Below are 57671 nucleotides of genomic sequence, written 5' to 3'. Positions count from 1 at the left end.
GCGCGTGGCCGTAAAGCTCGCTTTCCATCACGTCATCCGGCAGTGCAGCGCAGTTGAGCGCCAGAAACGGCTGCTTGCCGCGGCGGCTGCGCACATGACAGGCGCGGGCCAGCATGTCCTTGCCGGTGCCGGTTTCCCCCACCAGCAGCAAGGGTGCGTCCAGCATCGCCAGTTTGCGCGCCTGCTCCACCACCTGACGCATCCGCGGGCTGACCGCCACAATATGGTCGAATTCCCGCTCGTCGTTGACTGGCGTGTCCTGCAACTGGCGGCCCATGCGCACGGCCGATTTCAATGTCACCAGCGCCCCGGCGACGGTAGATTTGCCTTTATCGTCGTCCAGATGAACCGGCGTCACTTCCTGCAAAAAATCCTGCCCGCGGATCACCACACGGGCGGTTTCCGGCTGGCCGCCCTGCTCCTGCCAGCGGGAAAAGTGGTAATCGTTCAGCAACTGGCTGACGTTAAGGGTGCGGGCTTTTTCCTGCGTCAGCTCAAACAGACTAAGTGCAGCAGCGTTGATCAACTCCACTTTGCCTTTGAGATCGAACGACAACACCGGTTCCGGCATCGATTCCAGCAGCGCGTTCAGCGCCCGATGCTCCCGCTCAGACGGCATAAACGCCACGGTGCGCACATCGCTGACACCGGGAATACGGCGAATTTCCGTCATCAGTTCACGAAACGTATCAAAACCGAGGGTGGTAAAATTGAGGTAGATCCGGCCCATCGGATCAATTTCGATGCCGCGCAGGTCGATATGTCGCAGCACCAGCAGATCGAGCAGCTCACGAGTCAGACCAATCCGGTCTTCACAAAATACTTCCAGACGCATCAATAAAACCTTCTTCATCAGGTGCGGCAAGGACGAGAGCTGCATCATACCCTTTCACCGTCACCGGATGAAGTGGGGTGTCAGCAAAAGTTGACACCCCGGCAACCGAAAAGCGGTTTTATTTGGTTTTTTCCTCTTCCGGGAACGGTGTGGTCATCATCGACACCATGATGCGGATACCGTCGATGTAGTTGCCAATGCGCATATTTTCGTCGCTGCTGTAGGCGTTATTGTCCGCATTCACCAGCGACACCACGGCAAAGGCGCTTTTCAGCGCCGCCAGCGCCCCATTGATAGGCGGCGAGACGCCTAACATACGGTTCTTTTCCGGCTCGCCTTTCAGCGGTGCTTTTACACCAGCCTGCGCCCATTTCGCCAGTGGCGACGCCATCTGCGTGCGCACGGCAAACGAACTACCGGACGACGTCATCATGCTCATCGAAATCAGTTTGGGGTTGTGATTACGCTCCTGCAATGAGGGCGAGTCGGAACGCACGATATAAAAACCGTTGGCGGTGACATACCTTTTCAGCAGGTCATACAGGTAATCAGGCGAGGTTTCCGGCACTGTGCGAATGTTGATGCTGGCGGTCGCGGTCGACGGAATAGCGTAGATGGCTTTGCGGCCGGTATCACCCGCCCTCAGGCCGATGACGTCCAGCGACGGGTACTGCACCGCCTCCACCGGGTTGGGTGCCATTTTTTCCAGTTGGGTCACCCCGTAGCGGCTTTCGATGGTGCCCGGCTGTGGTGCCTGCGCGGCCAGCTGTTTGCGTTCGTCATCGGCGATTTTGACCCGATCATAGAACCCCGGCAAGGTCACCCGGCCATTGGCGTCTTTGATTCCTGCCAGTAAGCCCGCCAGCTGTTGCACCGGGTTGACGATCACGTTGCCAAACGCGCCGCTGTGGGCCGCCGGGTCGGGACCAAACACTGTCATGTCCACCTGTATCGACCCACGATAACCAAACGTGAGCACTGGCATGGCATTGGTGTTCACCGCGCCGTTAAAAATCACCACGCCGTCATTTTTCAGCCGGGCGGCGTTCTGATTAACCACTGCCGCCAGGTGCGGCGAACCGCGCTCCTCTTCCGAGTCGAGCAGCACCTTGATATTCACCGTGGTGGCGGTATTGGCGCTTTTCAGCGCATCAATCGCGGTCAGGAACAGGGAGATAACCCCTTTGCCGTCCGACGCCGAGCGCGCGAAGACGCGCCATTCCGGATCCAGCCCCGGCTGCATTAGCCGTTCGTTAGGTTGTGGCACCCAGATACCGCGTGAATCCTTGATTTTCAGCGTCGGTTTCCAGGGGTCGGTACTCCATTCGGACGCGCTGGCCGACTGACCATCAAAGTGCATCAGGAACAGCACGGTCGGCCGGTTGGGTTGCATCGGCCCCAGCTCGGCATACAGCATCGGGTGCGCGCCATTAGCCAGTTGCTGGGTGGTAAATCCCCGCTTCTGAAAAGCCTTGTCCAGCCAGTTAAGGTTGCGCTGAATATCCGCCGCGATGTCGGTGTCATTGCTGAGTGTCAAACCATCAAGGTATTCAGGAAAGCTGGCCTGAGCGAAGCGCTGGGCGTCAGTCGGCGTCATAATCCACTGCGCCTGAGCGGAACCTGCCGTCATCAGCGCACCGAGCGCGCCAGCCAACAGGAGTTTGTTGCCACGAAGCATCATAAGTATCCTTCCAGCCAGAGGAAAAAAAGAACATCCATCTTCTGGTTATCGGCAGTCTTGGTCATCGCCTGAGCGGCTAGGACACAATCCATACACCGGGTTATCCCTGTTTAAGTTTATCCCTACTTATTAGATAAGCATGGTTCGTGGCAGCGGAATGCGGGCTATATCAAAACCTTTGCTGTTTTTCGGCCGTCATCCGCTCATTTTATGGTTGCACAGGTTTGGCGCTCGTCCCCGCGATCAGATGTTTTCCAGCCGGACACCACGGGTCCGTGGGCCAAAGACGCCAACCGTCACCACCACGGTCAACATACTGATGATGATAAACGCCAGCACACCGCTGGTATCGTAATATTGCAGGATCAGCCCGATGACGATACTGCTCAGCGCCGTGGACAGGCGGCTGAAGGAGTAGCAGAACCCCACCCCGCGGGCGCGGATCGCCGTCGGGAAAATCTCGGTTTGATACGCGTGATAGCTGATGGTCAGCCAGGCGTTGGAATAGGTGATCAGAAAACCACAGACAATCAGCCACAGCGGTTGCGTCTGGAAAGCGAACAACGTGCCGCACACCACCGTCATCAGTGATGACAACACAATTTGCCACTTGTTTTCGAGTTTGCCTGCGTACCAACTGCACAGCAGCGACCCTAACGGATAGGCCAGTGTAATGAAAAAGGCGTACAGCAGGCTGTGCGTCACGGTTGCCCCCCGCCCCGCCAGCAGCGCTGGCAGCCAGTTACCAAAACCAAAGAACCCGATGGCCTGGAAAATATTCATGGTCATCAGCATCAGCGTGCGGCGGCGATAGCGTGCTGACCAAATATCACGAAACCGACCGCGTGACGGCAGCGTTATTCTCGTCTGCGGCATCAGCGCCTTACCCGGTGAGACGCCGCAACGGTGTTCCATCTCGACCATCACCTTTTCCGCTTCCCGGTAACGCCCGCGCGATGCCAGCCAACGCGCCGACTCCGTCAGGTTACGACGCAACAGCCACACCACCAGCGAGCACACCGCGCCGATGATCACCACATAACGCCAGCCGGATAGCCCCCAAAACGTCTGCGGCACCAGCCACCAGGACATCAGCGCCACCGTCGGCACCGACAGGAACTGCATGAAGAACGCCAGCGCAAACGCCTGACTACGCAGATGCGTCGGTGCCCATTCGGACAGGTAGGTATCGATAGTCACCAACTCGACCCCCAGCCCTATTCCCACCAGAAAGCGGCACAAGATGACCCACTCCGCGTGCGTCTGGAACGCCATCAACAGTGAGAACACGCCATACCACGCCAGCGCAAACATGAAAGCGGTACGCCGCCCGAGTCGATCCGCCTGCGGTGCTAGCAGGCTGGCACCGATAAACAGGCCAAAAAAGGTGGCGGATGCAAACGTAGCCTGGTCCGACACGCCGAGCAGCCCCTCTTTTCCGGTGTGGAAAATCTTCTCTCCCATCAACCCGGTGCTGATGTACGCCGTCTGAAACAGATCGTACAGTTCAAAGAAGCCACCCAGCGACAGCAGGATGATGAAACGCCACAGCCCCCATGATGAGGGTAAGGCATCAATACGCATCGCCAGCGTATGAAGAGGAAGCGGATGATTGACGGCGTAAACCGTTGGCGCGTTGCGCGCACTGAAAGTCGAGTCCATGGTATTGCCCCTGATTGATGGTCGGTCATCGTTGGTAAACGTTCTGGCAAACCATAGCGGCAATAATTATCATTTGTTATTATTAATGAATGGTATTATTTGCAGGATATTAAAGTGCAACGGGACGGTAATACCCTGCATCGGGGCTTTACGAATGTTATCCGGATGTTATCGCCATCGGCGGTGTGACGGCGCACGATGGGCGATACGGCTGGTTACATAACGCACAACCTGTGGAGGTGCTTTTATGCCACGCGCCGGGCATTACTCCCCGGACGACGATGACGGCGTTTTTACCCGAATTCGGCCAATCAGCTCACGCCGGAAATCCCCCAGCCGGGGTTTGTCATCCAGCCACGGTAACGGGCGACACAGCTCCATCGCACGAATACCCAGCCGTGCGGTCAGCAGACCGGCTCCCAGCCCTTGTGCCGCGCGTGCCGACAGCCGCGCCGCCAAATCCTGCGACATCCAATCCATACCGATTTCCCGCACCAGTTCGCTGGCACCGGCAAAGGCCACATTCAGCAGCACCAGCCGGAACAGGCGGATACGGCTAAAATAGCCCAGTTCGATGCCGTATAACCGCGCAATGCGATTGACCAGCCGCAGATTGCGCCAGGCGATAAACGCCATATCCACCAGCGCCAGTGGGCTGACGGCAATCATCAGCGCCGACTCGGCGGCAGAGCGGCTGATCTCACGGCGGGCACGGGCGTCCAGTACCGGTTGTACTAAATGCGCGTACAACGCGGTCACTTCACGATCGTTGTGGGTATCGTGCAGTGACGCTTGCCAGCGTTGCAGCGCCGGATGCCCGACATCCAATCCAGCCTGGCGGGCCACCCCCTCACAGAAAGCGCGAGCGCTGCCCGTACCGTGACTGTTGAGTAATTCCCGCGCCCGATCGCGCGTTTCCGCTCGCTGGCGCAACCGGTATAATCGGTGCCACTCGACCGCCAGCGACCCGACACCAGCACCCACAATCAGGGTGCCCGCCGCCACGCCGCCGAGCGCAATCCAGTCCTGACTCATCCAAGCCTGATACAGCGAACGCCCGCCTTGCGCCAGCGCGCTAAGGCCGAACAGTGCCACACCCAGACCCAGCATTTTCCGCCACAGGCTTCGGCGCGGGCGCAACGCGTCGCTGACCACCTGCTCGGCGCTCTCGCCGTCATCCGGCGCGTCGTCGTCAGCCGTTGTCGCCGGAATAAAACATTGCGCCTCGCCGTCGGCAAAGGCGACCGACGGCCGCAGCGGTGCATCAGCAGGCTCCACCGGTGCATTGTCAAAGGTGACGCGGGGTTTCAACGGTTCATTCATCGCAACTTGTCTCCCAGTAAAAACTCCATCACCGAATCCAGACGGATATGCGGCAACGGTGTGTCCGTTTGCATTTCCAACGGACGAAACGGTTCAAAGTGGAATCCCTGCTCGCGCCAGAAGGATGGGTCCGGCAGCCGCGACGGGACATCGCCGGGATACAGGGTAACCGGCTCGCCGTCCGCCAGCCGGTTGCCACGCAACGCCGACAACGACTGCCCCTGATGCGACACCACGCCGCTTTGCGTCGCCTGCACCGAGGCAATACCCGCACAGTCAATCTCTATCCCCTCAAACGCAGCATTACGCCAGGCTTCCTGCACCAGTTGCTGTAGCAACGACACCAGATTGGCGTGCTGATCGGCGGTGATATGGTCGGACTGGCTGGCGGCGAACATCAGCCGGTCGATACAGGGCGAAAACAGCCGACGCAATAATGTGCGCTTGCCGTAGTGAAAACTCTGCATCAATTGGGTCAGCGCCAGCCGCATATCGTTAAACGACTGTACGCCGTGGTTGAGCGGTTGCAGGCAATCCACCAGCACGATTTGCCGGTCGAAACGCACAAAGTGCTGGCGGTAGAATTCCCGCACCACATGCTGGCAGTAGTAGTCGAACCGCTGGCGTAACATGCTGATCAGCGTATTGTCACCCGCCTGCGCCAGTGCGGTGTCCAGCCGGTCGTCAGGCCACGGCCAGGGGAAGAACTGCAATACAGGCGCGCCAGCCAGATCGCCCGGCAACACAAAGCGCCCCGGCTGAATGAAGTGCAGACCTTCCTGTTTACAGCGCAGCAGGTAGTCGGTATACGCCTGAGCGATCGCCGCCAGCCGGTTCTCATCCGCCGGGGCCAGCGGGTCAAGCCCTTCGCACATCGCCAGCCAGGGTTGTGCCCAGTGGCGTCGGTCACCCTGCAACATCGCAGCCATCTGGCGCGACCAGTCGGCGTAACTCTGCTCCAGCAGCGGCAGATCCAACAGCCATTCGCCGGGATAATCGACGATTTCCAGATAAAGCGTGGCGGTATCGCGGAAGTGGCGCAACAGGCTGTCGTGGGAACGGTAACGCAGCGCCAGCCGAATTTCACTGACACCACGGGTTGGTGTCGGCCAGGCCGGTGGCACGCCGTACAGCGAGGCCATGCCTTCGTCATACGCAAAACGGGGAATGCCCAGATCCCGCTGTGGAATGCGCCTGGCACCCAGTAGCCGGTTTTCGCGTGCGACGGAAAACAGCGGGAGCCGTGCACCGTGCTGCGCATTGAGCAACTGATTGACCAATGATGTAATAAACGCTGTCTTGCCGCTGCGGCTCAGGCCGGTGACAGCCAGCCGCAAGTGGCGATCGGCGCTGCGATTGACCAGCGCGCTAAATTCGCTCTGCAACCGGTTGAAAGGAAGGGAATAAGCCATGACACTCCTGTTCATTGTCCTGCCCGACGATCACCGCATTATGGTACGGCCGCCGCAAAACGAAAAATGACAACATGAAAAACGACATGTACGGGATTCGATGGAAACCGAATCCCGCAGAAGCGATCAAGCCAGCCGTCGGCTGGCGCGGTGATTATAGCTGACGGAACTTGCTGCGCAGGCCATACGCATCCGATGTGATGTAGCGTTCAATGTTACGCAACCGCTGCTCGCTGGCGCTGAGGATCGCATCCGCCTGATCCAACAATGCATTCGGCGAGGCTTCGACATCGGCGGGCTGATACGCCTGCGGCGGAGCCGGGTCCAGCACGAAGCTGAGAATAATGTAGGCCACCACGGTAATCAGAAACAGACCGAAGAAAATCGACAACACCGCGATAAGGCGCACCAATTTGACCGGCACATCAAAATAACGCGCCAATCCGGCGCACACGCCTTTGATCATGCCCTCTTCCGGCAAACGATAAAGTTTTCGCTCAAAACGGGTGTTCATCAGGATTGCCTCCAGTTGGGATGCTCTGCATCCAGAATCTGTTCCAGCGCGTCAATTCGCTCGCGCATACGCTGTGCGTCTTGCGTTAACCGGGTCAGCCGCTGCTGTTCAGCCGGATCCCATTGCGGCGCGCGGTGGCGACGCTGGCTGTAGTGCAGCCACAGCCATAGCGGTGCCACAAACAGCAGAAACACCGTCAACGGAATCATTGTCATTACCAGAGCACCCATTTTTTCTCCTTAATTATTATGGTAATGCGGCAAGACTGCCGCCGCAGCGGCAGCCAGTGGCGGTTACTCCGCCGGTTTGACTTTGGCTTTCAGCGCCGCCAGTTGCGCGTCGATCTCGTCGCTGGCCTTCAGATCGGCAAATTGCTGATCCAGCGATTTCTGTTTGCCCAGCCCTACGCTTTCTGCTTCAGCTTCCAGCGTATCGATACGCCGTTCGAACTGTTCAAAGCGAGCCATTGCTTCATCCAGTTTACCGCTGTCGAGCTGGCGACGAATATCGCGGGACGAACTGGCAGCCTGATGGCGCAGCGTCAGCGCCTGCTGACGGGCACGGGTTTCGGTCAGCTTATTCTCCAGCTCGCCGATTTCCCGTTTCAGGCGCTCCAGCGTTTCGTCTACCGCCGCCGCTTCCTGTTCCAGCACCGTCACCAGTTCCGTCAGCTTCTGTTTTTCCACCAGCGCGGCACGCGCCAGTTCTTCACGCTCACGGCGCAGCGCCAGTTCCGCTTTTTCCTGCCACTCATCCTGCTGACCACGGGCCTGTTCAATGCGTCGAGCCAGCTGCTTCTTTTCCGCCAGCGCACGGGCGGAGGTGGAACGCACTTCAACCAGTGTATCTTCCATTTCCTGAATCATCAGCCGCACCAGCTTCTGCGGGTCTTCGGCCTTATCCAGCAAGGCATTGATATTGGCGTTCACGATGTCGGCAAAACGGGAAAAAATACCCATACTCTACTCCTCAGTAATTTCCGGCGTCTGCGACGCCCGGTTCGTTATCTCCATCAGCCGTTGCCTGATGACACACTGACATAATCAAATGCCGTGCCAACTTTTCATAACAAGATAACCAATTGATAAATAATACATTAACAACCAAGGTATACAGCGCACACTATCTTTGTTATGGTCAAATTAACCAACTAGTGGCGAAAAATACAAGGGCAAGGTCATGGCGCACGAGCAAGAGTCGTTACTGGGCGAAGCCAACAGTTTTCTGGAAGTGCTGGAACAGGTGTCGCAACTGGCGCAGCTCAATAAACCGGTACTGGTGATCGGCGAACGGGGCACCGGTAAAGAACTGATCGCCAGCCGTCTGCATTACCTGTCACCCCACTGGCAGGGGCCGTTCATTTCGCTCAACTGCGCGGCGTTGAACGAAAATCTGCTGGATTCCGAGCTGTTCGGCCATGAAGCCGGTGCCTTTACCGGCGCGCAAAAGCGACATCTGGGCCGTTTTGAACGTGCCGACGGCGGCACGCTATTTCTGGATGAACTGGCTACCGCACCGATGCTGGTGCAGGAAAAACTGTTGCGGGTTATCGAATACGGCGTGCTGGAGCGCGTGGGCGGCGGACAGTCGTTACAGGTGGACGTGCGGCTGGTATGCGCCACCAACGAAGACTTGCCCGCGCTGGCCGCACAGGGGAAATTCCGCGCCGATCTGCTGGACCGATTAGCGTTCGACGTGGTGCATCTGCCACCGCTGCGTCAGCGCCAGCAGGACATCATGTTGCTGGCGCAGCATTTCGCGGTACAGATGTGCCGCGAGCTGGGGCTACCGCTGTTTCCGGGGTTCAGCCCGCAAGCCGAGCGCACGCTGCTGGATTACGCCTGGCCGGGTAATATCCGCGAGCTGAAGAACGTGGTGGAGCGCTCGCTGTACCGACATGGTGACAACCGCGATCCGGTGGACAACATCATCCTCAACCCGTTCAAGCCGCTGGCCGCATTCACGCCCGAGAAGGCAACCACCGCCCCGGCGTCACTCCCCGCTCTGCCACTGGACCTGCGCGGCTGGCAGCATGATCAGGAACGGCAACTGGTGCAGCAGGCGCTGGCACAGGCTCGCTTTAACCAACGCAAGGCGGCCGAACTATTGGGGGTAACCTACCACCAGTTTCGCGGCCTGCTGAAAAAACATGAGATTGGTGTCAGCGATTAACCGGTGCCAGCAAAGCCCACGGATCGTGATAACCGTCCACCGTTTATAGTCCGGAGGACGGTTCGCCTTACCACGCCTCAAACGGGTCGTCGAACTCCAGCCAGTTGTCCACGCCGTCCAGCAATTCATTATCGGTTAGCAGGCAGCCATCCAACTGCGCGGTGATCCACGCCGGGTCCAGATGCTGGCCGATAAACACAATCTCCTGTCGCATATCGCCAAACGGCTCTTGCCATTTATCGTCAATCGCCGCACGCGTTTCTTCATCCTGCGGCCAGCGCTCCGGCGGAATCGCCTTCCAGAACATCCCCGCCAGCCCGTAGCGCAAAATGCCTCCGGCCTGATGCCAGGAACCAGCCTGAAACGGGCGGGTCGCCAGCCAGAAGAACCCTTTGGAACGCAGCAGACGACCCGGCCCCCATTCATCCTGACTCAGAAAGTCATAGAAACGCTGCGGATGAAACGGCCGCCGTGCCTGATATACAAAGTTGCCGATGCCGTAATGTTCGGTTTCCGGTGTATGGGTGCCGCGTAGTTCCTGCAACCAACCCGGTGCCGTGGCGGCGGTTTGCATATCGAAACGCCCGGTATTGAGCACCTCGTCCAGCGGCACCTGACCGTGCGCAATCGGCAGGATTCGTGCCGACGGGTTCAGCGTGTGCAGAATCGCTACCACTTCATCGCGCTGGCTATCGGTCATTTCATCGGTCTTGCTCACCAGCAACACATCGCAAAACTCAATCTGTTCGATCAACAGGTCGGTCACGCTGCGGATATCCTCCTCGCCGAGGCTCTGCCCCACCGATTGCAGGCTTTCCGCCGCCTGATACTGCGACAGGAAAGCCGCACCATCGACCACCGTGACCATGGTATCCAGCCGGGCAAAATCTGACAGGCACTGCCCCTGCTCGTCTTCAAAGGTAAACGTCTCCGCCACCGGTAGCGGTTCGGAAATACCGCTGGACTCGATCAGCAGATAATCGTAGCGGCCGGTGCGGGCCAGTTCGCGCACCGCCACCAGCAAATCTTCCCGCAAGGTGCAGCAAATGCAGCCGTTGCTCATCGACACCAGTTTTTCCTGGCGGTGATCGAGCGTCACTTCCTGGCTGACCAAATCGGCATCGATATTCACCTCGCTCATGTCATTGACGATCACCGCGACACGACGCCCCTGACGATTATTGAGAATATGGTTCAGCACCGTGGTCTTACCGGCACCAAGAAAGCCGGACAATACCGTGACGGGTAAAGGTTGCATACGCGTGCTCCTGCTCAGAAATGATTGATCTACGGCTCGAAATGGGATGACCGCTACTCAGCCACACATAATATCACAATGGTTATGTTATAACATAACATTAATGACTTTCACGACACCGACGATGCCGTGAGTAAATTAGCGGCCCCCCCTGCCGACAACCCCATCAGTTTGCTGAAAAAACCGGCAGATAAACGTAAGAAATTGGGCGGAATGGCAGAGTGCGGTACACTCTGTATATTGCCGATTGCCTGAAAAAACACCGTATGTCCGGAAAACACACTCTCGCACTGATGCTGGCCTGGCTGGCGCTGCCAGTTCTGGCACAAACGCCACCCGCGGCTCCGCCGTCGGCGCAAGCTATCCGCCACAGCGGTTTTGTTTATTGCGTCAATGATGTGCTCAGCACGTTTAACCCCCAGATGGCCCGTAGTGGGTTGATGGTGGATACGTTAGCAGCCCAGCTCTATGACCGCCTGTTGGGTGTCGACCCCTACACCTACCGGCTGATGCCGGAGCTGGCACAGCATTGGGAAGTCGCCGACAATGGTTCCACTTACCGATTTACCTTGCGCCGGGATGTGCCATTTCAGCACACCAACTGGTTTACCCCCACCCGCATGATGAACGCCGACGACGTGCTGTTTAGTTTCCAGCGTATGCTGGACAAAAAACACCCGTTTCACGACATCAACGGCGGCGACTACCCCTATTTCGACAGTCTGCAACTGGCAGACAACGTGCAGAGCATCCGCAAACTGGGTGATTACAGTATCGAGATCCGCCTGCACAGCCCCGATGCCTCGTTCCTGTGGCACCTGGCGACTCACTATGCGCCCATTCTGTCGGCGGAGTACGCACAACAGCTGACCCAGCAAGACCGGCGTGAACTGCTTGACCGCCAGCCCGTGGGCACCGGTCCTTATCGGCTGGAACAGTATCGCTACGGGCAATATGTGCGGCTGAAACGCAACGACGATTACTGGCGCGGTCGGCCGCGTATGGAACAGGTGGTGGTCGACCTCGGTTCCGGCGGCACCGGCCGTCTGTCGAAACTGTTGACCGGCGAGTGCGATGTGCTGGCCTACCCGGCGGCCAGTCAGTTGAGCATTCTGCGCAACGACCCGCGGCTGAGATTGTCGCTACGACCGGGGATGAACGTCGCGTATCTGGCGTTCAACGTGCGTAAACCGCCGCTGGATGATTCTCGCGTGCGCCACGCCATCGCACTGGCTATCAATAACGACCGTCTGATGCAGTCGATCTACTACGGCACCGCAGAAACTGCCGCGTCGATCCTGCCGCGCGCCTCCTGGGCTTACGACAACGAAGCGCAGGTCACCGAATACAATCCGGAGAAATCGCGCCAGCAGTTGAAAGAACTGGGGATCACCAACCTGCAACTGCAACTGTGGGTGCCCAGTGCTTCTCAGTCCTATAACCCCAGCCCGGTAAAAACCGCCGAGCTGATTCAGGCTGACCTGGCGCAGGTTGGCGTTCGGGTGAATATCGTTCCGGTGGAAGGCCGCTTTCAGGAAGCGCGCCTGATGGAGATGAATCATGACCTGACGCTGGCAGGCTGGGCCACCGACAGTAACGATCCAGACAGCGTATTTCGGCCGCTGCTGAGTTGCGCCGCCATCCGCTCCCAGACCAATTACGCCCACTGGTGTGACCCTGGTTTTGATCAGGTGCTACAGGATGCGCTCTCTTCCCAGCAATTATCCCGACGCATGGAGTACTATCGGGTGGCGCACCACATCCTGGCCGAACAGTTGCCGGTGCTGCCGCTGGCGTCGTCATTGCGGATGCAAGCCTACCGCTACGACATGAAAGGATTGGTGCTTAGCCCGTTTGGTAACGCGTCCTTCGCTGGTGTCTATCGTGATGATGGCAGTGAGGGGAAAAATGAGCAAAAACCGGATGACCCTGCCGTGGACCCGTCCTCCAGCGCACCGATCCAGGGAGAACAGCCGTGATTATCTTTACACTTCGTCGCTTGTTGCTGCTGCTGGTCACACTCTTTCTGCTGTCGCTGATAGGCTTCAGCCTGATGTATTACACCCCACATGCACCGCTCAACGGCGCGGCGCTGCTCGATGCCTACCGCTTTTATTTCACTAGCCTGCTGCAAGGGGATTTCGGCGTCTCCAGCACCAACGGGCAGCCGATTAGCGAACAGCTACGGGAAGTGCTACCCGCCACTATCGAGCTTTGTTTGCTGGCGTTTTCGCTGTCGCTGTTGGTGGGTATTCCACTGGGTATCACCACCGGTGTACTTCAACACAAGACCGCCGATCGAATTATCAGCGCGCTGGCGCTGCTGGGCTTTTCGTTGCCGGTGTTCTGGCTGGCCTTGTTAATGACGTTGTTCTTTTCGCTGTATCTGGGCTGGCTCCCCGTGTCCGGCCGTTTCGACTTGCTCTATCCGGTACAACAGGTAACAGGTTTCGCGTTGATCGATGCCTGGCTATCCACCTCGCCCTACCGGGAGGAGATGATCGCCAGCGCTATCCAGCACCTGATTCTGCCGGTGCTGGTGTTGTCGGTCGGCCCCACTACCGAAGTCATCCGACTGATGCGCATCAGCACCACCGAGGTTGGCACCCAAAATTACATCAAGGCGGCGGTTATCCGTGGGCTGCCGCGCTCCACCGTGATTCGCCGCCACCTGCTGCACAACGCCCTGCCGCCGATCATTCCGCAGTTGGGTTTGCAATTTTCGACCATGCTGACGTTAGAAATGATCACCGAAGTGGTCTTTAACTGGCCGGGCATCGGCCGCTGGCTGGTCAACGCCATTCGCCAGCAAGACTTTGCGGCGATCTCCGCCGGGGTGATGGTGGTCGGCGCGCTGGTGATCACCATCAACGTGCTGTCCGACATCTGGGGCGCCATGACAAATCCGCTGAAACATAAGGAATGGTATGCACTCCGATAACATCTACAGCGAGAAGGCGCTTCCCAGCCGCTGGCACGACACCTGGAATGTATTCCGTCAGGACCGAATGGCGATGGTCGGGTTCTACGGGTTTCTGCTGCTGTTGGGGCTGTGCCTGTTTGGCAATACGCTGGCACCCTACGCGGTAGATCAGCAGTTTCTTGGTTATCAGTTGCTGCCACCCTCCTGGTCACGCTACGGCGAAGTGTCGTTTTTTCTCGGCACCGACGATCTGGGGCGTGACCTGATGAGCCGACTGCTAAGCGGCACGGCACCGACGTTTGGCTCTGCGCTGTTGGTCACGCTGGCGGCGATGCTGGTCGGCATTCTACTCGGTCTGCTGGCCGGGGTGACCCACGGCCTGCGTTCCGCGGTGCTGAACCACATTCTTGACCCGCTGTTGTCGATACCTTCGCTGCTGTTGGCGATGGTGGTGATCGCTTTTATCGGCCCGCAGTTGACGCACACCATGCTGGCGGTGTGGATGGCGCTGCTACCGCGCATGGTACGCACCATTTATACCGCGGTGCATGACGAGCTGGAAAAAGAGTATGTGACCGCCGCCCGGCTGGACGGAGCCTCCACGCGCTACATTATCTGGTATGCGGTATTGCCCAATATCCTGCCGCTGCTGGTCAGCGAAGTGACCCGTGCGCTTTCCATCGCCATTTTAGATATCGTCGCGCTCGGCTTTCTCAATCTGGGTGCGCAGTTACCCACCACCGAATGGGGCGTGTTGCTGGGTAATTCGCTGGAACTGGTCTACGCCGCGCCCTGGACGGTGATGCTGCCCGGCGCGGCCATCACGCTCAGCGTGCTTGTCGTCAACCTGCTGGGGGATGGCATTCGCCGCGCCCTGCTTGCTCAAACCGAATAGTGACGGAACAACACCATGGCATTACTGGAAATTCGTAATCTGACCATTGAATTCCTCACGCCGGACGGCCCGGTGAAAGCGGTGGATCGCGTCAGCATCAGCCTCAACGAGGGAGAAATTCGCGGACTGGTGGGGGAATCTGGCTCCGGCAAGAGCCTGATCGCCAAGGCTATCTGCGGCATCAATAAGGAAAACTGGCGCATCACCGCCGACCGTTTTCGTTTCGATGACGTGGACATGCTGCAACTCACTCCCCATCAGCGGCGCAAACTGGTGCGGCACAACATGTCGATGATCTTTCAGGAGCCACAGTCCTGTCTGGATCCTTCCGCCCGCGTCGGCCGTCAGTTGATTCAATCCATTCCCGGCTGGACTTACAAAGGCCGCTGGTGGCAGCGTTTCAACTGGCGCAAGCGCCGTGCCATCGAGCTGCTGCACCGCGTTGGTATCAAGGATCACAAAGACATCATGCGCAGTTACCCCTACGAGTTGACCGAAGGGGAATGCCAGAAGGTGATGATCGCCATCGCGCTCGCCAATCAGCCCAGGTTGCTGATCGCCGACGAACCGACCAACGCGATGGAAGCCACCACGCAGGCGCAGATTTTCCGCCTGCTCGCCCGGCTCAATCAGAACAACAACACCACCATTTTGCTGATCAGTCACGACTTGCAGACCATGAGCAAATGGGCGGACCGTATTAACGTGTTGTACTGCGGCCAAACGGTGGAAAGCGCCGTCAGCGATGAGCTGATCAGTGCACCGCATCATCCCTACACCCAGGCGCTGATTCGCGCCATGCCGGACTTCGGCTGCTCGCTGCCGCACAAAAGCCGCCTTAACGCGCTGCCGGGGGCCATTCCGTCGCTGGAACACCTGCCGGTGGGTTGTCGTCTGGGGCCACGCTGCCCTTATTCACAAAAAGAGTGCATGACAGCCCCGCCGCTTATCCCGGTGAAAACGCACTGGTACGCCTGTCACTTCCCGCTCAACATGGAGGAATCCTGATGGTGGAAACCCTGCTGGAAGCCCGTAACCTCACCAAAACCTTCCGCTACCGCACCGGCTGGTTCCGCCGTCAGCACGTCGAAGCGGTGAAATCGGTGAGTTTTACGCTGCGGGAGCGGCAAACGCTGGCGATCATCGGCGAAAATGGCTCGGGTAAATCTACGTTGGCCAAAATGCTGACCGGCGTGATCCCACCGACCTCCGGCGAACTGGTGATCGACGATCATCCGTTGCAATACGGTGACTATAACTACCGTAGCCAGCGCATTCGTATGATCTTTCAGGATTCGGCCAACTCGCTCAACCCGCGTCAGCGCATCGGTCAGTTACTGGAATTGCCGCTGCGGCTCAATACCGACCTGACGCCGCAGGAGCGTGAAAAAGCCATTAACCTGGCGCTACGGCAGGTCGGCCTGCGCGCCGATCACGCCACCTATTACCCACACGCGCTGGCACCCGGTCAGAAACAACGTATCGGGCTGGCGCGGGCGTTGATCCTACAGCCCAAAGTGATCGTGGCAGATGAAGTGCTGGGGTCGCTGGATATGTCGGTGCGTTCACAGATCATCAACCTGATGCTGGAACTGCAAGAAAAACACGGTATTTCCTATATTTATGTCACCCAGCATCTGGGCATGATGAAACACATCAGCGACCAGATTCTGGTAATGCAGGCAGGCGAAGTGGTCGAGCGTGGCAGCACCGCCGATGTGCTGGCTTCGCCGCTGCACGACCTGACCAAACGGTTGATCACCAGTCACTTTGGCGAAGCACTCAGCGCCGACGCCTGGCGTCGTGACAGCATCCATGTCTGAGTTGTCGGGCGAAAACAGCAGGATAAGTGGTTGGAGTACTTCTTTAGACACCATACATGCTAGAATCGCCCGGTTTACTCACACCGATCATGGTAAATAATTATTTTTATTAACGATGATCGCAGCAACAATGATCACAAGGATACTGCCATGGGTTTTCTTAACGGTAAGCGCATTCTGGTAACCGGCGTTGCCAGCAACCGCTCCATTGCATACGGTATCGCCCAGGCGATGCACCGCGAAGGCGCAGAGCTGGCGTTCACCTACCAGAATGACAAACTGAAACCGCGTGTGGAAGAGTTTGCCAAAGAGTTTGGTTCAAGCATCGTTTTACCCTGTGATGTGGCGGAAGACGCCAGCATTGACGCCCTGTTTGCCGAGCTGGCGAAAGTCTGGCCGAAGTTTGACGGCTTCGTACACTCCATCGCTTATGCACCGGGTGACCAGTTGGACGGCGACTACGTAAACGCCGTCACCCGCGAAGGTTTCGCCATTGCACACGACATCAGTGCTTACAGCTTTGTCGCGATGGCGAAAGCCTGCCGCAATATGCTGAACCCGAACGCCGCGCTGATGACCCTGTCCTATCTGGGTGCCGAGCGCGCCATTCCGAACTACAACGTGATGGGCCTGGCGAAAGCGTCGCTGGAAGCCAACGTGCGCTACATGGCTAACGCCATGGGCCGCGATGGTGTACGCGTCAATGCCGTTTCCGCCGGTCCGATCCGTACACTGGCGGCGTCTGGCATCAAGAACTTCAAGAAGATGCTGTCTCACTGCGAAGCGGTCACCCCGATCCGTCGCGTGGTCACCATTGAAGACGTGGGCAACGCCGCCGCCTTCATGTGTTCTGACCTGGCTGCCGGTATCTCCGGCGAAGTTCTGCACGTTGACGGCGGCTTCAGCATCGCCGCGATGAACGAGCTGGAACTGGACGATTAATCTCGTCATTCTGTGCCGGACAGCAGCCCGGCACAGAGTTGCACCCAGCCACACGGTAAATCCCGCCTGTCTCCCTGCTGGTTTGCGGTACTTTCCGCCGTTACTCGTCTTGCCTTTCTCAGTCACATCTCTTCTTCAGTCACTCACCAATCGCTGCCGTGACGTTAGCGGTCCATCAGCCATTGCTGCGCAGCCTCAAAGAAATGCTGCGCCAGCATAGTGGCGCGCCCAGCCTCGGCAATGACCACGGCACCATGACGCGGCATCGGTGCCAACGCCAGCGGTCGCCAGGCCAGTTCCGGCGTCATCGTCGGCAACAGGCTGCCATTGGGCACAACGCCGCATCCCAGCCCGACGAACACACTTTGAATCAATTGCAGTACCGACGCACTTTCCACCCGAACTCGCGGTGTAATTACTGCCTCACGGAACTGACTGTCCAGATAGCGGCGGAAATAACGGCTGGGTTCAGCCAGACACAGCGGAACATGGGCAAGATCCGCCAGCGTCAACGGACTGTCGCCCTGCAATGCGGGAAAATGGCGTGGATGATACAGCAGCGATACGCCCTGCTCCGCCAGCGACGACGCCTGAAAATGCAGCTCACGCAGCGTAGTCAGCTCGAAGAAACCGATCCCGACATCGACGGTGTGCGCAGTCAGCGCCTCCAGCAACTGGTCAGCGCTAAATAGCGATACCTGATAGTCCATCTCCGGGTAAGTGCGGCTGACCGCCGCCAGTAATTCGGGCAGCGCCATGCTGCATTGCGGCACCGCGCCAATACGCAACAACCCACTGGTGCCGCGCGCGAGCGACGCCACCTCCAACCGTAACCCCTGATACACCGACACCATTTCCCGCGCCCAGGCCAGCACCCGCTCACCTTCGGCGGTAAACCCCTCGAAGTTGTTGCCCCGATTGATAAGCGACAGCCCCAGCTCCCGCTCCAGATTCTTCAACCGCATCGACAGCGTCGGCTGGCTGACAAAGCTGGCTTCGGCCGCCCGACCAAAATGGCGCTCTTTTTCCAGATTGCACAAATAGATAAGTTGCTTGATGTCCATCAGGTTCTCCAACATTGCGGGCCGGGTCAGTATACCACCGCGCATCTACCTCAGAGGTTGCTACCGTGATAAACCGCCTCTATCCCACTATCACTCCCTTTGATTAGACGCCATACCGCTCGCCGCCTACACTCTTCGTTAGCAAGCAAAGTTTTAAAGATTTTTTTACATACCTAAAACATCATCACCTGCGTAGCGAATCATGAAATTCAAATCCTCCATCAAGCCATACCGCGCCGCTGCTGGCGGCTGGGGCTCTCTCGAAGCCACCACCCGTTTTGTTCTGGACAGCAAACAGGCGCTAAAAAACATCCGCAATTTGATGCGAGTCAATAAAAGCAAAGGATTCGACTGTCCCGGCTGTGCCTGGGGCGACGACAACAGCAGCACCTTTAGCTTCTGTGAAAACGGTGCTAAAGCGGTCAGTTGGGAAGCCACCCGCAAAGCCGCCGGGCCAGACTTCTTCGCCGAACACAGCGTCAGCACATTGCGCCGCCAGAGCGACTATTTTCTTGAGTATCAGGGCCGGTTGACCCACCCGCTGCGCTACGACCGAGACAGCGACCACTACGTGCCGATTGACTGGGATGACGCGTTCGCGCTGATCGCCCGCCATATCAGCGAACTGGACCACCCGGACCAGATGGAACTCTACACCTCCGGCCGCGCCAGTAATGAAGCCTCTTATTTGTATCAGTTGTTCGGCCGACTGGTCGGCACCAACAATTTCCCCGACTGCTCCAACATGTGCCATGAAGCCAGCGGCACCGGCCTGAAACAGAGCATCGGCGTCGGTAAGGGCACGGTGCGACTACAGGATTTCGAACACGCCGACGCCATTTTCGTGTTCGGCCAGAACCCTGGCACCAACCACCCGCGAATGCTGCACAGCCTGCGTCATGCCGCTGATCGCGGTGCGCATATCGTGGCGTTTAACACCTTGCGCGAGCGCGGTCTGGAACGTTTCGCCAACCCGCAGAACCCGCTGGAACTGCTGACGCCGTTGTCCGGCACCATCAGCGAAACCTACCTGCAACCCCACCTGGGCGGCGACATGGCGGCGGTACGCGGCATGGTGAAAGCGCTGCTGGAAACCCATCGCCAGCGGCTGGCCGCGGGCGAAACCGGGCTGTTCGATCAGACGTTCATCGACCAGCACACCGACGGTGTGGCAGCGTACCTGCAACAGGTGGACGCCACTTCGTGGGATAAAATCGTGCAGCAGTCCGGGCTGAGCGAAGCCCAGATCCGCTACGTCGCCGGTATTTATCAGCAGTCTGAACGGGTGATCTGCACCTGGGCGATGGGCATTACCCAACACCGGCATTCCGTCGCAACGGTGCGGGAAATCGTCAATCTACAACTGTTGTTCGGGCAGATCGGCAAACCGGGCGCGGGGCTGTGCCCGGTACGCGGTCACAGCAACGTGCAGGGCAACCGCACGATGGGGATCGATGAAAAACCCACTAACGCACTGCTCGACAGTCTGGCGCGCCACTTCGGCTTTACTCCGCCGCGTGGCCACGGCCACAACACCGTGCAGGCGTTGGAAGCGATGCTGCGAGATGAAATCCGGGTCTTGATCGCGCTCGGTGGCAACCTGGCCGCCGCCGCGCCGGATACCGACCGCACCGCACAGGCACTAAGCCGTTGCGGCCTGACGGTGCACATCAGCACCAAACTCAACCGCAGCCACCTGATTACCGCGCAGCAAGATACACTGATTCTGCCGACACTCGGCCGCACCGAGCGGGACATGCAGGCCAGCGGCCCGCAGTTTGTCACCGTTGAAGATTCGTTCAGCATGGTTCATGCCTCGGAAGGGATCAGCCCACCGCTGTCGGATCAGCAGCGCTCGGAAACCGCCATCGTTGCCGGTATCGCCCACGCGGTTTTGGGGCATGACCGGCTCGATTGGCTGGCGCTGGCCGCCGACTATAACCTGATCCGCGATCATATCGCCGCCACCCTGCCGGGCTTTACCGACTTCAATCAACGTTGTGCTGAACCGGGTGGATTCTGGCTTGGCAACGCAGCGGCGGCGTATCGTTTCAACACCACCACCAGCAATGCGCGTTTCAGCGCGGCACCGCTGCCGGACAGCGTGGTGCCCGTTTCCGGTGACACGCCTGCACCGTTCACGCTGCAAACCTTGCGCTCCCACGACCAGTACAACACCACCATTTATGGACTGGATGACCGTTACCGTGGCGTGTACGGCCAGCGTGACGTGCTGTTCATGCACCCGGAAGACATTGCCGCACTGGGATTGCAGGACGGCGACCGGGTAGATATCGAAACCCTATGGCATGACCATATCGAGCGTAAAGTCCTCGGTTTCCGGCTGGTCAGCTACGATATCCCACGCGGCAATCTGGCGGCCTACTACCCGGAAACCAACCCGCTGGTGCCGCTGTCCAGCTACGGCGAAGGTACGTTCACGCCGACCTCCAAATCGGTGCCGGTACGTATTACGCCCAGTGAAACGACCACGCTGCAACGCATTGCCTGATACACCGGGCCGGGTGTGTTCTTGTCGCACCCGGCCTTTGCCTTACCCATCCATAACTCATTGCACGCGACCACAAAAAACAGATTGTTTCGCCGTTATTTGCAACCACGCCATACTCAAGTAAGATTAACAAAGAAAGGGTTTAATCATTGTTGGTCCCAAGGAGATAAACCATGTTGAAGGCAACCCGCAGGTATCTTCGCGCCGCCGGCAGCATTTTAGATCTGATGCCAGCGACAGACTATCTGGCAGACATCAGCAAGAAAAGCGATGCTGATAGAATGGCTAGCGATTTTCAGGCCATAGGTGACGACCTAAGAGTAGCGATGAATGCATACGGAAGAAAAAAAAGGAATTGCGTCAGGGATTGCAAAACGCTGACACACAGAGCAGGGAAAATGAAGAAGCACAGGCGCTTGCCGAAAAGGTCGAGTCTACGCTGATTGAAAACCCGGTATTCCTTGAGCGCTTGCTTGCCAGGCCACAGATTCAAGCCATTGTTTCATCCACATTTTTTCGCGGACCGCTTCCCCCTCCAGAAATGCTGAAAGAGTACGATGGTATCGTGCCCAACGGCGCTGAAAGGATCATGGCAAAGAGCGAGCGGGAGCAAGCGCATCGCCATCAAATCACAGAAAAAGGCCTCGACGGTGAGATAAGCAGGGACAAACGCGGGCAGTGGATGGCATTCACCATTACCATGACTATTCTGGCGATCGCGACTTTTTTTGCCTGGAAGGGCGAAATGGTGTTTGCCGGTACGTTAATCACGCTTGATTTAATCGGGCTGGCGTCGGTATTTGTTATCGGAAGATATCGTCCTTCCAACAACAGCGAATAACCCACCTACCTACCCCGCGACGCAGTTCAAACACGTCGGCATTGTACAAGCTGTTCATAGCAGCAACGCTTGCCGCCAGCGGCCGATTCGCGTAAAACTGTCTGCCGCTAAAGCCACTATTAACCGCAATTCTGGACGCTATGTTTCAAGACAATCCGCTGCTTGCGCAGCTTAAACAGCAACTCCACTCTCAGACGCCACGAGCGGAAGGCATCGTCAAAGCCACCGACAAAGGATTTGGTTTTCTTGAAGCCGACGCGCAGAAGAGCTATTTCATCCCGCCGCCGTACATGAAAAAAGTGATGCACGGCGACCGTATCATCGCCGCGCTGCATACCGAGAAAGAGCGCGAAATCGCCGAGCCGGAAACACTGGTGGAGCCGTTCCTGAGCCGTTTTGTCGGTCGGGTGCAGAAAAAAGACGATCGTCTGTCCATCGTGCCAGACCATCCGCTGCTGAAAGACGCCATTCCCTGCCGCCCTGCGCGCGGTGTTGAGCAGGATTTCAAGGAAGGCGACTGGGCGGTAGCGGAAATGCGCCGCCACCCGCTGAAAGGCGACCGTGGCTTTTTTGCCGATCTGACACAGTACATTACTACCGGTGATGACCCGCTGGCACCCTGGTGGGTGACGCTGTCGCGTCATAATCTGGAGCGCGTCGCGCCGGACGCGGACGCGGCCGATCTCGACGACGGTCAGCTTGAACGCGAAGACCTGACCGGGCTGGATTTTGTCACCATCGACAGCGCCAGCACCGAAGATATGGATGACGCGCTATATGTGCAGGACAACGGCGACGGCACGCTGGACATGACCGTGGCCATCGCCGACCCGACCGCCTACGTGCGCGCCAACAGCGAGCTGGACGCCATCGCCCGTCAGCGCGCCTTCACCAACTATCTGCCCGGCTTCAATATTCCGATGCTGCCGCGCCACCTGTCGGACGACATCTGCTCGCTGCGCCCGCACGAACGTCGCCCGGTGCTGGCTTGCCGTATGACCGTCGCTGCCGACGGCGCGCTGAGCCAGATTCGCTTCTTTGCCGCCTGGATCGAGTCACGTGCCAAACTGGTGTACGACGAGGTGTCCGACTGGCTGGAGCAACAAGGCGACTGGCAGCCGGAAAGCGAGAATATCGCCGACCAGATTCGCCTGCTGCATCGCGTATGTCAGGCCCGGAGCGCCTGGCGCACCACCCACGCGCTGGTGTTCCGCGACCGCCCAGACTACCGTTTCCTGCTGGGTGAAAACGGTGAAGTGTTGGATATCGTCACCGAACCGCGTCGTATCGCCAACCGTATCGTGGAAGAAGCGATGATCGCCGCCAACGTCTGCGCGGCACAGGTCTTGCGCGACAAACTGGGCTTTGGCATCTACAACGTCCACAACGGTTTCGACCCGGTCAGCATCGATCAAGCGGTGGCGGTACTGGAAAGCAACGGTATTCAGGCCGATGCCCAGCAACTGCTGACGCTGGACGGCTTCTGTATTCTGCGCCGCGAGCTGGATGCCCAGCCGACCCAGTTCCTCGACAGCCGTATTCGCCGTTTCCAGACCTTTGCGGAAATCAGTACGACACCTGGTCCGCACTTCGGTCTGGGCCTGGAGGCTTACGCCACCTGGACCTCACCGATCCGTAAATACGGCGATATGGTCAACCACCGGCTGCTGAAAGCGATCATCACGCAGACTGCGGCGGAAAAACCGCAGGATGACGTGACGCTGCAACTGGCCGAGCGCCGCCGCCTCAACCGAATGGCGGAACGTGATGTCAGCGACTGGCTCTACGCGCGCTTCCTGAAAGATAAAGCAGGCACCGACGCACGTTTTAACGCCGAAATTATCGACGTTAATCGCGGCGGTCTGCGTGTGCGGTTGCTGGATAATGGCGCCACCGCCTTTATTCCCGCCTCGTTCATTCACGCGGTGCGCGACGAGCTGGTGTGCAGTCAGGACACCGGCATCGTCACGGTGAAAGGCGAACCGGTCTACCGTCAGAGCGACACCCTGACGGTGATGCTGACCGAGGTGCGGCTCGAAACCCGCAGCATCATCGCCAAACCGGCGGCCTGATTCACGCCAGTTCTACGCCATCCACTCGGGTGGCGTTTTTTTTATTATTGATCGTTGGCTCGACCGCCGCCCCACCCCCTACAAGACATAGCGACATAACGGAGATGTGAACATGAAAAGCATCACACTGGGAAAAAGTACCCTGTCGGTCCCAAACATTGCGCTGGGCTGTATGCGGCTGGCGGGCAAAACGCAGCAGGACGCAGTAACGCTATTGCAGACAGCGCTCGACGCCGGGATCAATTTCTTTGACCATGCCGATATCTACGGCGGCGGCCGTTCCGAAGAGGTGTTTGCCATCGCCGTGCGCCAGGCCGGTATCGCCCGTGACCGACTGCTGATACAAAGCAAATGCGGCATCCGCCCCGGCTTTTTTGATTTTTCTAAAGCGCATATTATTGCCGCCGTCGAAGGTAGCCTAAAACGCCTGAATACCGATTATCTTGATACCTTGCTGCTGCATCGCCCGGATACCTTGTGCGAGCCGGACGAAGTCGCCGCCGCGTTTGACGAACTGGAAGCCAGCGGTAAGGTGCGCCATTTTGGCGTCAGCAACCAGCATCCGTTGCAGGTTGAATTGCTAAAGACTGCGGTACGCCAGCCGCTGCTCGCCAACCAGTTGCAACTCAGCATCATGCATACACCGATGATCGATGCCGGTTTAAACGTCAATATGACCCACGCACCATCACTCCACCACGACGGCATGGTGCTGGAATACAGCCGGTTGCAGGGGATGACGATTCAGGCGTGGTCACCGTTCCAGTACGGTTTTTTTGACGGTGTGTTTGTAGATAACGACAAGTTTCCGCAACTGAACACCACACTGAGCCATATTGCCGGTCAGCACGGTGTGTCCACCACCGCCCTCGCCGCAGCCTGGATTCTGCGTCACCCGGCCAGTATGCAGGTGATTGTCGGCACGATGGACCCACATCGCCTGCAAGATATCGCTACCGCTTCCGACCTGCGTATCAGCCGCGAAGCGTGGTACGAAATCTACCGTGCGGCCGGTAACAAGCTGCCCTGATCTCCCCCGCCCGGCTCTCGCCGGGCATGTTCATCCTCACCCGTTCCCACACCGTCCCCTGACATCCTGTGATTTAATCTGTACCGACACCCTATTTCATGCCCTGTTTCGACGGTGCTTCCACCGCTAAAGTCGATGAAAACCTTTTTCATAACAAAAATATAGCTTTGTTCACATTTTTATCTTGTTCTGGCGATGCAACCCAGCCGCTGCACTATTGTTTATTGGTGCAGGGTATTTATTGATGAATGGCAGTAATTACTACACGTTATTCATTGATATTACTGTGCTTATCGGTTTTCCGGCGTCTGCGCGACCCGGTGCTTTAGATGTCTCGCGTTACCCGTTTCGCCACAAGGCGACACCGTGAAGGACTGTCAGCATTTGCCGACGGTCGGGAATGACAACCAGTCAGGAGTCAGTGAGATGAAAACCATTAAAAGCATGTCGATCTGGATTGCTGTAGCCATAGTGGGTGCCGTGGCGTTCGCCATGCTGGCCCTGAATCGGGGTGAGCCTGTGAATGCTGTCTGGCTGGTGATCGCAGCTGTTGCCTGCTACAGCATTGCTTACCGCTTCTACAGCCTATTTATTGCGCAGCGGGTGTTTGAACTGGATGACCGCCGCCTCACCCCCGCCGAGCGCCATAACGACGGGCTGGATTATGTCCCGACCAACAAATGGGTGTTGTTCGGTCACCATTTTGCCGCCATCGCCGGTGCTGGGCCGCTGGTGGGGCCGATTCTGGCCGCACAGATGGGCTTTTTGCCAGGAACATTGTGGATTTTGATTGGCGTCATGCTGGCCGGTGCGGTACAGGACTTTCTGGTGCTGTTTATCTCCACCCGGCGTGACGGTCGCTCCCTGGGTGAAATGGCACGTCAGGAATTGGGCTCCTTCGCCGGGGTGGTGACCATGCTGGGTGCGCTGGGCGTGATGATCATCATCCTCTCGGCGCTGGCGCTGGTGGTGGTTAAAGCGTTGACCAACAGCCCGTGGGGGATGTTCACGATCGCCACTACCATCCCGATTGCGCTGTTCATGGGCGTCTATATGCGCTTCCTGCGGCCGGGCAAGATTGCCGAAGTGTCGCTGATCGGTTTTGTGCTGATGATGATGGCCATTGTCTACGGTGGCGACATCGCTGCGCACCCCTACTGGGGACCGTTCTTTACCCTTAAAGGCACCACGCTAACCTGGGTGTTGGTGATTTACGGCTTTGTCGCCTCGGTACTGCCGGTGTGGCTACTGCTGGCACCGCGTGACTACCTGTCCACGTTCCTGAAGATCGGCGTGATCGTCGGGCTGGCGATTGGCATCCTGTTTGCGATGCCTGAACTGAGAATGCCTGCGGTTTCACGCTTTATCGACGGCAGCGGGCCGGTGTTCTCCGGCAGCCTATTCCCGTTCCTGTTCATCACCATCGCCTGCGGTGCTATCTCCGGTTTTCACGCGTTGGTATCCAGCGGCACTACGCCCAAGCTGGTCGAACGTGAAACACATATCCGTTTTATCGGTTATGGTGCCATGCTGATGGAGTCTTTCGTCGCCATCATGGCGCTGATTTGCGCCTCCGTGATCGACCCCGGTGTCTACTTCGCCATGAACGCGCCAGCCGCGCTGATTGGCACCACAGTGGAAAATGCGGCGCAGGTGATCAGCGGGTGGGGTTTCGTCATCACGCCGAATGATCTGAGTAACATAGCCAAAGACGTGGGCGAAGCATCGATTCTGTCCCGCGCGGGCGGTGCACCAACCTTTGCCGTCGGCATGGCGCATATCATCACGGAAATCTTCAACAGCCGGGCGATGATGGCGTTTTGGTATCACTTTGCCATCCTGTTTGAAGCACTGTTCATCCTGACCGCCGTGGACGCCGGGACTCGTGCCTGCCGGTTCATGGTGCAAGACTTAGCCGGGTTGGTGGTGCCGAACATGGGCAAGAGCCACTCCTGGCTGGGCAATATGTCCGGGACCACCGTGGCGGTGGCTGGCTGGGGATTTTTCGTCTATCAGGGCGTGATCGACCCGCTGGGCGGCATCAATACGCTGTGGCCGCTGTTCGGCATCGGTAACCAGATGCTGGCCTCCATGGCGCTGATCCTCGGCACCGTGGTGCTGTTTAAAATGAAGAAACAGCGCTACGCCTGGGTAACGATGCTGCCTACCGCCTGGCTGTTCATCACCTCGATGACCGCAGGCTGGCAGAAGATTTTCCACGAAAAACCCAGTATCGGTTTTCTGGCACAGGCTAAACGTTTCTCTACGGGTATCGAATCCGGTACGTTGATCGCCCCGGCGAAAAACATGCAGGATATGGCGACCATTGTGTTCAGTAACCAGATTAATGCCATTCTGTGCGGTTTCTTTATGCTGGTCGCCGTCACCATGCTGGTTGCCGCGTTCTTCGCCATCCGTCGGGCGCTACACAGCGATAAACCCACCGCGCACGAAACCTCGGCGGCATGGCGTCAGGAGGCGCATAATGGCTGACAACCGCCTGCGCCCACGGTGATACCCACTGGGCGTCTCACGCCTCCTCTTTTGCGAAGGAGGAGGCGTGACGAGCATTTAACGATGCGCCGCCTGCTGTTGCTCCGCCTTCTCTTCCACCGCATCCTCCTTCGGCACCGTGCCATCCCCGCCTTTGACGTGCTTTGACCACATCGCGGTAATAATCGGCACCAGAACAGAAGTGACAATCACTGACGTCGCCACCAGGGTAGTAGCAGCGGGTGCCGCGGACTTAAACGCCGGGACCATTTCGGCAATCAGTACCGGCGTGGCTACCGCCGCCCCCGCCGAACTGGATGCAGCAATACCCGCAGTACCGTCACCACCACCCAGTACTTTGTCCGCCACTATCAGCGGAATGCCGGTAATAATGATCACCGCAACGCCCAGCAATACGCCCAGCAGCCCGGTTTGACCAATAACACTCAGATCGATGGTATTACCGAGCGCGAAGGCAAAGAACGGGATCAACGTCTGTACCGCGCGGCTGAAAAAGTCACGTAATTCCGGATCCAGGTTCCCCAGCGCAAACCCCACCAGAAACGGCAATACCGCACCAACAAACACATGCGGCTCAAACGAGGCAATACCGGCGGTGCCAAGAATCACCATGGTCATCAGCGGGCCGGACTCCAGCGACATCAGCACGAACGCGCCCGACTCCTCTTTGGTGCCGTACTGCTGCATGATAGAGGCATACAACCCGCCGTTGGTCATGTCCATCGCCGCCACTAACGCCAGCGTCGACAACCCGGCAAAAAATCCCGCTTCCACCCCGTGTTCCGGCAGGATGCGCGAAGCAACCGCCGCGACCACCCAGGCCACGGCAATTTTCGTGACGACCAACGTGCCGGATTTACGCAGCACCGTGCCGGTGGCACTTAGACGAATCGAGGCTCCCATACAGAAGAACCACACCGCCAGAATCGGCACCGTGCCGCTGATCAACCCATTAGTAAAGGAGCCGAAATACTTACCCGCCCCCGGCGCAAAGGTATGGCACAGCGCACCGAGGAACAACGGCACCAACATCATGCCGCCAGGGATCTTTTCGATAGAACGCTTGATATGCATAGGATTCATGGCCTGAAAAGAGACAAAACCATGAGCAAGACAGACGCCACCCGTCATGACCCTCATCATGACGGATACCGCCCATTCAGCCCACCCGAAGACCGGGCTGTGCCACATCCATGCACATGCATCGTCAGCGCGACGACGAAGAAAATAACGCCAGAGGGACACAGCCCATACACTTCTCAGTGCTGAAAGTAGACGTTTAAGCGGGGGATAAAAGTGATCACCTGCAAATATATAAAACAACGTTTCTATTTTTACAGATCATTATTTCATTCCAACCAAGATAAAGAGGACGGAATAGACCAAACCGCATCAACCGAGGTGAAAATAAAATATTGTTACGTTCGTCAGCCGCCGTGCGCCGACGAACGTTCAGACGCTCACTGTCCGTAGTATGCGTTCTTACCGTGCTTGCGCAGATAGTGTTTATCCAGCAACGCTGTCTGCATCGGCTCCAACGCTGGGGTTAACTGGCGCGAGAAAATGCCCATGTAAGCGATCTCTTCCAGCACCACCGCGTTATGCACCGCGTTATGCGCATCGGCTCCCCAGGCAAACGGGCCATGTGCATTGACCAACACAGCGGGGATATCCTGCGGCGACAGGCCGCGCTCATGGAAGGTATCTACAATGACCTGCCCGGTTTCCCACTCGTAGCGACCGTTGATTTCTGCTTCGGTCATCAACCGGGTACAGGGGATCGAGCCATAAAAATAATCGGCGTGAGTCGTGCCCCACGGTGGCAAATCTTTCCCGGCCTGCGCCCAGATAGTGGCATGGCGGGAATGGGTATGGACAATCCCCCCCAGCGATGCAAAAGCCAGATACAACACGCGATGGGTATCGGTATCAGACGACGGTTTGCGCTGCCCCTCCACCACCCGGCCGGTTTCCAACTCTACCACCACCATATCCTGCGCAGTCATGACGTCGTACTCTACGCCCGAGGGTTTGATCACCATCAGACCACGCTCGCGGTCCACCGCGCTGACATTCCCCCAGGTGAAGGTCACCAACTGATGCCGGGGCAAAGCCAGATTGGCTTCAAGCACCTGAATTTTCAGTTCTTCCAACATCATCCGCCCTCCTGTGTTATTTGCCTTATTCTCACGTCCGGCTACCGGCGCAGGTATGGGCTGAATGGCTGAAAAGCAGGCTGCGTTCTGCTGGGACCACAGGAAAGGGATCGGGCCGACACGGGCTTTTGACAAAAGACGGGCAAACACCGTCAGTGCACTGTGAATTAAGAGTTTTTCACCTGTTCCGCCCTCAACCGGTAATTATACTGGCAGCCAGGTAACACACAGCAGGTAACGGTGATGTCATAAGCTGACATCAGGTTACGACAAGATTTTCCATGCCTGCGATTACACAGGTCATGGTACGAACAACGGGAGAATAACCATGCAAATCAATAAAAAATTTACAGCAGCCGTACTGGCTATGGTGATAGTCAGCACACTGGCGGGTTGTGCCGGTATGAATAAACGTCAGCGTAATACCGCTATCGGTGCTGGCATCGGTGCACTCGGCGGCGCAGTACTGACCAACGGCAGCACGCTCGGCACCGTTGGCGGCGCGGCGGTAGGCGGCATCATCGGTCACCAGACCACCAAGTAATTCCCCCCTGAAAACAGAACAGGCTCCCAAGGGAGCCTGTTCTGTTTCACTCTTCAGTCAGCCTATCGCGGCGCAGCATGACTTAGCCTCCGGCCAGCTTGACCTTCATCCCTTTGGCTTCCAGCAGCAGTTTGAGTTGATCGCGCTTGTCGCCCTGGATTTCGATCACGCCGTCCTTCAGCGCGCCGCCGCAGCCACACTTCTTTTTCAATTCTGCCGCCAGCGTTTCCAACGCCGCATCATCCAGGTCGATACCGGTAATCAGGCACACGCCTTTACCCTTGCGCCCGCTGGTCTGACGCTGAATCCGGACAATACCGTCACCTTTAGGGCGAGCTGCTTTTACAGCGGGTTCATCAATACGCCCGGTTTCGGTGGAATACACCAGACGGCTGTTGTCGTCACGCATCATTGACCTCCCAGCGAAGCCAGAATAGTTTTCAGCGTCTGAGCGGGTTCAGCAGACTGCGTAATCGGGCGACCAATCACCATGTAGTCCACCCCGGCCTGCTGTGCCTGCTGCGGTGTCATGATACGGCGTTGATCACCCGCATCGCTGCCCGCAGGGCGAATTCCGGGCGTCACCAGTCGGAAATCGGCACCGCAGACTTGCTTCAACCGCACGGCTTCATGGGCGGAACAGACCACACCATCCAGACCGCATTGCTGCGTCAGCCGCGCTAGCTTCTCCGCCTGCTCGGCAGGAGACAGGGTGATGCCCAACCCCTGGAGATCCGCGTCATCCATGCTGGTCAGCACCGTCACCGCAATCAGCAACGGCGCGTCGTTGCCGAACGGCGTCAGCGCTTCACGCGCCGCCGTCATCATACGTGCGCCGCCGCTGGCGTGCACATTGACCATCCATACCCCCAGCTCCGCCGCAGCGGCCACGGCTCTGGCCGTGGTATTGGGAATATCGTGGAATTTAAGATCAAGAAACACCTCAAAACCGCGTTGTTGCAAATCTTTGACCAGTTGCGGCCCAAATAAAGTGAACATCTCTTTGCCGACTTTCAACCGACAGTCTTTCGGATCGATGCGATCAACAAAGTCATAGGCCGCACGCTGATCGGCATAATCCAGCGCAACAATTATCGGAGAGCCTGTAACCGTGGTATTCGAAGAGGTGTTTGAGCCGTTCACTGGTGTGATCCCGTCGTTAAGCATGAGTGAGTTAAATCATTTCCGCCGCGCATTCTACCCGCCCCTGCGGGTAAATGCCAAACCACACAATAGCTCAACCGCTGCGCCAGATAGCAGGCTCGATTAGTATGTTGTAACTAATAAGCCAAATAGCAAACCACAACGCACAACGGGGAAGTTATTCCCCATCTAACCCACGGATAGGTTTCACGCTGGCCCAGGTCCGACAGGAAGGACAATGCCAATAGAGCGACTGCGAAGTGAAGCCGCATTTGTGACAGCGATAGCGCGGCTTGGCCTGAATCTGTTCGCCAACCATGTTGCGCAGCACCAGCAAGCTTTCCTTGGCACGACCATCTTCCGCTTCACGCTGGTGGTAATCGATCAAACGATGGAACACCCGCATGGTGGGATGACGCTGCAACTGGCGGGTGACGTAAGTCTGAGCCGATTCGGTACTTTCATACTGTTCCAGCACATCAGCCATCATCAGGTCCGCGGTGGAACCGCTTTTCTCTTCAACACAGCGGCGCAGAAACGCGGCCCAGTTTTCCGGCTGTTGCAGATGACGATAGCACTCCTGCAGCATGGGCAGCGTTTCACTGACCAGCTCCATATCCTGCTCCAACACTTGCTGCAACACGGCTACAGCCTGGGCATAATTTTGCTGCGCCATATAGATGCGCCCCAGCATGATAGACACGCGGGCGCATTGGTTATCTGCGGCGGAGGCCTTTTTCAGCATCGCCATCGCCTTGTCGAGATCATCACTGCCCATCGCCTGTAGCGATTGCTCGCAATAGAAATGGGCGATTTCGCTGCGCAACTGCGTTTTGCCCAGTTTGACCAGTTTTTCGGCGGTGTCGATGGCATTCGGCCAGTCGCTGGTGAACTGATAAATCTGCAGTAGCTGCTGCAACGCACCAACGCGAAAGTCTTCTTCATCCACCAGTTGCTTGAAGATTTCTTCGGCGCGGTCGTACAACCCTGCCACCATGTAATCACGGCCCAGTTGCTGTACCGCCAGCAGCCGCTGTTCAAAACTGAGGGAAGCGCTTTCGGTCTGCGCCTGATGGATGCGGATGGCGCGATCCACCTCGCCGCGCGAGCGAAACAGGTTGCCGAGGGTCAGGTGAGCTTCGAAGGTATTGCTGTCATCTTTGAGCATGTCGAGAAACAGCTCAACGGCCTTATCCTGCTGGTTAGACAGCAGAAAGTTCACCCCAGTGACGTATTCACGTGACAGGCGGTTGGTTTCGTCCTGTCTGTCCTGCTGTGCACTCCTGCGCCCCATATACCAGCCATAGGCGGCGGCAACCGGCAGCAACAGAAACAGCAGTTCTAGCATGGACGCGATCCTTAGTGGGTAGCTGACTCAGCGGAGGGGGCGCTACCAGCACTCTCCGGGGCAGACAGTTGCTGCTCAAGACGTTTGATTTTACGTTGTTCGCGTCCCAGCGCAATGCGCAGGCGCAGATAAAACAGGCCGCAGATCACCCAACCGAGTGCAAAACCGGCGGCAAACAGTGTTGCCAGCAACGTCGACAACCGGTATTCCCCCTGCGCCAGCAGATAGTTGAAGGTAATAACCTGATCGTTATGCGCTCCCAGCGTGATCGATACGATGAATACCGCCAGCACCAGAAAAAAAATCAGCATATATTTCACGTTCGCTTCCTGTGATATCGCCTTAAACGGATGAATTATGCCAAATTTCGGCAGTGAACCCTATTAACTTAACATTTCCTCATCGGGTGGGAAACGCTAACGGGAATAGCAGAGGGAAAAACTGACGGCGACGTGTAGTCAACAAGGTACAGCAGGATGCCAGACAAAGGTCGGCATCCTGCTGCTCGACGAACATGAACGGTCAGGCGTCTGGGTGTGCTGGCCGATGATAGGTTGCGCGCTTCGCCACCGCGGTGGTAAGTAATGGGCCGCACCAGTGCTGCGCCAGCCACACCGCCACCACCGCCAGCGCGGCGCTAATCAGGGTCGCGGTCGCTACATCCTGCGGCCAGTGCATCCCCAACACCAGACGACTGCCGATAACACTGTTCGCCCACAAAAGGGTTAACAAGACCGTAACATAATGGCGTCGTGGCCATAGCAATCCTACCGCCAGCAACGCCCAGATGGCGGCAAACATGGCATGGCCGGACGGGAAAGAATAGTCAGCCTGCTCCTGCCAGTGCTGGCGCTGCCACGACGGTAATTGTGACTCCTGCTGCAATTGCTGTTCCAACAGGCTGGCGCGCGCGCTGGGCGGCAGTGAGTAAAAATAGCGGTCATCCACCTGATGTGCTTGCTCCAGCCAGACCACGAACGGCCGGGCTTCCTGCGTCCAGTTTTTCATGACCGATTTAACGCCCTGCCCCAGTACGACGCTGGCGAGCAGTATCGTTACCAGCACCAACGCCGGGCGAATTCGCATACGTAACAACCAGACAAACCAGGCCGACAGCACGACACTGGTCAGAATGCCCCAAGGGGCCGATACCGTTTCCGTCATCCAGAACAAGGGCTTAAGCCACCACCCCGACACGGTAGGCTGCCACTGCCATCCCGTCGTCCAGACCAACACGGGCAACATCATCAATGATATTGTGCCAATCAGAATGCGTCTGACCAGGTCGTGCATTATTTCTCCCTATAATTCAGCAGGATATTAGAACAAAATTTTCACAATTTTATCAAAAAAGGGGACAGCCGTTGTCAGTATGGCGTAAAATACTTGTCAGTTATGTCAACGACACCACGATTATCCCGAGTCATTCAGCTACCGGTTAGCGAACAACTGACTCCCCTTTCTGGGGGTATAGCCCGGTGACGTCGATACGTAATTCTCTTCCGGTGAGGAGTGGGAATTCATCATTTATGCGTTGGAGATTAACATGCAGCTAAAACGGGTGGCGGAAGCCAAACTACCCACCCCGTGGGGCGATTTCCTGATGGTTGGATTCGAGGAAACAGCGACCGGGCGTGATCACCTGGCGTTGGTTTATGGCGATATTTCCAACCCTGAACCAGTACTGGCCAGAGTACACTCTGAATGTTTGACCGGTGATGCACTGTTTAGCCTGCGTTGTGATTGCGGTTTTCAGTTAGAAGCCGCGCTGAATCACATTGCCGAAGAAGGGCGCGGTGTACTGCTGTATCACCGTCAGGAAGGGCGCAACATCGGGCTGTTGAATAAGATCCGGGCTTATGCCTTACAGGATCAGGGTGCCGACACGGTGGAAGCCAACCACCAACTGGGTTTTGCCGCGGATGAGCGTGACTTCACGCTGTGCGCCGACATGTTCAAGCTGTTGAATGTGGAAGCTGTACGCCTGCTCACCAACAACCCGAAAAAGGTGACGATTCTGAGCGAAGCGGGCATCAACATCGTAGAACGTGTGCCGCTGATTGTCGGCCGTAACCCGAAAAACGAACACTATCTGGCGACCAAAGCAGCCAAAATGGGTCACCTGCTGGACACCAAATAGCCCTCATCATCAAATAAGTATTATCATCCAATACGTTCATCACGCCAGGCGGTCAACCGCCTGGCGTGTCATCATCAATGCTTGATAATGTAAATATCCTTACTGTAGTAATCCCCTTTCAAGTCGGGCTTAAACCCACCGACATACGGCTTCACCATCTGGCTGCGCACGTAGTAGTAAATCGGGATCAACGGCATTTGCTGTTGCAGGATAGTCTCCGCCTGATGATAGAGCGTATTACGTTCGTCCAGTGACGACGCCTTCACCGCCTTATCCAGCACCTCGTCATAGGCTTTATCATTGAATTTGCCGGTGTTGTTGCTGTCGTTGGCGCGCAGGGTATCAAAATAGGTCGACGGTTCGTTATAGTCGGCCCCCCAGGAGCCTCTCACCACCTCAAAGTTACCGATACGCGAGGTATCCAGCAGCGTTTTCCACTCCTGATTCATCAACGTGGCTTGCGCGCCGAGATTCTGCTTCCACATTGACGCGGCGGCGATGGCGATTTTCTGGTGTGATTCGGAGGTGTTGTACAGCAACTGGAATTTCAGCGGATGGCTTTGGTCGTAGCCCGCTTCCTTCAGCAGTTTTTTCGCTTCGGCGTTGCGCTGCTGCTGCGTCCAGCCGGCCCATTCCGGCTGGTTGCTGGTATAACCAGCCATGCCGCGCGGCACATAGTTATACGCCGGCACCTGGCCTTGCCCCAACACCTTGTCGGCAATCACGCTTTTGTCCAGCGCCAGATCCAGCGCACGTCGGACGCGTGGGTCATTGAACGGCGGTTTCTGGGTATTGAAGCGATAAATATAGGTGGAGAGAAACGGCGTGACTTTGACTTCGTTCGGCAGTTCTTCTTTCAGCGATTTGAACAACTGACTGGGCATGGTGTAAGTCGCATCCACTTCACCGGCTTTATAGCGGTTTACTTCAGCGGTGTTGGAGACAATCACCAGATAGGTCACCTTGTTCAGCACGGTGTGGGCATTATCCCAGTAGTTGGGGTTACGCTTAGCGGTGATACGCTCGTTGACCACCCATTCGCTGGGAATAAACGGACCGCTGCCGACAAAATTGGCGGTTTGGGTCCATTTGTCGCCGAATTTCTCAATCGCCGCTTTAGGAACAGTGACCATCACATAATGGTCTACCATCGGCAGGAAATAGGACAACGGCTGATCCAGCGTGACCTGTACGGTCTGTGTGTCCAGCGCCTTGATGCCCAACTCCTGCGGGCTTTTCTTGCCAGCGATGATGTCGGCGGCGTTCACCACATGCATACTGCCAACGTAGCTCTGGTACGGTGACAACGTTTTGGGGTCTATCAGACGCTGCCAGCTGAACACCACGTCATCGGCGGTGATTGGGCTACCGTCAGACCATTTCAGCCCCGGACGCAGATGGAAGGTCCAGACCTGGTTATCTTTGTTTTCCCAGCGATCCGCCAGCCCCGGCACTACGGTGCCATCATCACGCACCGATACCAGTTTTTCGAAAAAATCATGGATAAGGTTGCCTTCCACATCGCTTTCTACTTTATGCGGGTCCAGCGATGCTGGTTCGGAACCGTTGGCACGTACCAGTTCCTGTTTATCCGCCAGTTGCACACCGGCAGGCACCACCGCCGCCTGCACCGAAACCGCAGTAAGGCTCAATACACCGAGTATTGATGCCAGCCAACCCTTGTCTATCGTCATTCCTTGCTCCTCTATAATTTTATTTTATGGATCATGGCATTAGGCCATTATTCACTAATACTGCATCCATAGGTTTAGCACAAGGGACAAGATACAATTCCTATGACTCTTGCCACCATGCAAAAAACATCGTAATGACATCGTGTTACGACAGCGGGCATCGCTTATTTGTAAATAACAAAAGCGGTTACTTAAACATTTGCAACACACTAAATGGCAAGACATTGTTAATAGCACGATAAACTCTGTGCGAAAGTGAATATTCCCGTGATGCAACCGATAACAATAGGAAGGAGACTGTTCAGTCTTGGGCAAGGATGTAAGGAGAAAGCGATGGCCCGGCAGTGCGTTGATTTCACAGCACTCTTATCTTGCGATGCCGCGCACATCTAGCCTCACTGATTTATAGCAATATGATTTACACGATCATGTGAAAACGTTTACCGTTGTTAACACCTTTACCTAACACTGCGACTCACCGCAAAGACGTTTACTGAAGGAATGGCGAATGAAACTCTATTACAAACCGGGAAGTTGCTCACTGTTTTCTCACATTATTCTGCACGAGACCCGGACCAAGTTCACGCTGGTGAACGTCGACCTGCGCACCAAAAAAACCGAACAGGGAGATGATTACCTACAGATCAACCCGAAAGGCATGGTTCCAGCACTGGCGTTGGATGACGGCACCATTCTGACGGAAACCATTGCCATCGCCCTGTATCTGGCGGACAAAGCACCGCAATACAATTTGATCGCACCGTCCAGCACGATTCATCATTATCGCGCTATCGAGTGGCTGGCCTACATCTCTACTGAGCTGCACAAGTCCTTTACGCCTCTGTTCCGCCCCGGTACACCGGAGCTGTACAAAGATTTGCTGAAAAGCTATCTGGAGCAACGCTTCCGCTATCTGAACCAGGTGTTGAGCGAACACGATTATCTGGTGGGCAACCGCTTTGGCGTCGCCGACGCTTACCTGTTCACGATCTGTCGCTGGGCGCACGATCTGAAGTTCGACCTGATTCAGTTCCCGGCGCTGACAGCTTATCTGGATCGTGTCTCCGGGCGGCCTGCGGTGGAAAAAGCGCTGACGGCGGAAGGGCTTGAGGTCAAATACTGACGCCTTGATAGCAGGATACCAAATCGATGAATACAACGGGACGTTATGCCCCGTTGTTGAGCTAATGGCCGTTTAGATTAGAGACGAACGGCCTGGAAGTGATGTCGTGGCTGCACAATGCCATCCTGTGCCGCCACCAGTTGCAGTTCGTACTGTTCCATTTCTTTCGTCACCAGCATCACTTCATAGACCGCTGCGGTGGTATGTTCCAGCGCTTTTTCCGGCGCAACACCTTTCAGCAAATTCACCAGCAGCAAACCGCTGGTCAAATCACCCACACCAACCGGCTGGCGCGGCCCGAAATCCACCAGCGGGCGCTGGATATGCCAGGCATCGTCCGGTGTCACCAGCAGCATCTCAAAGCTGTCCTTACTGGCAGCAGCACGGCTCAAATGTTTGACCAGCACCAGTTTCGGCCCACGCTGGCAAAGTTCTCGACTGGCCTGCACCGCCTCATCCACCGTATGCACGCTGCGACCGCTCAGCAGTTCCAGCTCAGGCAGATTGGGGGCTATCATGTCGCTCGCCAGCAGTGATTGATTACAGTGAAAATCGGTCACGCCCGCCGGTACGATGCAACCTTTCTCTGGTGTCCCCATAACCGGGTCGCAGAAGTAGATGGCGCGCGGATTGGCGGCTTTTACCCGGCGAACCACTTCCAGGATGTGCCCACCCTGCTCCGGCGAGCCGATATACCCACTCAATACCGCATCGCAGTCTTTCAGGTGATCGATATTACTGATGCCTTGAGCAATCTCGGTCAGATGCTCAGCTGGCATCACACAACCGGTCCACTGACCATACTGGGTATGGTTGGAAAATTGCACGGTATTCAACGGCCAGACATTCACGCCCATCCGGCGCATGGGAAACTCCGCCGCGCTGTTACCGGCATGACCGAAAACCACGTGAGACTGAATCGACAGTATATTTTTCATGAAAGTGACTACCCTTGCCTGCTCAAATGCGATGTGCTTGTTGTTATAAAACAGATTGTTATAAAACAGGTTTTATAAAACAGATTGTTATAAAGCCGCTTGCTATAAACCCGCGTATTGCTTTTACTCCGCTGTTCGGCGCGTAACCGATACGGCACTATCCGGTGTTGTCAGCCCGTTTCCCGGCATGGTGGGGAACGTACCTAAAAACAAAGGGAGCCTTTCGCTCCCTTTGGTTGATCAATCAGTCTTTCCAGCAGACCAGGCAATAGTTCTTCTTGCCCCGACGCAGCAGAGTGTAACAGCCGAACAGACGGTCAGCACTCGTGAAGGCGTATTCCGGATCTGACTGCTTCTCGCCGTTGATAGTGATGGCATTGGAAGCGATGGTCTTGCGCGCCTGTCCACGAGAAGGCTGCAATTCGGAATCCACCAGCGCCTGTTGCAAATCAGCGCCTGTCGCCAGCTCAACCATTGGCACGCCGTCCTGTGCCAGCTGCGCGAAATCCGCTTCGGTCAGGTCGCTCAGGTTGCCATTGAACAAGCTCTGGGTGATGCGTTTAGCCGCGATCAATCCCTCTTCACCGTGCACCAGACGGGTCACTTCTTCCGCCAGCACATACTGAGCACGCGGCGCTACACCGCTGTTCTTGTCTTCCTCTTCCAACGCATTAATTGCTTCAAGGTCAAGGAAGGTGAAGAATTTCAGGAACCGGTATACGTCAGCGTCAGCGGTGTTGATCCAGAACTGGTAGAACTTGTACGGACTGGTTTTCTTCGGATCCAGCCACACCGCGCCACTTTCAGTTTTGCCGAACTTGGTGCCGTCAGACTTGGTGATCAACGGAACGGTCAGGCCGAATACTTGTTTCTGATGCAGACGGCGGGTCAGGTCGATCCCAGACGTGATGTTGCCCCACTGGTCGGAGCCGCCAATCTGCAACTCCACGCCGTGCAGCGCGTTCAGCGAGGCGAAGTCATAACCCTGCAGCAGGTTGTAGGAGAATTCGGTGAACGAAATACCTACGTCGTCCCGGTTCAGACGCTGTTTGACTGCTTCTTTGTTGATCATCTGGTTAACGGAGAAGTGCTTGCCGATATCGCGCAGAAACGTCAGCACGTTCATGGAACCGAACCAGTCATAGTTGTTAGCTGCCACGGCGCTGTTGTCACCGCAGTCGAAATCCAGGAACGGCGCGACCTGGCGGCGGATTTTTTCCACCCACTCCTGTACCGTATCTTCGGTATTCAGCTTACGCTCGGCGGCTTTGAAACTCGGATCGCCGATAAGCCCCGTTGCGCCGCCCACCAGCGCCACTGGTTTATGACCGGCCATCTGAAAGCGTTTCAGGCACAGCAGCGGCACCAGATGTCCCAAATGCAAGCTGTCGGCAGTCGGATCAAAGCCGCAATACAGTGCAATTGGCCCCTGCGCCAGTCGCTCTGCTAACGCGCCCTCGTCCGTTACCTGGGCCACCAGGCCCCGCTCTTGCAATTGTTGAATCAGATTGCTTGCCATCAAAGTCTCCATGTATAAACGACTGCACCTTTGCCGGTACACGACTTTTCGCCTCTTTAGCGAAAGAAAATTCCGGGTGACATAGAATAAAGCGCCAACACCGGGAGTGCCAGCGCTTAGCGCAACAAATTACGGTGATTTAGGGGGCCAACCGGTCAATTACCCAGCCATTACCCTCGCGCTGGTACAGAAAACGATCGTGCAGACGGTGTTCACCGCCTTGCCAGAATTCCATCGACTCGATAGTAACGCGGAATCCGCCCCAGAAACTCGGCAGCGGAATTTCACCCTGCTGGAACTTTTGCTTCATCTCGAAGAATTTGCTTTCCAACATACTGCGGGCGGAAATGCGGCTGGACTGTTTGGAAACCCAGGCACCGATCTGGCTGTCACGCGGACGGCTGTGGAAATACTTCATCACGTCCAGCATCGGCAATTTTTCCGCCTTGCCCAGCACGATGACCTGACGCTCCAGCATATGCCAGGGAAACAGCAGGCTGATGCGGGAGTTCACCGCCAGCTGCTGTGCCTTGCGGCTACCCATATTGGTATAGAACACCATGCCTTTTTCATCATAGTGTTTCAGCAGCACAATGCGTTGATAAGGCTGACCCTGCTCGTCGACTGTCGCCACACACATCGCGGTAGGATCCGCCAGTTGCGCTTCGCAGGCCTGCTTTAACCAGCGTTCGAACAGGTCGAGCGGGTTGTCGGTCAGATCGTGGCGACGTAGCCCGCCACGGGTGTACTCGCGCCGTAAATCGGCGATATCGATAGCGGCAGTGTTTTCACCGGAAGTAATTTTTTCACCAGAAATAACGTTTTCACCGGGCGCGATCGCAACGCGGTTTCGGGTGTCAGGGTTGTGCGCGTCATCGTGTTCTGTGGTCATGAGGTCCTGCCGTTGCCTAACCGGGCGAGAAATAGAGAGGACTCATTCTGCGCTCGCCTCACCAAAATCTCAACGCCCGCAACGGCATGGATACGGATTACTTCAACACACAGTCATTGACGATGATTCTGTCGCCCCGCACGATAAACGCCTGATTCCCTTTACTCCAGAAGGCATATCGGTCATCGCTATAACGCGTACCAGATGCAGTGGGCACCTGGGGAAGCGTGTGAGATACACCATCCAGCAGGAAGGTCACGCTGTCACCCTGCGAAGCGGGGGTCAGGGTAACCGTAAGTGGCATAGTGCCGCACTGGTAGTGCAAGGTCTGTGGCTTTGCGGTCGGCATCAGTTGAGCACAGCCGCTTAACAGCACAACACCCGCAATCAGCAGTGGTTTCATTCTATTTTTCTCCTGTTATTAGCGGATTTCGGCATCCCATCCCGATAAATCCAATAACGGAGCAGTCTATCAACAGACCGCTGACGGACCTCTCGGCAAAATCTGATTACACGCTCATCACCGGATAAATGGCACCCAATACGGTTTCGCGACTGGCACCGGTAACGGACGGCAAATTGCCTGGCAACCCCGACAAGGTGCGGAATGCTAGCCAGGCGAATGCCAAGGCTTCCATATCATCACCACGAATGCCGAAGTTGTCGGTGGTACTGACCTCAATACCCGGCAAACGTGCTGACAGTTGGCTCATCAGTAGCGGGTTGCGCGCCCCACCACCACAGACCAGCACACGCTCACAACCGCCGGTCAGCAACACTTGCCCAGCGATGGATTCCGCACTCAACGCCACCAGCGTAGCCTGCACATCTTCCGGCCGCAGACGAGGAAAAGCCGCCAGTTGTCTTTCCAGCCACGCCAGATTGAAATACTCGCGCCCGGTGCTCTTGGGTGCAGGTAGCCCGAAATAGGGGTCGGACAGCATGTGACTCAGCAACGCGTTGTCCACCTGACCGGTTAACGCCCAGGCGGCGTCTTTATCGTACGGCTGCGCCCGGTTGCGCCACACCCAGGCATCCAGCAGCATATTGCCCGGCCCGGTGTCATAACCCTTGACCGGACGCCCCGGCACCAGTACCGAAATGTTAGCGATTCCACCAATATTCAGCACAATTCGTCGCTCTACCGGATGTTGCAACAGGGCGTGATGGAACACAGGCACCAACGGTGCCCCCTGCCCGCCCAATGCCATGTCGCGGCGGCGGAAGTCGCCGACCGTGGTGATCCCCGTCACCGCAGCGATACGGTTGCAATCGCCAATTTGCAGGGTGCAGGGTGCCTCGCCGTCCGGCTCATGCCAGACCGTCTGCCCATGACAACCAATCGCGGTAATCTCACTTGCACTCAACCCAGTCTGGCGCAATAGCGCCTGTACCGCATCGGCAAACAGCGCGCCGAGCCGGGTATCCAGTCGCCCTAATTCGGAGAGTGTCACGGCCTGGCCCTGGTTCATGCTCAATATCGTCTGGCGAATCGTCGGCGGAATCGGGTGGCAATAACTGGCTTGCTGTGCAACGGTGTGCTCATCAATGGCGGCCAGCACCACATCGACACCATCCAGACTGGTGCCGGACATCACACCAATATATCTTCCAGACCTCATCGGATTACCTTTGTTTTGTAAAGTGACCGTCTGTCACGAAATGGCCTCACATGACCAGACGATGCAGGCGCGTTATCGCGATATTGGCTTTAGATTTTGTCTTTTTTGTCAGCCTGATGCCAGCGTAGGTAAAAAAATTGCCATCTGACACAGCTTTTAAGAAAAAGCGTGATTCACAGGGAACTTTATTACGCGTTTATTATCAATTTAAGCGCGCTATTCTATGATTAACATCAATTGAAACAGTAGAATGGTGTGCTCGGCCACACCATGATGTGACAATAGACAATTCGTCGGCTTAGGCTGCGCCCCCGACACAGACACAGCTATAACAGGAGTCTTTCTATGATGAAACGTTTTCTCGTGATCACTTTAGCCGGTATCACTCTGGCTGGTTGTGCCAATACCAGCACCTTGTCAGGAGACGTTTACAGCGCATCCGAAGCCAAGCAGGTTCAGACCGTAACCTACGGCACCGTTGTCTCCACCCGTCCGGTACAGATTCAGGCCGGTGAAGACAGTAACATCATTGGCACCCTCGGCGGTGCAGTGCTGGGCGGGCTGGTCGGTAATACCGTCGGTCGAGGTACTGGCCGAAACCTGGCGACAGCGGCAGGCGCGGTTGCAGGTGGTGTTGCGGGTAATAGCATTGAAGGTGCGGTTAACCGCGTTCAGGGTGTAGAACTGGAGATCCGTAAAGACGACGGCAGCACTATCATGGTGATTCAGAAACAGGGCGATACCAAATTCCACGCGGGACAACGTGTGGCAATGGCCAGCAACGGCCGCGCCATCACCGTCTCTCCGCGTTAAGATTCAATCATCAATCACCACCCACCGGGTGGTGATTGTCTAATGTCATCAATTCGGCTCGATGTATCCAGGTACGCACTATTCACGCCACATACTCGTCATACGTCGAATTGCAGGTGCGACGGTTTATTACTTACCCCATCCCTGGGATTCCCCTTTAGAGCCGCGACAAACCACGTTTGAAGGCTGATATTACACCTTACCCTGAAGGGCCAACGCTTTGCGTTGTGCAAAACACAAGCGTTTTATTCTGCAATGCGAATTATTTAAAGTAGATGTTGCCTGGAATTCGAATTCGCCCGCCAACACATTTACTTTTTATACCCTAAATAATTCGAGTTGCAGGAAGGCGGCAACCGAGTGAATCCCCAGGCGCTTACATAAGTAAGTGACTAGGGTGAGTAAGGGCAGCCAACGCACCTGCAACTTGACGTATGACGGGTATATATTAATTAAGACTGACTCTCATGTAATGCCAAAATGTTTTTTTCCAACCGGGAGATAATAGTGGCCAACTCATCCACTTCCGCCGGAGTAATACCGTCTAATATTTCGCTGCGTGTCTGATCAATAACGTCATTAACGGCCTGAATGATAGGATCCGCCATATCGGTTAGCAGAATGCGCTTAGCGCGTCGGTCGTGAGCACAAATGTGCCGGGTAATTAACCCCTTGTCTTCAAGCTGATCTAACGTACGCACCAGCGAAGGCTGTTCTATTCCTATCGCTTTGGCTAGCTGAATTTGGGACTGCCCTGGAGGCAGTTGGTGAATATTATGCAGCGTGACCCAGTGCGTCTGCGTGAGCTCCAGGGGCTTTAACCGGTGATCAATTAAAGCGCGCCATACACGAACCAACCGGGCTAAATCAGAACCTAACGGCAATTCCATCACTTCTCCTTATAGTTAGCATACTAAGCAACTTCCCTGGATTGCAATCAACTCTGATTTAAAACGAAAGTCTATACCCGTCATACTTCAAGTTGCAGAAGTGTTGGCTGCGCTACTCGGCCCACTTTATGGGGCTCGCCCTAAAGGGCTAACGCATTGCGTTGTTCAACACGTGAACGAGCCGTCCTGCAACTCGAATTATTTAGGGTAAATAAAAAATGTCTTATTGTTATCAATCTATTCTAGCAAATAATAATTAATTAAAAATGATCTTGAACTTAATTTATATCATTAAATATCACCATACCGGTTAAAACAAGGCGGGTTGTTCCGGTTCCGAGGGCGCTGAATTCTTTTCGCTTCGCTGCGAACGTTTCATCCTTTGTCGGCACAAACGCAGCACATCCTGTTTTTGCGCATCACTCATCGTTCCCCAATTAAAACGTTCATTGCGGCTTCGAAAACAACCGCGACAAAAGCCCCGGTCATCTGCCTGGCAGATACCCCGGCAAGGGTTGGGAACAGGAAAAAGTTCGAGCTGCTCAGCCACAGGACCTCCTCATCTGAGGTCTTTATTGAAACCTTGATTGCCGTCACTGGCAAGCTTTCCGTAACGTTAGCACGCAATTAACTGCCACTTTGCTACTTATCACGTCTTTTCTTCAGCAAACGCACCTGAAACGCCGCGCCCGACCACAGGTTTGGACTCCCCCCAGCAAGGACGTTATACTCAGGCCCTATTGTTTCAGGCGGTAACGGAACATAACCGATATCGTCCGACGGTTAACCCACGGATCAAAATAGGGGTCATTATGCGTTTACTTCATACCATGCTACGCGTTGGCGACCTGCAACGCGCCATCGATTTCTACACCAAGGTACTGGGTATGCGCCTGCTGCGTACCAGCGATAATCCGGAATACAAATATTCTCTGGCATTTGTCGGCTATACCGAGGAAAGCGAAGGCGCAGTGATTGAACTGACCTACAACTGGGGTGTGGAAAGCTATGAATTGGGCACCGCTTTTGGTCATATCGCCCTGGGCGTGGATGATGTAGCAGGCGCTTGCGAGCGTATCCGTCAGGCCGGTGGCAAGGTTACCCGCGAAGCAGGCCCAGTCAAAGGTGGCACCACTGTCATCGCCTTCGTTGAAGACCCCGACGGTTACAAAATAGAGCTGATCGAACATTCACAGGCCGGTCAGGGACTGGGTAACTGATTATCCCGCCGTTGCTGTTTAGGTGCCGACGAGTGCCTGCCTTTCGGGGGAGCGGTTATACACCGTCATGGACGGCGGCTGCATCCCCCGCCGGAATTTGCCATAATGCGCACTTCATGTTACTGAAGAAATAAGAAACGAATGGCTGAGAAAAATAACCTGAACGCCCTAAACGCGCGTTTTCGTGGCTTTTACCCTGTGGTGATTGATGTGGAAACCGCCGGGTTCAACGCGAAAACCGATGCGCTGCTGGAAATTGCAGCGGTAACGCTGAAAATGGATGAAAGCGGTTGGTTACAGCCGGACGAAACCTTGCATTTTCACATCGAACCGTTTGAAGGTGCCATCCTGCGGCCCGAAGCGCTGGCTTTCAACGGCATCGACCCAACCAACCCCTTGCGTGGCGCAGTGAGCGAATATGAAGCACTGCATGAAATCTTCAAAGCCGTGCGTAAGGGCATCAAAGATCAGAACTGCAACCGCGGTATTATCGTGGCTCACAACGCCACCTTCGATCATAGCTTTCTGATGGCAGCAGCAGAACGCTGCGGCTTGAAGCGCAATCCATTCCACCCTTTCGCCACTTTCGATACCGCCGCGCTCAGCGGGCTGGTACTGGGGCAGACGGTGCTGGCTAAGGCCTGTATCGCCGCGGAGATCCCATTCGACGCCAGCCAGGCGCACTCGGCGCTCTACGACACCGAACGGACAGCGCAGCTGTTTTGTGAACTGGTCAATCGCTGGAAGCGTATGGGCGGCTGGCCGCTGGCATCAGGAACCGATACCGAAGCACCGCTGGTTACCGACGGTGAAGAGTAAAACGGCACGAACGCATGTGTCCGTGCAGATATCTTGCAGTATCTAAACGCGATAGCTGTGACAATTAAATAGCTGTGATGATTAAACAGTTGTGACGATTAAAATGATATCAGGCAGCACCGGGCTGCCTGATTCAGAAGGGGGAATTACTGCTGCTCCGCCTGCTGGGAACGGTACTTGTCAGCGGTTTCTTTAATCAGTTGCTGCAACTCGCCACGCTGGTACATCTCAATCACGATGTCACAACCGCCAACCAACTCACCATCCACCCACAATTGCGGGAACGTCGGCCAGTTAGCATATTTAGGTAATTCAGCGCGGATGTCCGGGTTCTGCAGAATATCCACATAGGCAAAACGCTCGCCACATGCCGACAACGCCTGTACCGCCTGGGCAGAAAAGCCGCAGCTCGGCAATTTGGGAGAACCTTTCATATACAGCAGAATGGGGTTTTCAGCGATCTGACGCTGAATCTTTTCAAGTGTTGTTGTCGTCATTCTCTTGCTTCCTCAAGGGCATAATGACCAGCCTATCAACGGCTGTTCATGTGACTCGCGGCATACCGTGCCGTGCCGCTTCTGTTGTTTTGTATTCTAACGATAGCGACGGCCACAAAAAAACGCTATCTTTTGTAGGGTTTTGTCTGACAGGTCGTGAGTCGGCACCCAGCAACGCCGAAATTGGCTGATAATTAAGCAGCAAGCTCTGTTGTTAACGTTTTCTCACTATTTTGTAGTAACAATGCCTTATTCCCCACTTTTTTATCGGGTCATTTTCGGGAATACTGTAAAGATTGAACGATTGAGGACAACATTCGGTCAGAATTATCATGCGGTTATTTATCACGCTCTTTGTATTATTTTTCAGTAATCTTTTCTTTAATCTGGCACAGGCTAGTCCGCAGAGTGCTGCGGTATTACCACGCAAAAATGGCGTGGCAACAGCGAATAAAGCCATTGAGGAATCCAAGAAAAGCAAGGTTGCCAAAAGTACCAAAAAAGGTGCGGTGCCCACGCATGACAAAAAACCAGAAAAAACCACCAAAGCTGCACCTGCCAAAACGACTTCCGCTCACGATAAAAACGTCAAACCGCACAATGATAAAAAACCGGTGGTGACAGCGGCGGCCACAGCCCACAAGCAACAAAAGCAGGAAAAAAACCTCCCGGCTAAAACGTCATCTGCCAAAATCGCGAAAAAAGCCCCCCTGCCCCCCACTAAAAGTGGTCATAAGGCACACGAAACCGCGATTGCCAAAACGGCAAGTAAAAAAGGCAAGTCTGCCGTTATCGACGAAGAAAGCGTTAACACATCGCCACACAGCAAGAATAAAAAAGGCAAACAGGATAAAGCGGTGCTCACCATCAGTGCCGCTCACCAAAAGCGTTATCAGCACGCAAAACTGACTGCGATGAATAAGCTGATGAGCCAAATCGGCAAGCCTTATCACTGGGGCGGCGCGACCCCCTATTCCGGTTTTGACTGCAGTGGACTGGTGTATTACGCGTATAAAGACGTGGTGAAAATCCCGATTCCGCGAACCGCTAATGAGATGTTCCACCTGCGTGACGCAGCGCCCATCAAAAAGAGCGAGCTGGAAAGTGGCGACCTGGTGTTCTTTCGGATAACCAACCGCGGTGCTGCTGATCATGTGGGCGTCTATCTCGGCAATGGTCGTTTCATCCAGTCACCACGTTCCGGTTCTGACATCAAAATCAGCAAACTCAGTGAAGACTACTGGCAGGATCATTATGTCGGTGCCCGCCGCGTGGTCACGCCGAAAACCATTCGTTAAGCCGCCTCAGTTGCAATAACAATTCTCAATATGACAAAAGGGGCATTACGCCCCTTTCTGTTTTTTGCTGTTTTTTGGTATTCCTTTTTCGTTGACGGCAACGATGCACCGCTAACGCCTCAGGCACAGACAGCAATTCGCTGTCAGTTCAGTATCGCACTCAGACTAAAGATGATGATCATCGCCAATGAAGCCACAGTAGCGAATAACGACATTTTCAAATTAGTATCCATAGTATTCTCCTGTATGTGACTGATGATCGACGTCATCCTGTCATGTCTGAATCAAGCCGCTGTCCCGGCAGGTCAGGAACATTATAACGCATTGGCTGATTATCACCCGGCAGACGTCAAAAAACCGGTTTCTGCGTCACAGAGATAAAACGAATTGCCTCTTCCACTTTTGCTCTAAATCGGCCAGAATTCGCTGTTTACTGTATACACTGCGTTGGTCGAAGCGTCCGCCCTCCCTTTAAGCTACACACCTCGGCATGTCTCCCCCTGAAATGTTGCCTTGTTGTCTGGCAGAAGAAGAATTCACGCAGGCAAACGATTAACAACATATTTACTGCTGTAACAGACAAGCTACTGTAACAGATGAGTTCAGGAGTCACTTTAGATGGCAACGATCAAAGATGTGGCAAAACGCGCAGGCGTTTCTACCACAACCGTATCACACGTGATCAATAAAACACGTTTCGTCGCCGAAGAGACTAAGGCTGCGGTGCGTGCGGCCATCGATGAGTTGCATTATTCACCAAGTGCGGTGGCCCGCAGCCTGAAAGTCAACCACACCAAATCCATCGGTTTACTGGCAACATCCAGTGAAGCGCCCTATTTCGCCGAAATCATCGAAGCGGTGGAAAACAGCTGCTACGCCAGAGGCTACACGCTGATCCTGTGCAACTCTCATAATAATCAGGACAAACAGCGCGCTTACCTGTCCATGCTGGCGCAAAAACGGGTCGATGGTCTGTTGGTGATGTGTGCCGAGTACCCACCAGAACTGCTGTCCATGTTGGCGGATTACCGCCATATCCCGATGGTGGTGATGGATTGGGGTGAAGCCCACAGCGATTTTACCGACACCATTATCGATAATGCCTTTGCCGGTGGCTACATGGCCGGGCGTTACCTGATTGAACGCGGCCACCGTGACATCGGTGCCATTCCCGGTTCTCAAGGGCGCAACACCGGTAGCGGGCGTTATCTGGGTTTTCTGAAAGCGCTGAAAGAAGCCGACATTCCGCTGCGGGAAGAATGGGTGGTTCAGGGCGACTTCGAGCCGGAATCCGGCTATAAAGCGATGCACCAGATTCTGGCCCAGAAACAACGCCCGACCGCGGTGTTCTGCGGTGGTGATATCATGGCGATGGGTGCCATTTGCGCCGCCGACGAACTGGGGCTGCGCGTACCGCAAGATATTTCGGTGATCGGCTATGACAATGTTCGCCACTCCCGATACTTTACCCCGGCGCTGACCACCATCCATCAACCCAAGGAGCGACTGGGGCAGGCGGCATTCTCAATGTTGCTCGACCGTATTACCAGCAAACGCGAGGAAGCCCAGACCATTGAGGTGCATCCGACGCTGATCGAACGCCGCTCCGTCGCTGACGGCCCGTTCCTCGATTACCGCCGTTAATCAGAGGATTTTTTTATCTCTGCTAGCTGTTCAATCAGGCTGCACCCCGCCCCATCTGTGGTAATGGGGCGATCCACTTACCGCGGGCCTACAACCTAATGTGCTGCTTTAGCCCAAGGCGTCTTGTCGTCGGGTTAAAGCAGTCATACACTTGTCACTGTCTTTAACGACAATAATCATCATCAGGCGATGCTTTTAGCCTCACGCATCACCTTACTTTTTCTATCCTGCCTGTTGACCGCTGCACCTTTTGTTACGGCCAGGGATAGACGCCTTTCATACCGGCTTTTCTCTTATTTTCCTCTGAGATGTTCAGAGATAGACGATGGATTGGGTCCACCGAATGCCCTCCAGGGGTACATTTGTCTACTGTTGTTCCTTGCAACGGCATTTTTCCGGCAAGGTAGGGAGAAGTTATGAGTTCATCTTATGTGGAGGAACTGGGTACACCTAACCTATCCTGGTTCCAGATTGTTAATGAAATGCTGTCGGCCGCCGACATCGTCATTAACGGTTCGCGCCCGTTTGATATTCAGGTAAAAAATCCCGATATGTACAAGCGCGTGCTGCGCGATGGCTCGTTGGGATTGGGCGAAAGTTATATGGATGGCTGGTGGGAATGTGAGCGGCTGGACATGTTTTTCCACCGCGTGCTGCGCGCCGGGTTGGAAAACCAGCTGCCCCACCGCTGGCGCGATACGCTACGGATCCTGATGGCGCGGCTGACTAACCGACAGTCCCGTCGTCGGGCCTGGATCGTGGGCAAGGAGCATTACGACCTCGGTAATGATCTTTTCACCCTGATGCTCGACCCTTATATGCAGTACTCCTGCGGTTACTGGAAACAGGCTGAAACCCTGGAGCAGGCGCAGCAGGATAAGCTGCGCTTGATCTGCGAAAAGCTGCAATTACGCCGCGGTATGACGCTGCTGGATATCGGCTGCGGCTGGGGCGGGCTGGCAGAATTCGCCGCACGCCACTACGGCGTTTCCGTCACGGGCGTGACCATCTCCCGCGAGCAACAAAAGCTGGCGCAGCAGCGCTGCCATGATCTGGACGTGAACATCCTGCTACAGGACTACCGCGACCTGAACCGGCAGTTTGACCGCATCGTGTCTGTCGGCATGTTCGAGCATGTTGGCCCGAAAAACTACGATGATTATTTCAGGGTGGTGAGAAGAAACCTCAAACCTACCGGTCTGTTCCTGTTGCATACCATCGGGGCGAATGAAACCAACCTCAAGGTAGATGCCTGGATCGACAAGTACATTTTCCCCAACGGCTGCCTACCTTCAGTGCAGCATGTCGCCCAGGCCAGCGAGCCCTATCTGGTGATGGAAGACTGGCATAATTTTGGCACCGACTATGACCGCACGCTGATGGCCTGGCATGACCGTTTCCAGCAGCAATGGTCAACGTTGTCGGCTCGTTACTCAGACCGTTTTCAGCGCATGTTCAGCTACTACCTCAACGCCTGTGCCGGTGCATTTCGCGCCCGCAACATTCAGCTTTGGCAAGTGTTGTTCAGTGTGGACGGTGTGGAAGGCGGTTTACGCGTTCCCAGATAGTTATCGCCATCCGCCGAATCGCCCTTTAAATAGCAAAAAACCGGCAGCCTGGCTGCCGGTTTTCATAGGGAAGAATCTAGTCTCAGGGACGGAATGGGTTATTCGCCCTGCTCCGCCGATGCGGCGGCCAGCTCCTGTTGCTGCTGCGCCTGACGGGCCAGGACGCGCTCTACCGTGTCGATAATGGCCTGGGTCTGCGGGTCGATTTCGATATTGATGCGGTCGCCCAGTCGCTTCTGGCCCAACGTCGTGCGCTGGAGCGTTTCCGGAATCAGATGCACGCAGAAACGGCTGCGGGTCACTTCTCCCACCGTCAGGCTGATACCATCAATACCGATAAACCCTTTATGCAGTACATATTTCATCTGCGATTCGTCGGACAGCCGGAACCAGATCTGGTGATTATTTTCCGACGTCAGAATTTTTACGATCTCCGCCGTACACATGATATGGCCGGACATGACATGCCCGCCGATTTCGTCACCGTATTTAGCGGCGCGTTCCACATTAACCTGATCGCCAACATTAACCTCGCCCAGGTTGGTCAGCCGCAGAGTCTCCTTGATCAGGTCAAAGCTGATACGATCACCATCGATGTGGGTGACAGTCAGGCAGCAGCCGTTGTGCGCGACGGAAGCCCCGGTTTCCAGCCCCGACAGCAATTCGGGGGGCAGTTGAACGACATGAGTGCGAAAATTGGGTTTTTCATCAATCGACACGACGGTCGCCGTGCCCTGAACAATGCCGGTAAACATGATGCTGATTTTGCCTCCAGGTCAGTAAAAATCGTGAACGTGATGCGACAGTGCTATGACGCGGCGAGCTTACGCTCAAGGGAGAGACAACGCTCACTAATGCTTGGCAGTGTGCACCATATCCCCAGGAAAACCAAACAGGATCGCGCCTGCTCAACCAGCCATTGGTTTACTGTTGGCAAATCGTTACAATGCTTCATCTTTTTTTATAAATAAAGGATGATTGTCTTTCTCTCCCCCATTTAGAGATCTCTCTCCATCCTGCTTTAGGAAGGTGTTTTCGTGCAGAAGTACTTATCAGAAGCCCGCCACTTACTGGCGTTGGCTATTCCAGTCATCATCGCACAAGTATCGCAAACCTCGATGGGTGTGGTGGATACCATCATGGCAGGCTCCTATAGCGCCACCGATATGGCGGCAGTCGCGGTGGGCACCTCGATCTGGCTGCCGGTTATCCTGTTCGGCCACGGTTTGCTGATGGCGCTGACGCCAGTCGTGGCCAACCTCAACGGCTCAGGACGCCGGGATCGTATCGCTCATCAGACTCAGCAGGCGTTTTTGCTGGCGGCGACTATCTCTATTCTGACAATGTTCGTGCTCTATCAGGGCAAATACGCCATTAATCTGATGCATGACGGTGCGCCGGAACTGGCCGACAAAGCGGTGAAATACCTGCACGCATTATTATGGGGTGCGCCCGGTTACCTGTTCTATCAGGTGTTTCGCAGCCAGTGCGAGGGATTATCCAAAACCCAGCCGGGGATGGTGATCGGGTTTATCGGCCTGTTGATTAACATTCCCATCAATTACATTTTTATCCACGGTAAGTTGGGTATGCCGGAGTTGGGCGGTGTCGGCTGCGGGGTGGCAACGGCCTCGGTATACTGGATAATGATGTTGATGATGGCGGCTTATTCCCGCCACGCTTATTGGTTGAAAGACATTCACCAGTTCAAAACCCAGCTGAAGCCGGATTGGGCCGTGCTCAAGCGTTTGTCCGGTATGGGGTTGCCCATCGCGCTGGCGTTGCTGTTCGAAGTGACGCTGTTTGCGATTGTCGCGCTGTTGGTATTACCGCTCGGGGTGGTGGATGTAGCGGGCCATCAGATCGCGCTCAATTTCAGCTCGCTGATGTTCGTACTGCCGTTGTCTGTCGGCGTCGCGACGACCATTCGTGTCGGCCACCGGCTGGGGGAAGGTTCGGCGGAGGCTGCACGGGTGGCGGCGCGGACCGGCATCGCGACCGGGGTGTTGCTGGCGATGTGCACGGCTATCTTTACCATCACGCTGCGTGAACCCATTGCTATGCTGTACAACAAAAACCCGGACGTGGTGGCGATGGCTTCACACCTGATGCTGTTGGCGGCGGTCTATCAGATTTCCGATGCGGTACAGACCATTGGCAGCGGTGTACTGCGTGGTTACAAGGATACCCGCGCCATTTTCTTCATCACCTTTATCGCCTACTGGATACTGGGGCTGCCCAGCGGCTATACGCTGGCGCTGACCGACATGCTGGTGCCGCGTATGGGCCCGGCCGGGTTCTGGTGGGGGTTCATTATCGGCCTGACCTCCTCCGCTACCATGATGGTGCTGCGGATTCGTTGGGTGCAACGTCAATCACCCGCTCACATTCTGGCACGAGCGGCACGCTGATGTGAGGATGATAGGCAGAGCGCCGTTTTTTTCGGCGCTCTGCTTACAAGCTCGTCACTCAGTGTGATCTGACAGGAATTTTGCGTTTTTTCCCTTGCCAGCATCCTTATAGCCCGTTAATATTCGTCTCCGCTGTCGCCCTGACAGCTTCAGTAATACGATGCGTTCATAGCTCAGTTGGTTAGAGCACCACCTTGACATGGTGGGGGTCGTTGGTTCGAGTCCAATTGAACGCACCATTCCTTTAAATAGAAACCTTCTGCCAGCACTTGTCGTGGCGTAAACTCCCTACTTTTCCTTGTATACCAATATACTTTCCTATCATCCATGTGGCGTTATCGCTTTCTGATTTGTTTTCTTTCTGACGATCATCAAACCAGCGCCAGCGAGCAGCCCGATGACGCCAGTTGTCTCAATGCACGGCTATCTCTGTGGATTACGGATGCTACATACCGGCTACGAGTGCAGTTCAGCCACGGTCATCGTAAAAATCAGTTTTTCATCGTTTGCGTTTGCGTAGCGATGCGGGACATCCGTTCTCGCCACGGCGGAGCAACCAGCAGGAATAATGAGCTCGGCGTTGTCCACCTTCATGCTCAATACCCCGGCCTCAACATGGAACAGCTCAAGTGTCCCCTGCGGATGGCCGGAAGACTCGAAAACCTCGCCAGGAAACATATCCCAGCGCCACAGTTCTATCATGTTGGGGCCACTGGTTCCTGCCAGCAGACGCGCCGTACCGCCGCGAGGGCCATTCCATAACGTTGGAATATTTTCCTGTTCGATAAGGTATGCCGCTGGTGCATCCGTCACGTTGACGATATCAGCTACAGACAACCCAAGCGCGGCCGCAATCTTGCACAAGATGGCAATGCTGGGATTGGCCGCACATTTCTCAACTTCCACCAGCATCCCTTTACTGACGCCTGCTCGTCGTGAAAGCTCATCCAATGAAAGCTTCTGCTTTTTCCGGTGTGCTTTTATCCTGCGGGAAACCGCTTCGCTCACCATCTGGATATCCGCCCCTGAGTCGGTCGATATATTGACTTTTTTGGTCATAGGTCGATAATGTGAAATAAATTGGTCATTTCAGGATTATCCAATGCTTTACGTTTTACCGTCAATCGACGCCCGCGTTGCCCGGCTGGCACCCGGTTTCAGGGCACTGAGCATCACCGCTGAAGCCGCCCCCATTATTCATCCCAACATCGCTGATGACGCGCTGGCTGCCGCCTGCCAGTCGGTTATGGCGGGAGAGGCACGCTGGGCCGATGCGCACCTAGCCGCCTGGGCCGACGTGTTCAGGCAGTTCGGCGCTAAACCGCAACGCACCCCGTGCTCAGCCGAGGCACTGCGTAAACGCGTTTTGCGCGATGGCGGCATGTCAGGTCTTGATCCCCTCGTGGATCTTTACAACGCCATTAGTCTTCAATATGCGATTCCCGTGGGTGGCGAAAACCTCGCCGCTTATATTGGCTCACCCAGACTGACGATAGCGGACGGAACCGAGCGCTTCGACACCATGAAGGACGGCCAGCTAGCTCTGGAGCATCCCGAGCCGGGCGAAGTGATCTGGCGGGATAATGAAGGGGTAACCTGTCGTCGCTGGAACTGGCGTCAAGGGATCAGAACTCGGCTGAATGCCGAAACCCGTCAAATGTGGTTTATCCTGGAAAGTTTACCCGTGATGCCGTTGCAAGCATTATATGACGCGGGTGAGCAATTGAGCGACGGCCTGCAACGCATGATGCCGGGTGCTAACATTGAAATGGCCCTCGTCAGCGCTGACGGTCAGGAAGCCGCTTCGGAGCAATGACATACCGCATCACATAGTCTATCTGTGTTAATAGACCATCTGCGTTAAATCCTGTCAGAAAAGCCATTCGGCTTTTCCGCCTTGCCGGACGACCTGCAAGCGCATTTATGAGAGCCAATCCCGCCAGGTGCTATGGGCGCAGACAGTTTGCACTGAGTACGCCGTCATAACGGATTCACGCCCGTGTTCCACTGTGGGCGTGACAATAACGGTGCGATGCAATAGAGCGCCCTCAGCAGCCTCCCCTCGCTCTGTTGTTTATCTGCTTCACATCAGGCCAAACATTCAGCACTCGATACGGATATGGCAACAAAATACTTGTCATTGCATCAGTGCAAGGCCATAATAGCGCCCGTTCAAAACGAGATGGAAAGAGCACGATTTATCATGCACTTACCGCTAATATCAACCGTTGAACGCTTCAATTTGCGACCGTAGCTCAGTTGGTTAGAGCACCACCTTGACATGGTGGGGGTCGGTGGTTCGAGTCCACTCGGTCGCACCATATTATGTTCTCCCTATCGCTGTATTTAGACATCTGCATGTCGATATCTACAATGCACGAGAAGAACCTACCTCGAAGAATAACGTCTTTATCTCCACACCGTTTCAGCCATACTAATCAGAATCCCCACATCCAGTGACGTTAAATACAGGTTTCAGTCCATCCTGAATGCAGGTGAATTCGATTTCAGATTGCGACAGAGCAGATGACGTCATTGAATACTCAGCCTTGAGCGTTCCCAATCGATTCGTTCAAACAAAATAATCGTTATCGCTGCTATCAATAGGTTAGTGATCGGAAACGCCCACCATAAGCCGACAATACCTAACGAGGTATAATGGGATAATCCCCATGCCAGTGGGATCTGAATCAGCCATTGAGAAACCAACGCCAGTATCATGGTAGTCATGGTGCGCCCTGTGGCACGAAACGCGCCATTTAACGCCATCTGTAATCCAATTAAGCCATACGTTGGTGCGATGATATGAAAGAAATTCGTCCCGTGATATATCACCTCGGGCTGGTCGGGTGCGAATAGCCCAATAATATCAGGTGCAAAAATAAACCCGCTCAGACCAATAATAGTCAGGGTGAGAAATGCGATCGTTGCGCTTAAGCGACCGATAGCATGTGCACGCGTAAATTGCTCAGCCCCCACATTTTGTCCAACCAGTGTGGCGGTCGCGATTGATATACCGATGGCAGGAACAATAACCAGCGCATTAATATTGATCACGACACCGTAGGCGGCTGTCACCGCAGTTCCCAACTGGGTGACCAGAGACATCATGCCACTCGCGCCCAGTGCGTATGCACAGAGTTCAATTGCAGCAGGCATTCCCAATCGAACAACAGATTGACTCATCTCCAGTTTGGGTGGCATCGCACGGAAATAGATCTTAAGGCCAACACGACCAAAGCGTAAAACCACTAACCCCGCGACCATGGCAATCCCTTGATTAATGAGCGTAGCAATCGCGGCCCCAGTCACACCAAAGGCAGGAATAATGCCGTAACCGAAGATCAATAGCGGATCCATGACAGCGTTGAGAATCAGCGTACCCAATGTTATCAGTAATGGAATACGCACCTCACCGGCTCCCCTCATCAAAGACTGCAGCATGGCAAAACCAAAGGTAAATACCATGCCGCTGATGATAACGCGCAAAAAACTGAGCGCGAGCGGAAAGACCTCCGGCTGCGTACCGAGCGAACGCAACATCCAGGGGGAAAGAAAATACCCGGCCACCGAAATAGGGATTGCCAAAAGCAACGACAGCATAAATACCTGAGCTGCAATATCATTTGCCTGTTGCTGCAAACGGGCACCCATACACTGCGCAACAAGCGTAGTGCCCGCTATACTCAAGCCAAGACCCAACGCAAAGGCAAGGAAAATAATAGGCTGACTTACCGATATTGCCGCTACCGCTTTATCACCCAAACGCCCAACCCAGAAAGCATCCACCATGATGTATCCTGACTGTAAAAGATTGGCGAAAATAACCGGAATACCGATTTTCACCAATGAGCGAAATATTGAGCCTTGTAGCAGGTCATTGGTTTTTTTATCAATAACGACTTTGTTGAATAAATCA

General features: G+C 55.6%; 53 protein-coding genes and 2 tRNA genes (1 of these 55 running past the window's edge). 25 read left to right on the top strand and 30 right to left on the bottom strand.

What is annotated here, in order from left to right; translation table 11 throughout:
- The 8 genes from tyrR to pspA form a co-directional block, all read right to left on the bottom strand.
- Window positions 1–835, bottom strand: the 5' portion of a protein-coding gene (tyrR, locus tag OB87_RS13175; RefSeq protein ID WP_033569905.1) for a transcriptional regulator TyrR. It extends 731 nt beyond the left edge of the window; the window shows 835 of its 1566 coding nt (coding positions 1–835); the start codon lies at window positions 833–835; the stop codon falls past the left edge of the window.
- Window positions 836–953: 118 nt separating this feature from the next.
- Window positions 954–2513, bottom strand: coding sequence for a M20/M25/M40 family metallo-hydrolase (locus tag OB87_RS13170; protein ID WP_033569878.1), 1560 nt, complete (start codon window positions 2511–2513; stop codon window positions 954–956).
- 246 nt (window positions 2514–2759) lie between these two features.
- Window positions 2760–4100, bottom strand: a complete 1341-nt coding sequence (locus OB87_RS13165) for an MFS transporter (protein ID WP_235425280.1) — start codon at window positions 4098–4100, stop codon at window positions 2760–2762.
- A gap of 342 nt (window positions 4101–4442) precedes the next feature.
- On the bottom strand, window positions 4443–5501 hold the full coding sequence (locus tag OB87_RS13160) for a TIGR01620 family protein (protein WP_033569876.1): 1059 nt from the start codon (window positions 5499–5501) through the stop codon (window positions 4443–4445).
- On the bottom strand, window positions 5498–6913 hold the full coding sequence (locus OB87_RS13155; protein ID WP_033569875.1) for a YcjX family GTP-binding protein: 1416 nt from the start codon (window positions 6911–6913) through the stop codon (window positions 5498–5500). Before OB87_RS13155 ends, OB87_RS13160 begins: the two co-directional genes overlap by 4 nt.
- 154 nt (window positions 6914–7067) lie before the next feature.
- A complete protein-coding gene (gene pspC / locus OB87_RS13150) occupies window positions 7068–7427 on the bottom strand; it encodes an envelope stress response membrane protein PspC (RefSeq protein ID WP_033569874.1) in 360 nt (119 codons plus the stop codon).
- A complete protein-coding gene (gene pspB / locus OB87_RS13145) occupies window positions 7427–7657 on the bottom strand; it encodes an envelope stress response membrane protein PspB (protein WP_033569873.1) in 231 nt (76 codons plus the stop codon). Before pspB ends, pspC begins: the two co-directional genes overlap by 1 nt.
- A gap of 63 nt (window positions 7658–7720) precedes the next feature.
- Entirely contained in the window at window positions 7721–8386 is a 666-nt protein-coding gene (pspA, locus tag OB87_RS13140; protein WP_033569872.1) for a phage shock protein PspA, read from the bottom strand.
- Window positions 8387–8606: 220 nt separating this feature from the next.
- On the opposite strand from pspA, the gene pspF reads away from it, so the two are divergent.
- Window positions 8607–9599, top strand: coding sequence for a phage shock protein operon transcriptional activator (gene pspF, locus OB87_RS13135; protein ID WP_033569871.1), 993 nt, complete (start codon window positions 8607–8609; stop codon window positions 9597–9599).
- A 67-nt stretch (window positions 9600–9666) separates the two neighbouring features.
- Here pspF and zigA read toward each other — a convergent pair whose 3' ends face one another.
- On the bottom strand, window positions 9667–10857 hold the full coding sequence (gene zigA / locus OB87_RS13130) for a zinc metallochaperone GTPase ZigA (RefSeq protein ID WP_033569870.1): 1191 nt from the start codon (window positions 10855–10857) through the stop codon (window positions 9667–9669).
- 266 nt (window positions 10858–11123) lie between these two features.
- On the opposite strand from zigA, the gene sapA reads away from it, so the two are divergent.
- The 6 genes from sapA to fabI all read left to right on the top strand — a co-directional run bounded on the left by sapA (window position 11124) and on the right by fabI (window position 17440).
- Complete coding sequence (gene sapA / locus OB87_RS13125; protein WP_033569904.1) at window positions 11124–12836, top strand: ABC transporter substrate-binding protein SapA; 1713 nt, start codon at window positions 11124–11126, stop codon at window positions 12834–12836.
- Entirely contained in the window at window positions 12833–13798 is a 966-nt protein-coding gene (gene sapB, locus OB87_RS13120; protein ID WP_033569869.1) for a putrescine export ABC transporter permease SapB, read from the top strand. The genes sapA and sapB overlap by 4 nt, the downstream gene beginning before the upstream one ends.
- Window positions 13785–14675, top strand: a complete 891-nt coding sequence (sapC, locus tag OB87_RS13115) for a putrescine export ABC transporter permease SapC (RefSeq protein WP_033569868.1) — start codon at window positions 13785–13787, stop codon at window positions 14673–14675. The genes sapB and sapC overlap by 14 nt, the downstream gene beginning before the upstream one ends.
- Before the next feature lie 15 nt (window positions 14676–14690).
- On the top strand, window positions 14691–15683 hold the full coding sequence (sapD, locus tag OB87_RS13110) for a putrescine export ABC transporter ATP-binding protein SapD (protein WP_033569867.1): 993 nt from the start codon (window positions 14691–14693) through the stop codon (window positions 15681–15683).
- Entirely contained in the window at window positions 15683–16498 is an 816-nt protein-coding gene (gene sapF / locus OB87_RS13105; RefSeq protein ID WP_033569866.1) for a putrescine export ABC transporter ATP-binding protein SapF, read from the top strand. Before sapD ends, sapF begins: the two co-directional genes overlap by 1 nt.
- A 150-nt stretch (window positions 16499–16648) precedes the next feature.
- Window positions 16649–17440, top strand: a complete 792-nt coding sequence (gene fabI, locus OB87_RS13100) for an enoyl-ACP reductase FabI (protein ID WP_033569865.1) — start codon at window positions 16649–16651, stop codon at window positions 17438–17440.
- Window positions 17441–17604: 164 nt separating this feature from the next.
- Here fabI and OB87_RS13095 read toward each other — a convergent pair whose 3' ends face one another.
- Window positions 17605–18504, bottom strand: coding sequence for a LysR family transcriptional regulator (locus tag OB87_RS13095; RefSeq protein ID WP_033569903.1), 900 nt, complete (start codon window positions 18502–18504; stop codon window positions 17605–17607).
- Between the two features lie 202 nt (window positions 18505–18706).
- Here OB87_RS13095 and OB87_RS13090 point away from each other — a divergent pair, with 202 nt between their 5' ends.
- From OB87_RS13090 to OB87_RS13070, 5 genes are all read left to right on the top strand, one after another.
- Window positions 18707–21016 (top strand): FdhF/YdeP family oxidoreductase, encoded by a 2310-nt coding sequence (locus OB87_RS13090; RefSeq protein WP_033569864.1) that lies wholly within the window; start codon window positions 18707–18709, stop codon window positions 21014–21016.
- A gap of 367 nt (window positions 21017–21383) precedes the next feature.
- Window positions 21384–21857, top strand: a complete 474-nt coding sequence (locus OB87_RS13085) for a DUF2335 domain-containing protein (protein ID WP_033569863.1) — start codon at window positions 21384–21386, stop codon at window positions 21855–21857.
- A 140-nt stretch (window positions 21858–21997) separates the two neighbouring features.
- Window positions 21998–23929 carry an exoribonuclease II gene (locus OB87_RS13080; RefSeq protein ID WP_033569862.1) on the top strand — a complete coding sequence of 644 codons (1932 nt, stop codon included), beginning with the start codon at window positions 21998–22000 and terminating at the stop codon, window positions 23927–23929.
- 112 nt (window positions 23930–24041) lie between these two features.
- On the top strand, window positions 24042–24959 hold the full coding sequence (locus OB87_RS13075; RefSeq protein WP_033569861.1) for an aldo/keto reductase: 918 nt from the start codon (window positions 24042–24044) through the stop codon (window positions 24957–24959).
- A gap of 426 nt (window positions 24960–25385) precedes the next feature.
- Window positions 25386–27452, top strand: a complete 2067-nt coding sequence (locus OB87_RS13070) for a carbon starvation CstA family protein (protein WP_033569860.1) — start codon at window positions 25386–25388, stop codon at window positions 27450–27452.
- A gap of 78 nt (window positions 27453–27530) precedes the next feature.
- On the opposite strand, the gene kdgT is transcribed toward OB87_RS13070, so the two are convergent.
- Together kdgT and araD are read right to left on the bottom strand one after the other, a co-directional pair.
- Window positions 27531–28547, bottom strand: coding sequence for a 2-keto-3-deoxygluconate transporter (gene kdgT, locus OB87_RS13065; protein WP_033569859.1), 1017 nt, complete (start codon window positions 28545–28547; stop codon window positions 27531–27533).
- Between the two features lie 386 nt (window positions 28548–28933).
- Entirely contained in the window at window positions 28934–29629 is a 696-nt protein-coding gene (araD, locus tag OB87_RS13060; RefSeq protein ID WP_033569902.1) for an L-ribulose-5-phosphate 4-epimerase, read from the bottom strand.
- Window positions 29630–29957: 328 nt separating this feature from the next.
- Between araD and osmB the strand changes: the two genes are divergently transcribed.
- A complete protein-coding gene (gene osmB, locus OB87_RS13055; protein ID WP_033569858.1) occupies window positions 29958–30173 on the top strand; it encodes an osmotically-inducible lipoprotein OsmB in 216 nt (71 codons plus the stop codon).
- Between the two features lie 82 nt (window positions 30174–30255).
- Here the strand turns inward: osmB and yciH are convergent, their stop codons facing one another.
- From yciH to pgpB, 5 genes are all read right to left on the bottom strand, one after another.
- Entirely contained in the window at window positions 30256–30582 is a 327-nt protein-coding gene (gene yciH, locus OB87_RS13050) for a stress response translation initiation inhibitor YciH (RefSeq protein ID WP_033569901.1), read from the bottom strand.
- The gene (gene pyrF / locus OB87_RS13045; RefSeq protein WP_050515713.1) at window positions 30582–31340 is read right to left on the bottom strand and encodes an orotidine-5'-phosphate decarboxylase; all 759 of its coding nucleotides are present in this window, start codon (window positions 31338–31340) and stop codon (window positions 30582–30584) included. Before pyrF ends, yciH begins: the two co-directional genes overlap by 1 nt.
- A 154-nt stretch (window positions 31341–31494) precedes the next feature.
- The gene (lapB, locus tag OB87_RS13040; RefSeq protein WP_033569857.1) at window positions 31495–32664 is read right to left on the bottom strand and encodes a lipopolysaccharide assembly protein LapB; all 1170 of its coding nucleotides are present in this window, start codon (window positions 32662–32664) and stop codon (window positions 31495–31497) included.
- Window positions 32665–32675: 11 nt separating this feature from the next.
- Window positions 32676–32984: a LapA family protein gene (locus OB87_RS13035; RefSeq protein WP_033569856.1), complete on the bottom strand. Its 309-nt coding sequence runs from the start codon at window positions 32982–32984 to the stop codon at window positions 32676–32678.
- Window positions 32985–33186: 202 nt separating this feature from the next.
- The gene (gene pgpB, locus OB87_RS13030; RefSeq protein WP_033569855.1) at window positions 33187–33957 is read right to left on the bottom strand and encodes a phosphatidylglycerophosphatase B; all 771 of its coding nucleotides are present in this window, start codon (window positions 33955–33957) and stop codon (window positions 33187–33189) included.
- 253 nt (window positions 33958–34210) lie between these two features.
- Between pgpB and ribA the strand changes: the two genes are divergently transcribed.
- A complete protein-coding gene (gene ribA, locus OB87_RS13025) occupies window positions 34211–34804 on the top strand; it encodes a GTP cyclohydrolase II (protein WP_033569854.1) in 594 nt (197 codons plus the stop codon).
- A gap of 74 nt (window positions 34805–34878) precedes the next feature.
- Here ribA and OB87_RS13020 read toward each other — a convergent pair whose 3' ends face one another.
- On the bottom strand, window positions 34879–36498 hold the full coding sequence (locus tag OB87_RS13020) for an ABC transporter substrate-binding protein (RefSeq protein WP_033569853.1): 1620 nt from the start codon (window positions 36496–36498) through the stop codon (window positions 34879–34881).
- A 508-nt stretch (window positions 36499–37006) separates the two neighbouring features.
- Between OB87_RS13020 and gstA the strand changes: the two genes are divergently transcribed.
- Window positions 37007–37621, top strand: a complete 615-nt coding sequence (gstA, locus tag OB87_RS13015) for a glutathione transferase GstA (protein ID WP_033569852.1) — start codon at window positions 37007–37009, stop codon at window positions 37619–37621.
- A gap of 77 nt (window positions 37622–37698) precedes the next feature.
- Here the strand turns inward: gstA and pdxY are convergent, their stop codons facing one another.
- From pdxY to anmK, 5 genes are all read right to left on the bottom strand, one after another.
- Window positions 37699–38559, bottom strand: a complete 861-nt coding sequence (gene pdxY / locus OB87_RS13010) for a pyridoxal kinase PdxY (RefSeq protein ID WP_033569851.1) — start codon at window positions 38557–38559, stop codon at window positions 37699–37701.
- Window positions 38560–38803: 244 nt separating this feature from the next.
- On the bottom strand, window positions 38804–40081 hold the full coding sequence (gene tyrS, locus OB87_RS13005; protein WP_033569899.1) for a tyrosine--tRNA ligase: 1278 nt from the start codon (window positions 40079–40081) through the stop codon (window positions 38804–38806).
- Between the two features lie 136 nt (window positions 40082–40217).
- Window positions 40218–40970 carry a pyridoxamine 5'-phosphate oxidase gene (gene pdxH, locus OB87_RS13000; protein ID WP_235425276.1) on the bottom strand — a complete coding sequence of 251 codons (753 nt, stop codon included), beginning with the start codon at window positions 40968–40970 and terminating at the stop codon, window positions 40218–40220.
- 97 nt (window positions 40971–41067) lie between these two features.
- Window positions 41068–41373, bottom strand: a complete 306-nt coding sequence (locus tag OB87_RS12995) for an MliC family protein (protein ID WP_033569850.1) — start codon at window positions 41371–41373, stop codon at window positions 41068–41070.
- Between the two features lie 106 nt (window positions 41374–41479).
- Window positions 41480–42592, bottom strand: a complete 1113-nt coding sequence (anmK, locus tag OB87_RS12990; protein WP_033569849.1) for an anhydro-N-acetylmuramic acid kinase — start codon at window positions 42590–42592, stop codon at window positions 41480–41482.
- A 345-nt stretch (window positions 42593–42937) separates the two neighbouring features.
- Here anmK and OB87_RS12985 point away from each other — a divergent pair, with 345 nt between their 5' ends.
- Window positions 42938–43405: an outer membrane lipoprotein gene (locus OB87_RS12985; RefSeq protein ID WP_033569848.1), complete on the top strand. Its 468-nt coding sequence runs from the start codon at window positions 42938–42940 to the stop codon at window positions 43403–43405.
- 452 nt (window positions 43406–43857) lie between these two features.
- On the opposite strand, the gene slyA is transcribed toward OB87_RS12985, so the two are convergent.
- Entirely contained in the window at window positions 43858–44295 is a 438-nt protein-coding gene (gene slyA, locus OB87_RS12980) for a transcriptional regulator SlyA (RefSeq protein WP_033569847.1), read from the bottom strand.
- 310 nt (window positions 44296–44605) lie between these two features.
- Window positions 44606–44845: a DUF1289 domain-containing protein gene (locus tag OB87_RS19920; protein ID WP_072025474.1), complete on the bottom strand. Its 240-nt coding sequence runs from the start codon at window positions 44843–44845 to the stop codon at window positions 44606–44608.
- 262 nt (window positions 44846–45107) lie between these two features.
- Here OB87_RS19920 and gloA point away from each other — a divergent pair, with 262 nt between their 5' ends.
- Together gloA and rnt are read left to right on the top strand one after the other, a co-directional pair.
- Entirely contained in the window at window positions 45108–45515 is a 408-nt protein-coding gene (gene gloA / locus OB87_RS12975) for a lactoylglutathione lyase (RefSeq protein ID WP_033569846.1), read from the top strand.
- Between the two features lie 141 nt (window positions 45516–45656).
- Complete coding sequence (gene rnt / locus OB87_RS12970; RefSeq protein WP_033569845.1) at window positions 45657–46334, top strand: ribonuclease T; 678 nt, start codon at window positions 45657–45659, stop codon at window positions 46332–46334.
- Window positions 46335–46480: 146 nt separating this feature from the next.
- On the opposite strand, the gene OB87_RS12965 is transcribed toward rnt, so the two are convergent.
- Entirely contained in the window at window positions 46481–46831 is a 351-nt protein-coding gene (locus tag OB87_RS12965; protein WP_033569844.1) for a Grx4 family monothiol glutaredoxin, read from the bottom strand.
- A gap of 332 nt (window positions 46832–47163) precedes the next feature.
- Between OB87_RS12965 and OB87_RS12960 the strand changes: the two genes are divergently transcribed.
- The gene (locus OB87_RS12960) at window positions 47164–48129 is read left to right on the top strand and encodes a C40 family peptidase (protein WP_033569843.1); all 966 of its coding nucleotides are present in this window, start codon (window positions 47164–47166) and stop codon (window positions 48127–48129) included.
- A 143-nt stretch (window positions 48130–48272) separates the two neighbouring features.
- Here the strand turns inward: OB87_RS12960 and cydH are convergent, their stop codons facing one another.
- Window positions 48273–48362 carry a cytochrome bd-I oxidase subunit CydH gene (gene cydH / locus OB87_RS20675; RefSeq protein ID WP_161556296.1) on the bottom strand — a complete coding sequence of 30 codons (90 nt, stop codon included), beginning with the start codon at window positions 48360–48362 and terminating at the stop codon, window positions 48273–48275.
- 385 nt (window positions 48363–48747) lie between these two features.
- Between cydH and purR the strand changes: the two genes are divergently transcribed.
- Both purR and cfa read left to right on the top strand, forming a co-directional pair.
- Complete coding sequence (gene purR / locus OB87_RS12955; protein WP_013318332.1) at window positions 48748–49773, top strand: HTH-type transcriptional repressor PurR; 1026 nt, start codon at window positions 48748–48750, stop codon at window positions 49771–49773.
- A 416-nt stretch (window positions 49774–50189) separates the two neighbouring features.
- A complete protein-coding gene (gene cfa / locus OB87_RS12950; protein ID WP_033569842.1) occupies window positions 50190–51341 on the top strand; it encodes a cyclopropane fatty acyl phospholipid synthase in 1152 nt (383 codons plus the stop codon).
- Window positions 51342–51439: 98 nt separating this feature from the next.
- Here cfa and OB87_RS12945 read toward each other — a convergent pair whose 3' ends face one another.
- On the bottom strand, window positions 51440–52096 hold the full coding sequence (locus tag OB87_RS12945) for a riboflavin synthase (RefSeq protein ID WP_033569841.1): 657 nt from the start codon (window positions 52094–52096) through the stop codon (window positions 51440–51442).
- A gap of 282 nt (window positions 52097–52378) precedes the next feature.
- Between OB87_RS12945 and OB87_RS12940 the strand changes: the two genes are divergently transcribed.
- Both OB87_RS12940 and OB87_RS12935 read left to right on the top strand, forming a co-directional pair.
- Window positions 52379–53752: an MATE family efflux transporter gene (locus OB87_RS12940; protein ID WP_033569840.1), complete on the top strand. Its 1374-nt coding sequence runs from the start codon at window positions 52379–52381 to the stop codon at window positions 53750–53752.
- 162 nt (window positions 53753–53914) lie between these two features.
- Window positions 53915–53991: transfer RNA gene (locus OB87_RS12935), tRNA-Val, on the top strand.
- A gap of 217 nt (window positions 53992–54208) precedes the next feature.
- Here OB87_RS12935 and OB87_RS12930 read toward each other — a convergent pair.
- Entirely contained in the window at window positions 54209–54811 is a 603-nt protein-coding gene (locus OB87_RS12930; protein ID WP_033569839.1) for a helix-turn-helix domain-containing protein, read from the bottom strand.
- A 43-nt stretch (window positions 54812–54854) separates the two neighbouring features.
- Here OB87_RS12930 and OB87_RS12925 point away from each other — a divergent pair, with 43 nt between their 5' ends.
- Both OB87_RS12925 and OB87_RS12920 read left to right on the top strand, forming a co-directional pair.
- Entirely contained in the window at window positions 54855–55568 is a 714-nt protein-coding gene (locus OB87_RS12925; RefSeq protein ID WP_033569838.1) for a B3/B4 domain-containing protein, read from the top strand.
- Window positions 55569–55996: 428 nt separating this feature from the next.
- Window positions 55997–56073: transfer RNA gene (locus tag OB87_RS12920), tRNA-Val, on the top strand.
- Between the two features lie 211 nt (window positions 56074–56284).
- Here OB87_RS12920 and solL read toward each other — a convergent pair.
- Window positions 56285–57613 carry a solanimycin export family MATE transporter SolL gene (gene solL / locus OB87_RS12915; RefSeq protein ID WP_235425278.1) on the bottom strand — a complete coding sequence of 443 codons (1329 nt, stop codon included), beginning with the start codon at window positions 57611–57613 and terminating at the stop codon, window positions 56285–56287.
- Window positions 57614–57671: the final 58 nt, after the last annotated feature.

The organism is Dickeya undicola, assembly GCF_000784735.1.
Taxonomy (GTDB): domain Bacteria; phylum Pseudomonadota; class Gammaproteobacteria; order Enterobacterales; family Enterobacteriaceae; genus Dickeya; species Dickeya undicola.
The sequence above is the reverse complement of the archived record's forward strand: the minus strand, read 5'-3'. Positions and strand labels throughout refer to the sequence as shown.

Bases quoted from the DNA above. Each gene is read 5' to 3' on its own strand.
- lapB (WP_033569857.1), bottom strand. From the start codon at position 32,664: ATGCTAGAACTGCTGTTTCTGTTGCTGCCGGTTGCCGCCGCCTATGGC.
- OB87_RS12960 (WP_033569843.1), top strand. From the start codon at position 47,164: ATGCGGTTATTTATCACGCTCTTTGTATTATTTTTCAGTAATCTTTTC.
- sapD (WP_033569867.1), top strand. From the start codon at position 14,691: ATGGCATTACTGGAAATTCGTAATCTGACCATTGAATTCCTCACGCCG.
- OB87_RS13070 (WP_033569860.1), top strand. From the start codon at position 25,386: ATGAAAACCATTAAAAGCATGTCGATCTGGATTGCTGTAGCCATAGTG.
- fabI (WP_033569865.1), top strand. From the start codon at position 16,649: ATGGGTTTTCTTAACGGTAAGCGCATTCTGGTAACCGGCGTTGCCAGC.
- OB87_RS13160 (WP_033569876.1), bottom strand. From the start codon at position 5,501: ATGAATGAACCGTTGAAACCCCGCGTCACCTTTGACAATGCACCGGTG.
- sapF (WP_033569866.1), top strand. From the start codon at position 15,683: ATGGTGGAAACCCTGCTGGAAGCCCGTAACCTCACCAAAACCTTCCGC.
- OB87_RS12945 (WP_033569841.1), bottom strand. From the start codon at position 52,096: ATGTTTACCGGCATTGTTCAGGGCACGGCGACCGTCGTGTCGATTGAT.
- OB87_RS12930 (WP_033569839.1), bottom strand. From the start codon at position 54,811: ATGACCAAAAAAGTCAATATATCGACCGACTCAGGGGCGGATATCCAG.
- pdxH (WP_235425276.1), bottom strand. From the start codon at position 40,970: ATGACCACAGAACACGATGACGCGCACAACCCTGACACCCGAAACCGC.
- cfa (WP_033569842.1), top strand. From the start codon at position 50,190: ATGAGTTCATCTTATGTGGAGGAACTGGGTACACCTAACCTATCCTGG.
- pdxY (WP_033569851.1), bottom strand. From the start codon at position 38,559: ATGAAAAATATACTGTCGATTCAGTCTCACGTGGTTTTCGGTCATGCC.
- pspC (WP_033569874.1), bottom strand. From the start codon at position 7,427: ATGAACACCCGTTTTGAGCGAAAACTTTATCGTTTGCCGGAAGAGGGC.
- kdgT (WP_033569859.1), bottom strand. From the start codon at position 28,547: ATGCATATCAAGCGTTCTATCGAAAAGATCCCTGGCGGCATGATGTTG.
- pspF (WP_033569871.1), top strand. From the start codon at position 8,607: ATGGCGCACGAGCAAGAGTCGTTACTGGGCGAAGCCAACAGTTTTCTG.
- slyA (WP_033569847.1), bottom strand. From the start codon at position 44,295: ATGGAATTGCCGTTAGGTTCTGATTTAGCCCGGTTGGTTCGTGTATGG.
- OB87_RS12985 (WP_033569848.1), top strand. From the start codon at position 42,938: ATGATGAAACGTTTTCTCGTGATCACTTTAGCCGGTATCACTCTGGCT.
- cydH (WP_161556296.1), bottom strand. From the start codon at position 48,362: ATGGATACTAATTTGAAAATGTCGTTATTCGCTACTGTGGCTTCATTG.
- yciH (WP_033569901.1), bottom strand. From the start codon at position 30,582: ATGCGTGACGACAACAGCCGTCTGGTGTATTCCACCGAAACCGGGCGT.
- araD (WP_033569902.1), bottom strand. From the start codon at position 29,629: ATGTTGGAAGAACTGAAAATTCAGGTGCTTGAAGCCAATCTGGCTTTG.
- pspA (WP_033569872.1), bottom strand. From the start codon at position 8,386: ATGGGTATTTTTTCCCGTTTTGCCGACATCGTGAACGCCAATATCAAT.
- pyrF (WP_050515713.1), bottom strand. From the start codon at position 31,340: ATGCTTAACGACGGGATCACACCAGTGAACGGCTCAAACACCTCTTCG.
- purR (WP_013318332.1), top strand. From the start codon at position 48,748: ATGGCAACGATCAAAGATGTGGCAAAACGCGCAGGCGTTTCTACCACA.
- osmB (WP_033569858.1), top strand. From the start codon at position 29,958: ATGCAAATCAATAAAAAATTTACAGCAGCCGTACTGGCTATGGTGATA.
- OB87_RS13080 (WP_033569862.1), top strand. From the start codon at position 21,998: ATGTTTCAAGACAATCCGCTGCTTGCGCAGCTTAAACAGCAACTCCAC.
- OB87_RS13095 (WP_033569903.1), bottom strand. From the start codon at position 18,504: ATGGACATCAAGCAACTTATCTATTTGTGCAATCTGGAAAAAGAGCGC.
- OB87_RS12995 (WP_033569850.1), bottom strand. From the start codon at position 41,373: ATGAAACCACTGCTGATTGCGGGTGTTGTGCTGTTAAGCGGCTGTGCT.
- OB87_RS12925 (WP_033569838.1), top strand. From the start codon at position 54,855: ATGCTTTACGTTTTACCGTCAATCGACGCCCGCGTTGCCCGGCTGGCA.
- sapA (WP_033569904.1), top strand. From the start codon at position 11,124: ATGTCCGGAAAACACACTCTCGCACTGATGCTGGCCTGGCTGGCGCTG.
- gloA (WP_033569846.1), top strand. From the start codon at position 45,108: ATGCGTTTACTTCATACCATGCTACGCGTTGGCGACCTGCAACGCGCC.
- OB87_RS13165 (WP_235425280.1), bottom strand. From the start codon at position 4,100: ATGCGTATTGATGCCTTACCCTCATCATGGGGGCTGTGGCGTTTCATC.
- OB87_RS13020 (WP_033569853.1), bottom strand. From the start codon at position 36,498: ATGACGATAGACAAGGGTTGGCTGGCATCAATACTCGGTGTATTGAGC.
- OB87_RS13155 (WP_033569875.1), bottom strand. From the start codon at position 6,913: ATGGCTTATTCCCTTCCTTTCAACCGGTTGCAGAGCGAATTTAGCGCG.
- OB87_RS12965 (WP_033569844.1), bottom strand. From the start codon at position 46,831: ATGACGACAACAACACTTGAAAAGATTCAGCGTCAGATCGCTGAAAAC.
- zigA (WP_033569870.1), bottom strand. From the start codon at position 10,857: ATGCAACCTTTACCCGTCACGGTATTGTCCGGCTTTCTTGGTGCCGGT.
- anmK (WP_033569849.1), bottom strand. From the start codon at position 42,592: ATGAGGTCTGGAAGATATATTGGTGTGATGTCCGGCACCAGTCTGGAT.
- rnt (WP_033569845.1), top strand. From the start codon at position 45,657: ATGGCTGAGAAAAATAACCTGAACGCCCTAAACGCGCGTTTTCGTGGC.
- pgpB (WP_033569855.1), bottom strand. From the start codon at position 33,957: ATGCACGACCTGGTCAGACGCATTCTGATTGGCACAATATCATTGATG.
- sapC (WP_033569868.1), top strand. From the start codon at position 13,785: ATGCACTCCGATAACATCTACAGCGAGAAGGCGCTTCCCAGCCGCTGG.
- OB87_RS13090 (WP_033569864.1), top strand. From the start codon at position 18,707: ATGAAATTCAAATCCTCCATCAAGCCATACCGCGCCGCTGCTGGCGGC.
- pspB (WP_033569873.1), bottom strand. From the start codon at position 7,657: ATGGGTGCTCTGGTAATGACAATGATTCCGTTGACGGTGTTTCTGCTG.
- ribA (WP_033569854.1), top strand. From the start codon at position 34,211: ATGCAGCTAAAACGGGTGGCGGAAGCCAAACTACCCACCCCGTGGGGC.
- gstA (WP_033569852.1), top strand. From the start codon at position 37,007: ATGAAACTCTATTACAAACCGGGAAGTTGCTCACTGTTTTCTCACATT.
- OB87_RS13170 (WP_033569878.1), bottom strand. From the start codon at position 2,513: ATGCTTCGTGGCAACAAACTCCTGTTGGCTGGCGCGCTCGGTGCGCTG.
- OB87_RS13075 (WP_033569861.1), top strand. From the start codon at position 24,042: ATGAAAAGCATCACACTGGGAAAAAGTACCCTGTCGGTCCCAAACATT.